Here is a 56027-nt window from a genome sequence, read left to right as displayed (position 1 = left end):
ATGAAACATAAGCGAAATTTTGCCCTCAGCCCAATTTTCGCTCTTTTTCCAGCCGCTTCGCCCAGGCCTTGGCCTGCGACGCCACGTTCTTCGGCGCGGTGCCGCCGAAGCTGGTCCGGCTCTTCACCGACGATTCGACCGAGAGCACGCCGAGCACGTCCTTGGTGATCTTTGGCTCGATCGCCTGCATCTCCTTCAGCGGCAGCTCGTGCAGCGCCACGCCGCCCTCGGCGGCCTTCGCCACGATACGGCCGGTGACGTGGTGGGCGTCGCGGAACGGCATCTTCAGCGTCCGCACCAGCCAGTCGGCAAGGTCGGTCGCGGTGGCATAGCCCTCGCCCGCCGCCGCCCTCATCTTCGCTTCGTCGGGCATGAGATCGCGGACCATGCCGGTCATGGCGCGGATCGCGAGCGACAGGGCGGCAAAGCCCTCCATCGCGCCCTGCTTGTCCTCCTGCATATCCTTTTGATAGGCGAGCGGCAGGCCCTTCATCACGATCAGGAGGCCGTTGAGCGCGCCGATGACGCGGCCGGTCTTGGCGCGCACGAGCTCGGCGGCATCCGGATTGCGCTTCTGCGGCATGATCGAGGATCCCGTGGTGAACTTGTCGCTGAGGCGGATGAGACCGACCAGCGGCGAGGTCCAGATCACGATCTCCTCGGCAAAGCGCGACATGTGCACGGCGCAGATCGAGGCCGCCGACAGCGTCTCCAGCACGAAGTCGCGATCGGAGACCGCATCGAGCGAGTTCGCCATCGGGCGGTCGAAACCGAGCGCTTTCGCGGTGGCGTGGCGGTCAATCGGGAACGAGGTGCCGGCGAGCGCGGCGGCGCCGAGCGGCGATTCATTGAGCCGCTTGCGGGCGTCCTGGAAACGGCCGCGGTCGCGCGCGGCCATCTCGACATAGGCGAGCAGATGATGGCCGAAGGTCACGGGCTGTGCGGTCTGCAGATGCGTGAAGCCGGGCATGACGGTCGCGGCATGTTCGAGCGCGCGATTGACGAGCGCGGCCTGGAACGCGGCGAGCGCGGCATCGGTCTCGTCGAGAACGTCGCGGACATAGAGACGGAAATCGGTCGCAACCTGGTCGTTGCGCGAACGCGCGGTGTGCAGCCGGCCGGCGGCGGGGCCGATCAGCTCGGACAGGCGGCTCTCGACGTTCATATGGATATCTTCGAGCGCGCGCTTGAATGTGAAGCCGCCCTTGCCGATCTCTGACAAAATCGTGTCTAGACCCTTGCCGATATTTTTCGCATCAGAGCCCGTGATGATGCCCTGCGCGGCAAGCATCGCGGCGTGCGCCTTGGATGCGGCAATGTCCTGGGCGAAGAGGTGACGATCGACGTCGATGGAGACGTTGATCTCTTCCATGATCTCATCGGGACGCTCCGAGAACCGGCCGCCCCACATCTTGTTGCTCATGATCCCCTGCTCACGCCTTGCTTGCCGCTGCTGCCGCACGTTTGCTGGCCGGAGCCAGCCGTATTAAGAGGCCCCTGATAGCCATATCTGCGACCGGATGACAAACGATATGCTCGACAAGACGCCCTCCGCCACGCGCCGGATCCCCCTCGTCATCGCCACCGTGGCGATCGGTGGGCTGGCCGGCTTCGCCGCGCTGTACGGGCTGGGCCTGAACCGGGCGCCCTCAGGCGATCCGGCCTGCCGGGCCGCGGTGGCAACGGCGCAGAAAATCGCCCCCCTCGCCCATGGCGAATTGGCCGCCCTGACCATGGCGAGCGCGCCGCTAAAACTGCCCGACCTGGTCTTCGAGGACGCCGACGGCAAGCCGAAGAAGCTGTCCGATTTCCGCGGCAAGACGCTGCTGGTCAATCTCTGGGCCACCTGGTGCGTGCCCTGCCGCAAGGAAATGCCGGCGCTGGACGAGCTCCAGGGCAAGCTTTCGGGCCCGAATTTCGAGGTGGTGGCGATCAACATCGACACCCGCGACGCCGAGAAGCCCAAGACGTTCCTGAAAGAGGCCAATCTGACCCGGCTCGGCTATTTTAGCGATCAGAAAGCCAAGGTTTTCCAGGATCTTAAAGCCATAGGCCGGGCCCTGGGCATGCCGACCTCGGTGCTGGTCGACCCACAGGGCTGCGAGATCGCGACGATCGCGGGGCCGGCGGAATGGGCGAGCGAGGACGCGCTCAAGCTGATCCGGGCTGCGACGGGCAAGGCCGCCGCGTCGCTCTAGGCGGTGTGTACTAAGCCGTGACGTTTAGGTTGCCGCCGACGCCGGCGCCGACATTGGCGAGCGAAGGCTGACCGGCGCCGAGCAGCGTCAGGACGGTGGATTTCTCCATATCCGCGTTCTGCTTCATCAGCGTCGCCGAGATATTCGACTGTAGCGCGCCTTGCTGAGCGGCCAGCATGGTGCTGACCATCGCCATCATGTCCATTACGCAAACCCTCTTACCGGGCGCAGCCTAGGGGCGAGCGGTTAACGCGACATGAATTGTCACGGTGCGGATGCACGGCCTGAGGGCGAGAGCGCCGTAGGGTGGGCAAAGCGGCTTGTCCGCCGTAGCTCGAAGAGCGAAGGCGGAAGCGTGCCCACCAATTTCCACCGCATCATTGGAGAGATGGTGGGCACGGCGCTCTGCGCCTTTGCCCACCCTACGGCACCGGAAATTGGATCAGCGCGTCGGAACCGGCTTGGCGCCGCGGTAGTCGTAGAAGCCGCGCTGGGTCTTGCGACCGAGCCAGCCGGCCTCGACGTATTTCACCAGCAGCGGGCACGGGCGATATTTGGAGTCGGCGAGGCCCTCGTGCAGCACCTGCATGATCGACAGGCAGGTATCGAGGCCGATGAAATCGGCGAGCTCGAGCGGGCCCATCGGATGATGCGCGCCAAGCTTCATTGCCGCGTCGATGGCCTCGACATTGCCGACGCCTTCATACAGCGTGTAGATCGCCTCGTTGATCATCGGCAGCAGGATGCGGTTGACGATGAAGGCCGGGAAATCCTCAGAGACCGCGACCTGCTTGCCGAGCTTGGAGACGAATTCCTTGGACGCCTCGAAGGTCTGGTCGTCGGTGGCGATGCCGCGGATCAGCTCGACCAGCTCCATCAGCGGCACCGGATTCATGAAGTGAATGCCGATGAAGCGCTCGGGCCGGTCGGTGGCGGCGGCTAGCCGCGTGATCGAGATCGAGGAGGTATCGGAGGCGACGATCGCCTCCGGCTTCAGCACCGCGCAGAGCTCGTGGAAGATCTTGCGCTTGACCTCTTCCTTCTCGACCGCGGTCTCGATCACGAGGTCGCAATCGGCGAGGTCGTCGAGCTTCTCGGCGAGCTTGATGCGGGCCATCGCCTTGGTCTTGTCGTCCTCGCTGACGGCCTTCTTGGAGACTTGGCGCGCCAGATTGCCGTTGATGGTGGCCATGCCCGACTTGAGCCGGTCGGCCGAGACGTCGTTGAGCACCACGTCGAAACCGGCCAGCGCCGCGACATGCGCGATGCCATTGCCCATCTGACCCGCGCCGATCACGCCGACCTTCTTGATCACTGCCGCCATAATGTCATCCACCGGAACGGCGCGCAGATCGCGCCTGCCTCATCCCCCGAGCCGGGAGGTCCGATTTAATCAGAAACTCGATTAGATCAGAATCCTGGCTCGAAACCTAGATTGGATCGCCTCCCCGGCGTGCCCCACGCCAAAGAAAACGCCTTGAAAAAGAAAAACCGGCCGGAGTGTACCACTCCGGCCGGTGTTTTTAGCGCGTTTTTACTTGCCGAGCTTGGCGAGCGCTTCGGTGAGCTCAGGAACCGCCTGGTAGAGGTCGGCGACCAGGCCGTAATCGGCGACCTGGAAGATCGGCGCGTCCTCGTCCTTGTTGATCGCGACGATCACCTTGGAGTCCTTCATGCCGGCCAGATGCTGGATCGCGCCGGAAATGCCCACCGCGACATAGAGCTCGGGGGCCACCACCTTGCCGGTCTGGCCGACCTGCCAGTCGTTCGGCGCATAGCCGGCATCCACCGCCGCGCGCGAGGCACCGACGCCAGCACCGAGCTTGTCGGCGAGCGGCTCGATGTACTTGGCGAAGTTCTCGCGGCTCTGCATGGCACGGCCACCGGAGACGATGATCTTGGCCGAGGTCAGCTCGGGGCGGTCGCTCTTGGCGACTTCCTCGCCGACGAAGGACGACAGGCCCGGATCGGCCGCCGCAGCGACGTTCTCGACGGCGGCGCTGCCGCCTTCACCCGCCGCCGCAAAGGTCGAGGTGCGCACCGTGATGACCTTCTTGGCGTCCTTCGACTTCACCGTCTGGATGGCGTTGCCGGCATAGATCGGGCGCTCATAGGTGTCGGGGGCGACCACCTTGGTGATCTCGGAGACCTGCATGACGTCGAGCAGGGCTGCGACACGCGGCATCACGTTCTTGAAGCGCGAGGTCGCGGGCGCGACGATCGCGTCATAGCCGGAAGCCAGCGAGACGATCAGCGCGGCCAGCGGCTCGGCGAGATCGTGGGCGTAAGTCTCGCCCTCGGCAAGCAGCACCTTCTTCACGCCGGCAAGCTTGGCGGCAGCATCCGCCGCAGCCTTGGCGTTCTGGCCGGCCACCAGCACGTCGACATCCGCGCCGAGCGCGGCAGCCGCGGTCAGGGCCTTGTTGGTCGCGTCCTTCAGCGACGCATTGTCGTGTTCGGCAATCAGAAGCGTCGTCATCAGAGCACCCCGGCTTCGTTCTTGAGTTTCGACACCAGCTCGGCGACGTCCTTGACCTTGACGCCCGCCTTGCGGCCCGCCGGCTCCGTCGTCTTGAGAACCTCGAGACGCGCGGCGACGTCGACGCCGTAATCGGCGACGGTCTTCTCCGCGATCGGCTTCTTCTTGGCCTTCATGATGTTGGGCAGCGAGGCATAGCGCGGCTCGTTGAGACGGAGATCCGTGGTGACGATCGCCGGTCCCTTCAGCTTGACGGTCTGCAGACCGCCGTCGACTTCGCGGGTGACCTTGAAGTCAGCACCTTCGACCTCGAGCTTCGAAGCAAACGTCGCCTGCGACCAGCCGAGCAGCGCGGCCAGCATCTGACCGGTCTGGTTGCTGTCGTCGTCGATCGCCTGCTTGCCGAGGATGATCAGGCCGGGCTGCTCTTCGTCGGCGATCTTCTTCAGAATCTTCGCGACCGCGAGCGGCTCGACGATGCCCTCGACCTTCACCAGGATGCCGCGGTCGGCGCCCATGGCGAGACCGGTGCGGATCGTCTCCGAGGCCTGCGCCGGTCCAATGGAAACCACGACGACCTCGGTGGCCTTGCCGCCTTCCTTCAGGCGCAACGCTTCCTCGACCGCGATTTCGTCGAACGGGTTCATCGACATCTTCACATTGGCGAGTTCAACGCCCGATCCATCGCCCTTGACGCGGACCTTGACGTTGTAATCAACCACCCGCTTTACCGGCACCAAGACCTTCATCGATCCTCTTTCACTCAATTTGGGAGGGGGGTTATCAACTGGCGCGGAACCTAAAGGCCTGATCCGGCCCGGTCAACGCGCGACAGGGCCAAATTTTAGACCTTAGAAATATCGACCTCAATGGGTCAGCGATTCTGGCCCGGAACCCAGAGCACGTCGCCGGCACCATTATGGTTGGCGGCACGGCTGGCGACGAACAGGAAGTCGGACAGGCGGTTCATATACTGGATGCCAGCAGCGCCCACGGGCTCGCCGGGCCGGGCCGCCAGTTCCACCATCACGCGTTCCGCCCTGCGGCAAATCGTACGGGCAACGTGGAGGTAGGCGGCGGCCGGCGTGCCGCCCGGCAGCACGAAGGAGGTGAGCGGCGCCAGCTTGTCGTTGAGCGCGTCGATGTCGCGTTCGAGCCGCTCGACCTGGCTTGCCACCACCCGCAGCCGCTCGGCCTTGCCTTCACGCTCGGGCACCGCGAGGTCCGCGCCGAGGTCGAACAGATCATTCTGGATGCGGCCGAGCATCGCGTCGAACTCGGGCATGTCATGGGTGTGGAGCCTGACAACGCCGATCGCGGCATTGGTCTCGTCCACGGTGCCATAGGCTTCGATGCGCAGATCGTATTTCGGACGGCGCTCGCCCGTTCCGAGCGCCGTCGTGCCGTCGTCACCGGTCTTCGTATAGATGCGATTCAGCGTGACCATTTTTAACGCCCCATCGCCCAGACTGCGAGCATGGCAACCACGATCGCCACGAACTGAAGCAGCACGCGCCAGCGCATCAACTTCTGCGAGGTGTTTGGCGAGCCGCCGCGCATCATGTTGACGAGACCGAGCAGCAGCACCACCGCCACGGCGCCGGCCGCTACCGGCAGGATGAAAGTACTCAGGAGAGATGCCATTCGGGGTAGATAACACCGTGTGCGCTGGTCCGCCATGGCGTTCCCGATCTGGCTTTTAACCCAATAATATCAGAAGCTAGCTGGATGATTTCCGATTTGCGCTCGTCGCCTGTCTTCTTCGCCTCTCCCCGCAAGCGGAGAGGGGCCAACGCGCGCCGAGCGATGCGACGCACCGTCCGGAACGCGCGGCGGGTAATGGGGGCTCTCCACGGGGACGGTGATAGAGGGATTCGCGGAGACTCCCCCTCACCCGGAATCCGCGCTGCGCGCGCATTCCGGCCTCTCCCCGCAGGCGGGGAGAGGGGAATCCGGAGCAAGCTGTGAAGGCAATCCGCTACATCTACGTCGTCGTGGAGGACGCCTTCTACACCTTCCTCGCCGACGACGGCTGGGCGATCGCGAGCCATATCGCGCTGTCGACGCTGATGGCGCTGTTCCCGTTCCTGATCGTGCTGACCTCGCTCGCCGGCTTCTTCGGCTCCAAGGAACTTGCCGATCAGGCCGCAAGCCTGATGCTTCAGGTCTGGCCGAAGCAGGTCGCCGATTCGATCTCGGGGGAAGTCCACGACGTTTTGACGACGACCCGCACCGGCGTGCTGACGATCGGCGCAGCGCTGTCGGTGTATTTCGCCTCCAACGGCGTCGAGGCGCTCCGCGTCGCGCTGAACCGCGCCTATGCGGTGGTGGAGATGCGGCGCTGGTACTGGCTGCGCCTTGAATCGATCGGCTACACGCTGGTCGCGGCCTTCACCGCGCTTGCCATGGCGTTCCTGATCGTGCTTGGCCCGCTCTTCATCGAGGCGGCGCGGCGCCATATCCCGCTGTTCGTCGAGTCCAACGAGAGCATCCTCACTTGGCTGCGCTACGGCATCACCGTGGGTGCGCTGGTGGTGGCGCTGATCATCCTGCATGCCTGGCTGCCGGCGGGACGGCGCGCCTTCCTCCAGATCCTGCCCGGCATCGTCTTCACCATCGTGGCGTCGCTGATCTCGGGCATCGTGTTCGGCCAATATCTGGCGCGCTTCGCCAACAACTACGTGACGATGTATGCGGGGCTCGCCTCGGTGATCATCGCGCTGGTGTTCCTGTATTTCATCGCCGCGATCTTCGTCTACGGCGGCGAACTCAACGCCGCGATCATCAAGTCGCAGCTTCCTCACGGCGTTTCGCTTCAAGCAGCGCAGTCGCTAAAGCGCGAGGAGACACAGGCTTGACCAGGAAGGCGTCGGCGCCGGCCTCGCGCGAGGCCGCCTCGTCCTCGCCACGGCCGGATACGCCGATGATGGGGATCTGAGCCAGCGGCGCCGGCATGGTCCGGATCCGCCTGATGGCCTCGACGCCGTCGATGCCAGGCAGCACCATGTCCATCAGCACCGCATCGAACGCGCCCTGCGCGAGCCGGTTCACCGCGTCCTCGCCGCGCCCGATGAACTCGGCATGGTGGCCGAGCTCAGTCAGGATGGTGTTGAGCACGACGCGGCCGAACGGATTGTCCTCGACGCTGAGCACGCGCAGCGCGGCCATCGCATCCGCCTCGGCTTCGCCCTTCGACTTGCGGGACTTGCGCGATTCCGTCGCGTCGAGCGACATCGTCAACGTGAAGGTGGCTCCGCCGCCGCGCCGCGGTGCGACCGTGATGTCGCCGCCCATCGCGCGCGCCAGTTGCTTGACCGAGGAAAGGCCCAAGCCGGCGCCGCCGAAGCGCGAGGCGATGGTGACATTGGCCTGGGTGAAGGGGCGGAACAGCCGCTTGATCTCGGCCATGGTCAGGCCGATGCCGCTGTCGGACACCGCGAAGGCGACGCCGAACTTGCCCTTCGCCTTGTCTCTGGCCTTGCCTTTGGCGGGACGCCAAGGCGCGACCGCGAGCGCGACACCGCCCCGCTCGGTGAACTTGACGGCATTGTCGATCAGGTTCTCGAGCGCGGCGCGCAGGCGGACGGAATCGCCGACCACCAGCCCCGGCAGCTTCTCGGAGATATCGACCTGGGCCTGGAGGCCCTTGGCCGCGGCGCGTCCGGCGAGCGAATCGCCGGCACTGCGGGCGAGCGCGCGCAGATCGAACAAATCCTGCCGCAAGGCACTTCCACCCTTGCCCGCCCCCTTGCCGGTCCTGGCGGCATCGACGAACAGGGTGGCAAGGCTCGCCAGATGCTCGGCACCGGCCTTGATGGTGTCGGCCCAGCGCCGCTCGCGCTCGCCGAGATCGGAGGTGGCGAGCAGGTCGCTGATCGCGAGAATACCGGTCAGGGGGGTACGGACCTCATGGGCGAAGGCGGCGAGCGCGGCCTGGACCACGTCCGGCGCCACGGCCTTGGCGCTGCGCTTGCGCAACCGGCCGGTCGCCCCGGACCGCTTCCGAGGCGGTCGCCTGGACGTTCGCGTGGTGCGCGCTGAGCGCGTTTTCGCCGCCATGAATCCCTTCGAAGGGTCCCCTTCGATCCCCAGGCTCTCAAGCAAGCATCGCACGGCGGAACCCCTGGAGTCACGGCGGCGTTTTGCTAACCCCCAGAGAAACTTAACCTAATCCCACCAACCGGCGGATGCCGGCGGGCGTGGCGCCGGCTGCGCGCAGCTCGCGCAGGCCGGTCGAGCGGTCCGATTTCGACAACTTCCCGCCCGCCTCGTCCAGAATCAGGGCGTGGTGGCGATAGGCGGGTTCCGGCAGATCGAGCAGGACCTGGAGCAGGCGGTGAACCGAGGTGGCGTGAAACAGGTCCTGCCCCCGCACGACCTCGCTGATGCCCTGAAGCGCGTCGTCGACGACGACGGACAAATGGTAGCTGGTCGGCGTCTCCTTGCGGGCCAGGATGACGTCGCCCCAGGACTCCGGTCGCGCCGCGACGATGCCGCGCTCGCCATCGGGCCCCTCGCCAAGCTCGTTCCAGGTCAGACCGGCAACGCGTCGGCAGGCGGCCGCCATGTCGAGCCGCAGCGCGTAAGGCACGCCAGATGCAATGAGCCGGTCGCGCTCGCCGGCCGACAGCGATCTGGCGTCACCCGGATAAAGCGGTGCGCCATCGGGATCGCGAGGCCATGGCCCGGCGGCCTCGCGCGCGGCCACGAGCCTGGCGATCTCCGCGCGACTTTCGAACGCGGGATAGACGAGACCAAGCGCCGAGAGTTTCTCGAGCGCGGCGCGATAAACCGCGAGATGCTCCGACTGCCGCCGCACCGGCGTTTCCCAGGCGATGCCGAGCCAGGCGAGGTCGTCGTAGATCGCCGTCTCATATTCCGGCCGGCAGCGCGTCGCGTCGATGTCCTCGACCCGCAGCAACAGCCGCCCGCCGGTCTCGCGCGCGCGGTCGAAATTGAGCAGCGCCGAATAGGCGTGGCCGAGATGCAAGAGGCCATTCGGGCTGGGGGCAAATCGGAAAACGGGTGGCGCCATGCAGTGAAACTCGTCATGGCCGGGCATAGCCGTCCGAAGGGACGGCGTCGCTTCCGCTCGCCTATGTCCCGGCCATCCACGTTCTTCGGTGCGATACAGCGATCGTGTCAAGTCGTGGACAGATACGAACACTGTCACCCATGCTAGACATGTCGTGTGGTTAGAGAGACGTGGATGGCCGGGTCAAGCCCGGCCATGACGCCGGAGAGAGTTTGCCGACCCAAATGACCATCCACCTCGAAACCCAGTCCGATCTCGAAGACGCCGTCCACGCGCTGATCAAGCGCGACCCGCGCCTCAAGCCCGTGCTCGAGATCGCCGGCATGCCCGCCTTGCGGCGGCGTGAGCCGGGTTTTACGGGGCTCGCCCACATCGTTTGCGGGCAGCAGCTTTCGACCGCGAGCGCCGCAGCGATCTGGGGGCGGCTGTCGGCCGCGTTCGATCCGTTCGACCATGAGGCCGTGAGCCGCGCCCGCACCGACCGGCTGGGACGGCTCGGCCTGTCCGCCGCCAAGATCAAGACGCTGAAACATCTCGCGCGCGAGATCAATGCGCAGCGGCTGAACCTCGACGTGCTCGCCGAGGAAGACGCCGAGGCCGCGCACCATACGCTGATCGCGCTGCCCGGCATCGGGCCATGGACGGCCGACGTCTATCTGCTGTTCTGCCTCGGGCACGGCGATGCCTGGCCGGCCGGCGACATCGCCGTGCAGGAGGGGATCAAAGTTGGCCTGGGCCTTCAGGCGCGGCCGACGGAGAAGCAGATGGCGCCGCTCGCCGAACCCTGGCGGCCGCTGCGCGGAGCAGCCGCGCATCTGTGGTGGAGCTATTATCGCGTGATCAAGAAGCGCGAAGGTGTGATCAGCAACCAGCCCTAGCCCCGCAGCCGCTCGCGATCGGCGCGGGCGCATTCGGCCACGAAATCGATGACGGCGCGCACCGCAGACAACTCGACCAGATCGGGATGGGCGAGCAGCCAGAGATCGGCGACGCTGACGAGTTTCTGCGGCGCGACGCGCACGAGGTCCGGATAGCTCTCCGCGACGAAGCAGGACAGCGCGGAGATTCCGATTCCAGCACGCACCGCCGCCAGCATGTCGCCCTGCGACGAGCAGCGCATCACCATGGTGCCTTGCCGGGTGATCGCATCGCTCCAGCGCGCCAGCTGCGCGTTCGAATCCTGGTCGGCAAAGCCGATGACGCTGTGCCCCTTCCATTCGGCGCTCCGCTCCGGCATGGACCGGCCCGCGGCATAGTCGCGCGAGGCATAGAAGCCGGTGCCGAGACGGCCGATCTTGCGGCCGACCAGGTTTTCCTCGCCGCTGTCGACCGGGCGCAGCACGACGTCGGCCTCGCGCCGCCGCACGCTGGCCGGAAACGGATGGGTGATGATCTCGAGCCGAATGTGATCATGTGCGCCGAGAAAAGAGCGCAGCCGCGGCATCAGCCAGTGCGAGGCCAGCGTCGCGCCGATCGACAGCTTGACCGTGCCGCGCGCCTTGCGCCCGCCGGCGCCAACGGCGGCTTCGGCCCGGAGTGCGGCAACGGCCATCGCCTCCGCGTGCTCTCGCAGCGTACGTCCATCGGCGGTGAGCACGAAGCCGTCAGCGGCGCGCGCCAGCAGCTTGGTGCCGAGCTGTGCCTCCAGCGCCGCGATCTTGCGGCTGACGGTCGGATGGCTGGCGTGCAGACGCTTTGCCGCCGCAGTGAAGCTGCCGGTGTCGGCGACCGCGACGAAGGTCTTGCAGAGATCCCAATCCACCGCCGGCTCCGTACAAATCTGATGATAGGCTTGTTCAATATTGAACGATCCGCTGCCCACCGTCCAACCCTATAGTGGGATCAAAGCGCTGGACGGCGGACACCCCGCCGGCGCGACAATCGACATGGAAGCGCTCACAATCGGCCGGCAGGCCGTTGACGCGCGTCGTCAGGAGGATCGGATGGCACTGCCCGCTCTGCTCAAGAACAATCTGGAGCTGCCCGTGGTCGGCTCGCCCCTTTTCATCGTCTCCGGGCCGGAGCTGGTGATCGCCCAATGCAAGGCCGGCGTCGTCGGCTCGTTTCCGGCGCTCAACGCCCGTCCGGTGGAAAAGCTCGACGAGTGGCTGAGCCGCATCGAGGACGAGCTCGGCGAATACAAATCGCGCAATCCCGGCAAGAAGGTCGCGCCCTACGCCGTCAACCAGATCTGCCATGCCTCCAACGACCGCTTGATGAAGGACATGGAAACCTGTGTGAAGCACAGGGCGCCCATCATTATCACCTCGCTGCGGCCGCCCGCCGAGATCGTCCAGGCTGCGCACTCCTATGGCGGGCTGGTGTTCCACGATGTCATCAACGTCAAGCATGCGCGCAAGGCTGCCGAGCAGGGCGTCGACGGACTGATCCTGGTCTGCGCCGGCGCCGGCGGCCATGCCGGCATGCTGTCGCCGTTCGCGCTGGTGCGCGAGGTCAAGCAATGGTTCGACGGCGCGATCCTGCTGTCGGGCGCGATCAGCGACGGTTTTGGCATTGCCTCCGCGCTGACGCTGGGCGCCGACCTCGCCTATATGGGCACGCGCTTCATCGCGACGAAGGAAGCCAATGCCGACGAAGCCTACAAGTCCGCGCTGACGCAGCACGCCGCGCACGACATCGTCTACACCAACCTGTTCACCGGCGTGCACGGCAACTATCTGGGCCCCTCGATCGCCGCTGCGGGGCTCGATCCGGACAATCTCCCGGTTGCCGACAAGACGAAGATGAACTTCGGCTCCGGCGGCAACATGAAATCCAAGGCGTGGCGCGACATCTGGGGATCGGGCCAGGGCATCGGCCAGATCCTGGATGCGCCGCCGGTGGCCGAGCTGGTCGACCGGATGAAGGGCGAATTCGATCAGGCCCGGCAGGATTTCCTGATGCGCGCCAGCGCCTGACGGCTTGGTCCGACAAGAAAATTGGACTGACAAGACAAACGGGAGGACACCATGAAGCTGGCAGCCGCATTGATCGGCCTGTCGTTGCTGACGCTTGCCGCCGGCAGCGCCGGTGCGGACGAGATCCGGATCGGACAGACCCTGCCCTATAGCGGTCCGGCATCCGGGTTCGGCGCGATCGGACGGACGCAGGAGGCGTTCTTCGAGAAGGTCAACGCGGAGGGCGGCATCAACGGCCGCAAGGTCAAGTTCATCACTCTGGACGACGCATACTCGCCGCCGAAGACGGTCGAGCAGACCCGCAAGCTGGTGGAGCAGGACGAGGTGCTGATGATGTTCGGCTCGCTCGGCACCGCCACCAACAGCGCCGTGCAACGTTACCTCAACGCCAAGAAGGTGCCGCAGCTGTTCGTGCTCTCGGGCGCCACCAAATGGGCCGATCCGCAGAAGAATCCCTGGACGATGCCGGGCATGGCAGCCTACGAATCCGAAGGCGTCGTCTATGCCAAGTACATCTTGCAGTCCAAGCCCGACGCGAAGATCGCGATCCTGTCCCAGAACGACGATTTCGGCCGCGACTATGTCGCGGGCTTCAAGCGCGCGCTCGGCGCCAAGGCGGCCGGCATGATCATCGCGGAGGCGAGCTACGAGACCAGCGCGCCGACGATCAGCTCGCAGCTCTCGACGCTGAAAGCGTCAGGCGCCAACGTGCTGTTTGGCGTCGTGCTCGGCAAGTTCACCTCGCAGATGGTCAAAGGTGTAGCCGAGATCGGCTGGAAGCCGGAGCTGTTCTTCGTGCCCACCTCGGCCTCCTCGATCTCGTTCCTTGAGCCGGCGGGGCTGGACAATGCGGTCGGGCTGATCTCGTCGAGCAACCAGAAGGACACGATGGACCCGCAATGGGCCGACGATCCCGGCGTGAAGTCCTATTTCGCGTTCATGAAGCAATACATGCCGACCGCGGATCTCTCGAACTCCAACTACGCGGCGGGCTATCACTATGCCACGCTGCTGATGACGGTGCTGAGCGCCTGCAAGGACGATGTCAGCCGCGACAACATCTTGAAGCAGGCCGCGTCGCTGAAAGAGGTGAAGCTGCCGCTGCTGTTGCCCGGAATGAGCGTGTCGACCGGCCCGGACGACTATCTGCCGTTCCAGCAGCTTCAGCTCCGCCGCTTCAACGGCAAGAGCTGGGTGCCGTTCGGCGGCATTCTCGATGACCGGTAGAGTTTTTGTTTGACGCGTCTTCTTGACGTGAACCGGTATCCACTTCGCTTGAAAACGCTTTGAAGGGACGTCCCATGATCATCAGCGGCGAGCGCCGGATCGATTATCCAGACCTCCATGCGCGGATCAGACGGGCCGCAGGCGGGATCAGCACGCTTGGCGGGCGCGAGGGCACGCCGGTCGCCATGATGCTGCGCAATGACTTCGCCTTGTTCGAGGTGGTCGCGGCTTCCGCCGCGCTCGGCCGACCGGTGGTGCCGATCAACTGGCACCTGAAGGCCGCCGAAGTCCGCTATATCCTGGCCGACAGCGGCGCCGACATTTTGATCTGCCATGCCGACCTGCTGCCGCAGATTCGCGACGGCCTGCCGGACGGCCTCGTGCTCATGGTCGTGCCGACGCCGCCGGAGATCGCCGGCGCGTTCGACATCCCCGCTGCACTCACAAAGGTGCCGTACGGATTGACCGATTGGGACAAATGGCGGGACAGCCAAGCGGAACTCACCCAGCCGCCACGTCGCAGCGCGCCGATGTTCTACACGTCGGGCACGACGGGCATGCCGAAGGGGGTGCGGCGCATGCCGATGCGCCCCGAGCAGGTCGCGGCCTCCGAGCGCGTCGGGGCGATCGCCTACGGCGTGAAGCCGAACGAGGATCAGGTCGTGCTGATGAACGGCCCGATGTACCATTCCGCTCCGCACTCCTACGGCATGCTGGCCTATCGCAGTGGCTGCACCATCGTGCTGGAACCGCGCTTCGATCCCGAAGACCTGCTGCAACTGATCGAGCGCCATCGCGTCACGCACATGCACATGGTTCCGACGATGTTCGTGCGCCTGCTGCGGCTGCCCGACGACATGAAGCGACGTTACGACGTGTCGTCGCTGCGCTTTGTCGTTCATGGCGCGGCGCCCTGCCCGCCCGACGTGAAGAAGGCGATGATCGATTGGTGGGGTGGCGTCATCAACGAATATTTCGGCTCGACCGAGACCGGAATTCCGGTGTGGCACTCCGCGGCGGAGGCGCTGAAGAAACCCGGCACCGTCGGCCGCGCCATCGAGGGCGGCGTGGTCAAGATCTTCCGCGCCGACGGCAGCCCGTGCGACGTCAACGAACCCGGTGAAATCTACATGCGGCAGGCCTCGGTGCCGGATTTCGACTATCACGGCAAGGCCGAAGCGCGCGCCGAGGCCGGCCGCGACGGGCTCGTCAGCGTCGGCGACGTCGGCTATCTCGACGAGGACGGCTATCTGTTCCTGTGCGACCGAAAGCGCGACATGGTGATCTCCGGCGGCGTCAACATCTACCCCGCCGAGATCGAGAACGCGCTGATCGGAATGCCCGGCGTGCGCGATTGCGCGGTGTTCGGCATTCCCGACGCCGAATTTGGCGAGCGGCTCTGCGCCTATGTCGAGCCGGAGCCGGGCGCAGCGCTCTCGTCCGCCGCGGTCCAGTCGTTCCTGCGCGAGCGGCTCGCCAATTTCAAGGTGCCGAGGGACGTCGAATTCCGCGACGCGCTGCCGCGCGAAGCGACAGGAAAGATCTTCAAGCGCAAGCTGCGGGAGCCCTATCGGGCGGGCCACGCACGCGCCGGCGCGTAACGAACGGCTGCGAACGGCGTTTTAAACTATGTTGCTGTTGCAAAAGGATCATGGGTGAACGATGAAATGCCGGCACGGACAGAGCCGGGATCAAAGCCATGACATCGATCGACTTCGTCGTTGCGAAAAATGACCTCGACCAGTGCAAGGTCGTCACGACCGAGCTTCCCGGCGCGGATGCGCTGCCGCCTGACGCCCTGCTCGTGAAGGTCGACCGCTTCGCCTTCACCGCCAACAACATCACCTACGCGGTGATGGGCGACGAGTTGAAATACTGGCAGCTCTTTCCCGCGCCGAACGGTTTTGGCAACATTCCGGTATGGGGCTTTGGCGAGGTGGTCGCCTCCAGGCATTCGAACATCGCCGTGGGCGAGCGCCTGTTCGGCTACTTCCCGATGGCGACGCATCTCGTCATCGAGGCGACCGATGTGAGCAAGCGCGGCCTTCGCGACGGTGCCGCACACCGGCAGGGCGTGGCGCCGGTCTACAACGCCTATGCACGCGTCGGCGGCGATCCCGCTTACGCCGGTCAGAAGGGCGATTACCAGGCGCTGCTGCGACCGCTGTTCATGCTGTCGTTCCTGGTCGACGACTTTCTGGCCGAGAACGACGACTTCGGCGCACGCACGGTGCTGCTCTCCAGCGCCTCGAGCAAGACCGCGTTCGGCCTCGCCCATCTGCTGCACACCCGCGGCCGCAAGGTGATCGGGCTGACGTCCGCCGGCAATGTCGACTTTGTCTCGTCGCTCGGTTGCTATGACGAGGTCGTCACCTATGACCGCATTGCGTCGTTACCATCGGATGGGCCGGTCGCCTTCGTTGACATGGCCGGCAACAGCGCGCTGCGCACCGGATTGCATCAGCACTTCGGCGACCGGATGAAATGCTCCGTACGCGTCGGATTGACGCATCGCGCCACCGAGCCCGACGAAGGCGCGCTGCCCGGTGCAAAGCCGCGCTGGTTCTTCGCGCCCGACCAGATCCGCAAGCGCGCCAAGGAATGGGGCCCGGGCGGCATCGAGCAGCGCTTTGGCGCGGCATGGTCCGGCTTTGCGCCGCTGCTGGAGAGAAGCCTGACCGTGGTCGAGAGCCGCGGCCCCGACGCGGTGCGGCAGGTGTTTCTCGATACGCTGAAAGGGCGTATTCCGCCGGAGCAGGGCCACATGCTCTCTCTGCTCGGGTAAACCGCTTTCGAGGCCCGTCGAACCGGTATAGCGTCGACCTCAGAGGAAACGCCGCGAAGACGGCCACGAGGTCGCGCATGCTGGACAAGACGAAGGATATTTCCGTCTCGGCGCAAGCCTGGCTCGATGAGTTCGAGCGCACGCTCGGCAAGCCTGATCGGGCCGCACCCGACCATCTCTTCCTCGCCGACAGTTTTTGGCGCGATGTGCTGGCGCTGAGCTGGAACCTGCAAACGATCGCGGGCCACGACCGGATTACCCAAGCGCTGAGGGCGCTCGCGCCACGGGCGGCGCCGACCAGCTTCACGATCGCGCCCAACCGCGCGGCGCCGCGCTGGGTCACGCGCGCCGGCACCAGCAATATCGAGATCATCTTCAATTTCGACACTGTGATCGGTCGCGGCAGCGGCATCGTCCGGCTCGTGCCCGATACCGCCGATGGCGACCGGCTGAAGGCGTGGACACTGCTCACCGCGCTCGATGAGCTCAAAGGGTTCGAGGAGCAACTCGGCACGTCGCGGCCGCGAGGGCAGGCCTATTCACGCGATTTCCGCGGGCCGAACTGGCTCGATCTGCGCAACGCAGCGCGCGACTTCGCCGATCGCGATCCTGCCGTGCTGGTGGTCGGGGGCGGCCAGGCCGGCCTTGCGATTGCAGCACGGCTGAAGCAATTGAAGATCGACACACTGATCGTCGATCGCGAGACGCGGATCGGCGACAATTGGCGCAAGCGCTATCACGCACTGACCCTGCACAACCAGGTGCAGGTCAATCACATGCCCTACATGCCGTTCCCGCCGAACTGGCCGACCTACATCCCGAAGGACAAGCTCGCCAACTGGTTCGAAGCCTATGTCGACGCGATGGAGCTGGATTTCTGGACCGGCACGGAGTTCGAGGGCGGCAGCTACGACGACGCGAAGGGCTGCTGGACCGTCACGCTGCGGCGCGCCGACGGCAGCAAGCGCACCATGCAGCCGCGCCATGTTGTGATGGCGACCGGCGTCAGCGGCATCGCCAACGTGCCTGATATTCCGACCCTCAGCAATTTCAAAGGCACGCTGCTGCATTCGAGCCGCTACGAGGACGGCGAGAACTGGACCGGCAAGCGCGCCATCGTGATCGGCACCGGCAACAGCGGCCATGACATCGCGCAGGATCTCTGCTCCAGCGGCGCCGAAGTGACACTGGTGCAGCGCTCGCCGACGCTGGTCACCAATATCGAGCCGTCGGCGCAGCTCGCCTATGCGACCTACAACGAAGGCACGCTCGAGGACAACGACCTGATCGCGACCTCGATGCCGACGCCGCTCGCGAAGAAAACCCATGTGATGCTGACCGAGCAGTCGAAGGAGCTCGACAAGGAACTGCTCGACGGCCTGCGCAAAGTCGGATTCAAGCTCGACTTCGGCGAGGCCGGCACCGGCTGGCAGTTCAAATACCTCACCCGCGGTGGTGGCTATTATTTCAATGTCGGCTGCTCCAACCTGATCGTCGAGGGCGCGATCGGGCTCAGGCAGTTTGCAGACGTCGAGAGCTTCACGGCCGAAGGCGCACGGATGAAGGACGGCGCGACCATTCCGGCCGACCTCATCGTGCTCTCCACCGGCTACAAGCCGCAGGAATATCTGGTGCGAAAACTGTTCGGCGACGGCGTCGCCGACCGCGTCGGCCCGGTCTGGGGCTTTGGCGACGGCCTGGAGCTGCGCAACATGTATGCGCGCACCGGGCAACCCGGCCTCTGGTTCATCGCCGGCAGCCTCGCGCAGTGCCGGATCAACTCGAAATATCTCGCGCTCCAGATCAAGGCGATCGAGGAAGGGATTTTGGGGCGTGAGGCGGTCGCCGCTTAAGCCTCGTCATTGCGAGCGCAGCGAAGCAATCCAGGATCTTTCCGCGAAGACAGTCTGGATTGCTTCGCTGCGCTCGCAATGACAGTGTAGAGACGATCGCGCCGCTGAAACGAAGAAGAGGAAAAACAAATGCCAGCCATTCTCGGCACCGGCGAGCACCGCTACCGCGTCGTCGACAATTTTGCAAAGCTGCCCGACGGCTGGACGCTGACCGACGTCGCCTCGGTCGCCGTCGACAGCAAGGACCGCGTCTACGTCTTCAACCGCGGGGCCCATCCGATGGTGGTACTGGATCGCGAAGGCAACTTCCTCCGGAGTTGGGGCGAAGGCCTATTCTCGCGCGCGCACGGCCTGCACATCGATGCCGACGACAATCTCTACTGTACCGATGACGGCGACCACACCGTGCGCAAATGTACCACCGACGGCAAGGTGCTGCTGACGATCGGCATCCCCGAGAAGCCGTCGCCGTTCATGAGCGGCGAGCCCTTCCATCGCTGCACCCACACCGCGCTGTCGCCGAAGGGCGAGATCTACGTCTCCGACGGCTATGGCAATGCGCGCGTGCACAAGTTCACGCCCGACGGCAAGCTGCTCAAGAGCTGGGGCGAGCCCGGCACCGACCCCGGCCAGTTCAACATCGTGCACAACATCGCCGCCGACGCCGACGGTTTTGTCTATGTCGCCGACCGCGAGAACCATCGCGTGCAGGTGTTCGATGGCGAGGGCAAGTACGAGACGCAGTGGAACAACCTTCACCGGCCCTGTGCGCTGTGCTGCTGTGGCGGCGGCAAGAGCCCGACATTCGTGATCGGCGAGCTCGGCCCGGGCCTCGCCGTGAACCGCAAGGTGCCCAATCTCGGCCCGCGGCTGTCGATCGTGGACGCGCAAGGCAAACGCATTGCGCGGCTCGGCGGCGAGGAAGGACCGGGTGTCGCCAGCGGAAAATTCCTGGCTCCGCACGGCATCGCGCTGGATTCGAAGGGCGACATCTATGTCGGCGAGGTCGGCGTCACCGACTGGAAGACGAGTTTTCCGGACCAGGAGATCCCGGCCGTGGTGCGCGCCACGCGGTGCTTGCAGAAGCTGGAGCGGGTGCGGGAATAGTTGGGCGGGCGAGGCCGCGATGCGCTGTCGGGTCGACCCTGACTGCCCCCCGGCGTCGTCCTCGCCCCCCAAATCACGGCGGTTTTGAGCGCTTTGCCACCCCGCCGCCGCATTGCTTGCATCTGAATAAGTCGCTCAACGGGCTTCACAATCCCGTCACGCTGCATGTAGTATGTCAGTACATGCTGCTTCGCAGCGTATATTGGAGGCCGGGAGCGTTACTTGAACGCACATGTCTCGCAAGGCAGTTGGCCGGTGTTGGTGCTGAATGCGGACTTCCGGCCGCTGAGTTACTACCCGCTGTCTCTCTGGTCGTGGCAGGACGCGATCAAGGCAGTGTTCCTCGACCGCGTCAACATCGTCGCGCATTACGATCAGGCGGTTCACAGTCCCACGCTGCAAATGCAGCTGCCGAGCGTCGTCTCGCTCAAATCCTTCGTCAAGCCGACCACGCATCCCGCGTTCACCCGGTTCAACGTCTTCCTGCGCGATCGTTTCGCCTGCCAATATTGCGGCTCGCCCGAAGACCTCACCTTCGACCACATCGTCCCGCGCAGCAAAGGCGGCCAGACCACCTGGGAGAACGTGGTCGCGGCATGCTCGCCCTGTAATCTGCGCAAGGGCAATCTCACGCCGGCGCAGGCAAAGATGTTTCCGCGCCAGAGCGCGTTCGCGCCGACCGTGCACCAGCTCCACCGCAACGGCCGCCTGTTTCCGCCGAACTATCTGCACGACAGCTGGCTGGACTATCTCTACTGGGATACGGAACTGGATCCGTAGGGCGACGCTGTTCGCGCTCGGCCGTTCGTGCGACCTGCTGAAATCGAAAGATCGAGGACCCGTCGGGTCCTCGGTTCGCTTCATCGAACGTCACGCATTCTGCGCCAGCGAATGAGCCTCGATTCGTTGGCGGATATCAGGCGAATTCATCAGGTCGAACGGCTCCATAAGTTGCACGACATCCGAGAACGCGCGCTGGACCACCGGATCGGCCACGACAGCCCGGAATAGAGCGGCCTCGAACTGCCGGCTTTCCTCGTACCGCTCCGGGCGCTCGCCCCGCGTGGTTGGATAGGCGAAGTCAGCGTTCACGCCCATGTTCCAGGGTGCCTGAAGCAGCGCGCCCACTTCGGACATGAACCCAGCCTGGAGGGCCTCGATCGGGTCCGCCTCCCCGGCGACGCGATCCAGGATCTCGCGCAGCAACTTTGCCTCTCGCGCGGCGACCGTCATGCCCTGCCCGTAGACCGGATTGAACCGGCACAGCGAGTCCGCCACGGGGAGAATCCCGCGCGGCAGCCGCTTGAGCCGTTCAAAATGCCGCCAGCGGCTCGCGTCAAACACGAAATGCCGGAGGCCTCCGGGTGGCAAGAGCTTGTAGACTGCGTTGTAGATCGCCGGCGTCTTCAATTGGCGCGCAGCCGCAAGATAGTCCTCCCACGTGCCGGGGCGATTCGTCGCGCCGTGATGGGAGATCGATGTAAACCAGCGCCCGCCTTCGAGAGGAATGATCAAGCCGGCTGTCGCCGACGTGGCGGGATCGGGCAACGTGACCAGATTTTGCCAGTCGAACGAGGTTCGCCCCGGCCGCAGAACCGCGGTGGTGTAGCTGATGTCGACGCCCACGACGGTCTCCTGCGGCCGCTCCCAGCCAAGCACATCGAGCAGGCCGAGCGTCGGCGCGCCGCGGCCGGATGCGTCCACCACGAGATCCGCCTCGATCGCCGCACCAACGCCTGCGTCGTTCTCGAACTTCACCATCGGCCGGGTTGCAGCCGGCACGATCTCCGTCACGCGGCTCTGCGATTGCACTTTGACATTGGCGATCGCAGTCACCTTTCGGCGCAGCGTATGCTCGATCAGCGGCCGCGAGCCACACAGCAGCGACGTCCCGCAGTCGCGCCTTGGCAGCGCGCCGACATCTGGCCGCTCGTACTGGACGTCCTTGAAGACATTCACGGGAACTGCACCGGCGGCGGCAAGCTCCTGCGCGAAACCCGGGAAAAGGGAGTCGAGGGCCTGCAGCCCACCGGCCAGAAGAAGATGCGGATGCCGATCCTGGGGAACGCCGGCGCGGGACATGATCGAAGCCGGCAGGACATCGCGTTCGAGAATGACGACTTCCTGGAAGGCGGAAGAAAGCGCACCGGCGGCAGACAATCCTCCAATCCCCGCTCCGATGACAACCGCGCGTTGCCCAAAATGACGGCTCATACTTATTCCTTTGGTTCGATTCACCACCTTTCTGTGCGTGGACCGCACTACGGGAATGTTTCCAATCGCGGGATCTTTGTTTCGATTGCAACGGAGCGGCCGCGATGCGCGCTTCAAGGAGAAACGAACGGCGCCGTGGCGCGGGTCTATTGTGGGCCAGGAGAGTAGCGGGGGCTAGGCGTCCAGCTCACACCCCGATCGCATTCCGCATCACCACGTCGCGATAGAACGCTGCGCTCAGCTTCGGCACGCGCGCTTGGGTCTCGAAGTCGACCCGGTAGAGGCCGAAGCGCTTGCCGTAGCCGTAGATCCACTCGAAATTGTCCATCAGGCTCCACAGGAAATAGCCGCGAATCGGCACGCCCTCGGCGATCGCACGCTGCATCTGGGTCAGGTAATTGCGCAGGAACATGATGCGGTCGAGATCGTAGACCTGGCCGTCGGCGGAAATCTTGTCCTCGGACGAGGTGCCGTTCTCGCTGATATAGATGGTCTCGATGTTCCAGATTTTTGCGGCGAGACGCGGAGCCCAGTAAATCACCTCAGGGCCGACCCGCAGCCATTCCGAGTTCATGTGCGGGAACGAGGTTGGGAACGGCAGCACGCGGAAGCCCGACGCGCGATCGGAGGCCGTGACGTAGTATTGCGGCGCGTAGATGTTGAGCCCGACGAAATCGTTCGGCGTGCCGATGATCTTCAACTCCTCAGGGGTGAATTTCGGCGCATCCGCCCCGGCATAGGCGAGGAAGCCGTCGGTGTACCTGCCCTCCAGCACCACGCCAAGAAAGCCGGCGTTGAGCTCGCGCGTTGCGATCTCGGCGGCGCGGATATTTTCCGGCGTTGCGATCGCGGGCACGCAGGCCGCGATATTCTCGGCCGCGCCGACGCGGGTGTCGGCGCGGCCAGAGGCACGGATCGCCTGCACCGCGAGCCCATGCGCCAGCGCGACGTGATGGCGCGCCTGGTTGAGCTGCGCGGTCGGCAGCTTGAGGCCGGGTGCGTCGATGCCCCAGCCATAGCCGAAATTCACGAAGCGCCCGACCTCGTTCACGGTGAAGATGGTTTTGACGCGATCGGTCAGGCGCGCGGCGACGTAGGCGGCGTAATCTGCAAAAGCCTTCGACGCGTCGCTGGACTGCCAGCCGCCGACGCGGTCCTGGAGCGCCTGCGGCAGGTCCCAGTGATAGAGCGTGGCGTAGGGCTCGATGCCGTTCGCGAGCAGCTCGTCGACGAGCCGGTTGTAGAAATCGAGCCCCTTCGGATTGGGCTGGCCCGATCCATCCGGAAACACCCGCGGCCACGCAATCGAGAAGCGGTAGGCCTTGACGCCGAGCGCCTTAATCAGCGCGACGTCATCCTTGTAGCGGTGATAGTGCTCGTTGGCGCGGTCGCCGGTCGAGCCGTCCTCGATCTTGCCGGGCGTGTGGCTGAAAATGTCCCAGATCGATTTACCGCGGCCGTCCTCGTCGACGGCGCCCTCGATCTGGTAGGACGAGGTTGCCGTGCCCCACAGAAAATCCTTGGGAAAGGGCGCGTGGCGATCGGCCGATGCGGGCGTCTCAATATCTGCAGCCTTGTTATCTGCAGCCTTGTTGTCTGCAGCCCTGGCCCCCGCCGCTGCACCAAGCGCGGCGAGCCCCGCGAGCTTCGCAAGATCGCGCCGCGAAACATCAGCTGACATCGCTATCTCCGAGCCTGCTCCATATCGATCTGATAGGCGGAAATCCGGTCGATCTCGAATGCGACCGTGGGTGGCGATTCCGTATCGACCGGACCGACGCCGAGAAAGAATTTCGATCCGATCGCGAGATTGACGATCATGTACATGGGATCGTCGAAGCCGATCGGCACCTTGATGTCGGAGACCGGCTTGCGGTCGATGAAATAGACCAGGCGATCCTCCTCCCACAGCACACCGTAATTGTGGAACACGCTGGAGGCATCTCCGACCGCATAGTCGAAGCCGCAGGACTGGATCTTCTGGGTCGACGGAATCCGCCAATGCGTCGTCATCACGAGATCGCCGGGCCGTTCGCCGCGGCCTTCCAGCACGTCGACCTCCGGCGGCCAGCCGCCGTCGTCCGCCAGCATCCAGAACGCCGGCCACACGGCGTGACCGACCGGCACCTTGGCGCGGATTTCGAAATAGCCGTGCTTCTGCGCGAACGTGCCCTGGGTCGTCAGGATCCCCGAGACGTACTCGTTGTTGAACAGAACGGACTTCAGTTCCGGCGGCGTGCGGCTGGCGACGATCGAGAGCACACCGTCCTTCACCTTGAACGGATCAAGCCCAAGCGGCGTCCCCGCACGCCCCGAATAGCGCGGATCGACGTAGATCTGCTGCTCGCCATTGGCGCTGGTCTTGCGCTTGAAGTCGGAGCCGTCACCGCCCCAGTAGCGCGCTTCCGGCCACGCCGCACCGCCGGCGTAATGCGGCACCCAGCGACCTGTCGCAAGCGGATGCTCGTCAAAGTCATCGTTGAAAGTCCGGCGCAGCGGCAGGAACGCAAGCAAGGCGGGATTGACCGTCTCAAGCTTGCGGCACTCGATCATGGAGGGATCGGTGGTCACTTGCAGCGTCATCGTGCCGGGCGCAGCATCGAGATCGTCCTGCGCGACGCCCGGCGCGGGCACGGCAGACAGGCCGATCGCAACCAGAGCGCCCTTCGTCCAACTGTCGATCATCACCGCACATCGAACTTGGCAGGATGTACGGAGGTTAGCTCGCCTGTCTTCGAGCGGGCAAGCACGGCCCTCTGTGCGGGCGGGCGATTTCGAAAAGGTCATCTCGACATCGCATCCAGGTTCGGCCGGAAATCGCGTCATCCCGGGCGCAAGATCGGCGGTTAACCGGGCCAGTTCCGCGCGCTCCAGCTCCGCCGGAGAGGCGCGGGCGCCAAATCCTTCCGCATTCGTTACCGTCCCTTAAGCCTCCGATGGCAGTTTGGCCGGGATCCGCGGCCCTGCCCGTCCAACCGCCGATCCATCAGGTCCAAGGTCGTCGCTCATGTTTGCCGAGACGCTGGAAGCGGTTCAGTCCTCGCCGTCGAAGCGGACTGCCTATGTCCGCTTCGTGCTGGCGGCGCTGGCGTCGATCGCCGTCTTCAAGGCTTTCTGGTTCGCACGCTTCGGCGGCTGGACGGATCGCGAGCTCGCCGATTTCGATGCCTTCCACATCGTCGCGCAGCACGTCTGGCGCGGCGATCTCGACCAAGTCTATCATTTCGATGCCCTGCTGAAGATGCAGATGGAGGCCGCCGGCGGCGCCACCGGCTTCATGCCCTGGACCTATCCGCCGCAATACGACCTCCTGCTCGCACCGTTCGCATTCCTGCCGGTCGGCGTCGGCTATCTCCTGTTCACCGCCGCGACACTTGCGCTCTATTTCGTGACGCTCCGGGCGATCGCCGGCCGGAATTTCGCGCAGGTGCTGGTGATCCTGTTTCCGGCGATGGCGATCACCATCGGCTGCGGGCAGAACGGCTTTCTGACGGGGGCGCTGATCGGGCTGGTCTGTCTCAATGTGGAGCGGCGGCAGCTGTTGGCGGGCCTCGCGCTCGGCGCCATGGTGATCAAGCCGCACCTTGCGATTGCCGCCGGCGTCTATCTGCTGGTGACGCGGCGCTGGATTGCGCTCGGAACGGCCGCGGCCGTCGTATTGGCGAGCTCACTGCTCTGCACGCTGCTCTTCGGATGGCAGATCTGGTTCGCGTGGCTCGGAGCGATCAGGGAATCGGCGGGCTATCTCGAGCAGGGCTTCTACCCACTCTTCCGCATGATCTCGACCTATGCGGCGCTGTACAAGGCCGGCCTTCCCGCAAGCGCCGCCTTCTGGGGACAGACGGCCGTTGCCGGGCTGGCCTTGTTCGCCGTCCTTCTCGGTGCGGCGCGGGGCGCTTCACCGGCCTTCACGCTCGGTGCCGCCGTGATGGTATCCGTGATGATCAGCCCCTATGCGTATGATTACGATCTGCCGATGGTCGGGATCGGTCTGGCCCTGATGCTGCCCGATCTCGCCAGGATGGCGAGCCCGCGCGAGCGGAGCGTCATATACGGGCTGATCCTGTTCGCCGGAGCCTATGGGCTGTTGCAGTCGGGGCGGCTCGCGGTGCAATTCGGGCAGAAGGCCGATCCCGACCAACATTTCGCGCCCGCCCTGGGCGGCTTCGCCCTGATGGCGCTCCTGGTCCTGCTGCTGCGGCTGCTGTGGCGCGGGACGCAGCCGGCGCCCATCCTGTCGCAGGCCGCGGAATAACGCCTCTAGGCCCGCTGCAATGCCAGCGTCACGCCGCCGAGCGTGAGCGCCATCGCCGCCCATTCGCGCAGGCCCAGCGGCTCGCCCAGGATGACCGCGGCGGAGACGACGCCGATCACGGGGACGATCAGCATGCCGGTCGAGGCCGAGGTCGGCGGCAGGCGGCTCAACGTCTCGAACCAGGTGACGTAACAGACGCCCATCGGCACCAGCGTCATATAGACGAAGCAGCCGAGTCCCAGCGGGGTGATCGCGGTGATGTCGGGATGCTCGAACAGGATGCCGAGGATCAGCATCGTGGCGCAGCCTAGCCCAACCTGCCAGGCGACGACCACCAGCGGCGGCATCGGCAGCGGCTTGCGGTTGAGCACATTGCCGAGCGCGAACAGGATGGCGCAGAGCAGCGCGAGCGCAATTCCGAGCAGCTTGTCGGCGCCGAACGCAAAGCCGTTGCCGCCGAGGAGCAGCGCGACGCCGGCGACACCGAGGACGAGACCCAAAATATCCCGCATGGTCGGCCGCGTACCCAGCACCGGCCAGGCGAACAGCATGGCCCAGATCGGCATCGTATATGCGAGCAGAGCCCCTTCGCTCACGGTCACATATTTCATCGCGACCGTGCCGAGCCCCATCCAGGCAAGGACGTTGGTGAGGGTCGCAAACAACAGCCGCGGAATCGCCTCGCGCGGAACGGCGAAGGATTCCTTCCGACTCAGTGCCAGCGCGCCGAGAATGAGCGAGGCGCAGACGCCGGCCAGCCCGCGCGCGAACAGCGGCGGCCATTGCTGGAGCAGCAGCTTCATCAATGGCCAGTTCAGCGCCCAGCCGAACGCGGTCACACCGAGGCAGAGAGAGCCGATCGTCCTGTCGCGCCGCGCCGAATCCATGGACAGCGCTTAGCAGGCGGGTGCGGCGCACTCCACCTCGGCTGGCGCATGCGGGCCATGGCGGACGATGGAACCGGGAACGCCGGTACCCGTTCAAATGGGAGCGGGTGGCGGTGGTGCCGCAACGCAAACGAGGGAGACGTACCATGCCCACAGCCGAGACGGATCACGTCTACAAGATCCTGGAGTTGGTCGGATCATCCGAGACCTCCATCGAGGATGCGATCAAGAACGCGATCAGCCGCGCCGCCAAGACCGTTCGCGAAATGAAATGGTTCGAGGTGGTGCAGACACGCGGTCACATCGAGAATGGCGCCGTCCGCCACTACCAGGTGACGCTGCGCGTCGGCTTCACGCTGATGGACTGACGCGGCAGACGCCGCGCGAAACATCATGCCGCGGCGGCGTGGTTAACATCCGACGATGAGAGTCGATCAAAATATCGACGATCTCCTCCGGCTGACTACGGACGCGCAAAATCATCGCGGAAGTTGCAACAGGCCGTTAAGACCAAAGTGAGAGGTTTGCCCCGATTTGGAGCAAGCCGATGGTCACGGACCGCGAACTCGGCAAGACGCGCCTTCCGCTCTGGGCGGCGGGATTCGTCGTGCTGATCTGCGTGGCGATCCTCGGCTTGAGCGTCTGGCGCGAATGGGAAACGCACAACGCCGATCTCAGGAACGCCGAGATCGACGTCGCCAACCTCGCGCATTCCCTGGTCCAGCACGCGGACGACACATTCGAGCTCGCCGATACGATCCTGGTCGGACTGGTCCATCGCCTCGAACTCGACGGAACCGGCCGGGACACGATCGCGAAGCTCCAGACTTACCTGCCGACCCGCAAGTCGTCGGACCGCATCCGCGGCATCTTCGTCTATGACGAGACCGGCCGATGGCTTGCCACGACCGAGCATCTCGACTTCTCCAAGCTCAACAACAGCGACCGCGAATATTTCCGGCAGCACCGAGATTCCCCGGCGAAGGACACGCTGATCGGGCGGCCCATCAAGAGCCGCGCCGGCGGCCAGTGGATCATCACCGCGTCACGCCGGATCAACCACCCCGACGGCAGCTTTGCCGGCGTCGCGCTGCTCACGATCGACGTCGCCTATTTCGCGAGATTCTACGAGCGCTTCGACGTCGGGTCGAACGGCTCGGCATCGCTGCTCAACGACGCCGGTATCATGCTGGCGCGCAGCCACGACGAGAGCGGCGCCTTCATCGGGCGCGACCTCTCCAACGCGCCGCTGTTCAGGGAATGGAAAAGCCGTCCGGCGGCGGCAGTCTACTATTTCAAGTCGCCGCTCGATGGCGTGCAGCGGCTGAGCTACTACCAGCGCAGCAGCCGCTATCCGCTGATGGTGCTGGCGAGCAAGTCGCAGGACGACGTGCTGGCGCCCTGGCGGCGCGCGGCAGCCGTACGCACGGTCTTCGTGCTCGGCCTCGTCGCGCTGATCGCGGTGATCGGGTTCTACCTGGTCCGCCAGCTCTGGCAGCGGCAGCGAATGGCGCAGGCCCTGGTCGCGAATGAAGCCCATTTCCGCCTGCTCGCCGAGCAATCCAGCGACATGGTATCCCGGATCGGGCTGGATAACCGGCTGATCTACGTCTCTCCCTCGTGCGCGCGCATCACCGGCTGGTCTCCGAGGAACTGCTCGGCACGTCGGCGGTGGCCGGTATCCACGCGGACGACATGGAGCGGGTCGAGCAGGCCATCGCAGCGCTGAAGAACGGCGAGGCCGAGGAAGCGCGGTTCGTCTATCGCCAGCGCCATCGCGACAAGGGCGATATCTGGGCCGAGGCGGCCTTGCACGTGACCCGAGCCTCCGACAGCGGCGAGGTCGACGGTGTCGTCGCGGTCGTGCGCGACATGACCGAGCAGAAGGACTTGCAGGACAAACTGGCATCGCTCGCGACCACCGATGGCCTGACCGGCCTTGCCAACCGCCGCGCGTTCGACGAACGCCTCGCGGAGGAATGGGCGCGCGCCCGGCGCGACGGCACGCAGATCTCGCTCCTGTTGATCGACGTCGATCAGTTCAAGAAATTCAACGATCATTACGGACATCAGGCGGGCGACGGCTGCCTGCGCGCACTCGGCCGGATCCTGTCCGCTCAGGCCAGGCGCCCGGCTGACCTCGCGGCGCGCTACGGCGGCGAGGAATTCGCCGTTCTGTTGCCGAACACCGGCCCGGATGGTTGCGCCGAAGTCGGCGAAGGGATTCGCGAGGCACTGCACGACCTCGCCATGCTGCATGCGCAAAATCCGCCCTCCCGGCTGGTTACGGCAAGCATCGGCGCTGCGACAAGCCTTCCATCTCAGACCGTGCCGGACTGCAACACGCTGGTCGCCGGCGCCGACCGCGCACTCTACGCCGCCAAGGACAGCGGCCGCGACCGTATGGTGATGTCGGGACAGGTCGTGCCCTGGCCCGCGAAGAGCGCGTGACGAATCCTGCCAGGCGTAGCGAACGCCGCCCTTTCCTGCGTAGCTGGCAAGCGCGGCTAACGCGATGTGCACATGCGGCACATCGGCGCGCGCCAAATCCCGCCCACCATCGCTTGCGCACCGATTTCTGAATGGCTACATCCCGAGGCGATGTTGGGGGGCCGCCGGACTTCTTCGATCGGGTCCATGCGGTACGGCCTCATCGTGGGGCAATGCAGACGAGACGGCCGTGAACGAGACCATGCCGGCGGACATCCCGGGGCGCGGGGTAGACGCGCTGAGACAGTTGCGCGCCATGACGGCCGACATCTGCGATGTCGTTCCGCTCACCACGGAGGACGACTTCCATGTCACCACCGTGACGATGATGACCCGCAATGCGTTGCTGGTCGATACGCGCGCGACCGATCAGGAATACGACCGGACGCCCGCGCACGTCGCCCGCGGTGCGATGGATCACTTTCAGATCACCCTGTGTGTCGAAGGCGAGATGCGGTTCAGCTCGGGCCGGCGCGAGGTGACGATGGGGCCCGGCGCCATCTGCCTGATCGACATGGCGCAGCCGAACCGGACCGTGTTGCGCGGCGGCGGCAGTCGTACCCGCCTGATGGCGATCATCCTGCAACGCGCCATGCTGGCACCACGGCTTGCTCATCCGGATTCGGCCACGGCAACCTTGCTGCCGTCAAACCATCCTCATACGCGCCTGCTTGCCAGCCATTACGCGGCGCTTACGCTGCCACCCGAGCCCGCGGCCGGCAGCGCCGAGGCCACGATCGAAGCGATCGCCGACATCGTTGCCGCGGCCGCCGGCGGGACCGCCGACATTGCGGCCGGAGTCGAACGCGCCGAGCGGCATCTTTATCTTGCGATGATCAAGCGCCGCATCGCGGACAATCTCGAGACCGACGCGCTCACCGCAGACGAGTTGTGCCGCCACTTCCAGATTTCGCGCGCGACCCTCTATCGGCTGTTCGAGGCGGATGGCGGGCTCTCGCACTATGTGAGGGAGCAGCGCCTCAATCTCACTTTCCGCCAGCTGATATCGCCGTCCGCGGAGGACACGCGGCTGATCGACCTCGCCGTCGGCATGCGCTTCAGCAGCGATTCCACCTTCATTCGCGCATTCCGCCGCAAGTTCGGCTTGACGCCGGGCGAACTGAGGGAGCTGGCCGACAATTGGCTCCGCGAGACCGGTGCGGTCCCGACCATCGACACGGTGCTGCATCAACTGGCCCGCCGCCGCACCTCGTAGCCATGAAGCTGCTACGCTCGACACCAGTATCGCAACGTTCGGCCTTTGCGCCCGGATTTGTCGCCCGCGTTCCGGTGGGATATGACTTTGAGCGCGGCCGGATGTTTCGGTCCGGCCGGGAGCGTTCCCGTGCCTGACGAGATCAAGCTTGTCCTCTTTGACATGGACAATGTCCTCTGCGAATACGACAGAGGAAGGCGCGTCGCGTGTCTGGCGGAGCTTGCGGGGACCACCGGTGAGTTCGTCTACAAGGCGATCTGGGAGAGCGGATTCGAGCTTCTCGGCGACTCCGGCACACTCGATGCCGCCGACTATTTGCGGGGATTTGGCGAGCGCATCGGCTATCCCCTGTCGCTCGATGAGTGGGTGGAGGCACGCCGCCGTTCGATGAAGGCCGATCGCGCGATGCTGGAGATTGCCCGCCGCCTGCATGAGACCATCGATGTTGCCGTCCTGACCAACAATACCACGCTGGTCGCCGACCATATCGACACGCTGCTGCCGGAACTGCGCCCGCTGTTCGGCTCCCGCATCTACACCTCGGCCCGGTTCAAGGCGGCCAAGCCGGACCCGCGCTGCTATCGCCTCTGCCTGTCGGAGCTACAGGCGACGCCGCAGACCGTTCTGTTCGTCGACGACCTCGCGGCAAATGTCGCCGGCGCGCGGGAAGCGGGCCTCTTCGCGCATCATCACACGTCGGTGGAGGCTTTCCGGCAGGCCCTTTCGGCGCACGGCCTGCTCCGGGACGGATGAACGGGCGCACCGTCTCGCGCGACGTCAGGCGAGATGACACGCCACAAAATGGCCGCCCGCCCCTTCCCTCAGTACGGGCGCGCTTTCCGCGCAGCGCGGCTGGGCGATCGGGCAGCGGGTGTGGAAGTGGCAGCCGGATGGCGGCTTCATCGGGCTTGGCACGTCGCCCTTGAGGCGAATGCGTTCACGCTTGAGCTTGGGATCGGGCACCGGCACCGCCGACAACAGCGCCCTGGTGTAGGGATGCTGCGGATTGCGGTAGAGATCGCTCGCTTTCGCCAGCTCGACGATCCGGCCGAGATACATCACGGCGACGCGGTCGGAGATGTGCTCGACCACCGACAGGTCGTGCGCGACGAACAGATAGGTGAGGTTCAGCTCGGCCTGGAGATCCTCCAGCAGATTGATCACCTGCGCCTGGATCGACACATCGAGCGCGGATACCGGCTCGTCGCAGACGATCAGCTTCGGCTCGACCGCGAGCGCCCGCGCGATCACGATGCGCTGGCGTTGGCCGCCCGAGAATTCGTGCGGGTAGCGGCGCATGTGCTCGGCCTTGAGGCCGACCTTCACAAGCAGGCTGGCGACGCGCTCCTCGCGCTCCTTGGCCGACGACCCGAGCTTATGGATGATCAGGGCCTCACCGAGGATGGCGCCGACCGTCATGCGCGGATTGAGCGAGGCGAACGGATCCTGGAACACCAGCTGCATGTTCCGCCGCATCGCGCGCAAATCATTGCCGCTGAGCTGGCGCACGTCCTGGCCGTCGAACACGACCTCGCCGTCGGTCGGCTCGATCAGGCGCAGCACACAGCGGCCGGTGGTGGATTTGCCGCAGCCGGATTCGCCGACGAGGCCGAGCGTCTCGCCGCGGTTGACCGAGAACGAGACCCCGTCGACCGCATAGACGCTGCCGACCTGGCGCGACAACAGGCCGCCGTGCACGGGGAAATATTTCTTCAGGCCGCTGACGCGGAGCAAGGGCTCGGTCATGCCGTGCCTCCCAACTGCGTATCTCCCAAATGACAGGCCATGCGGTGGCCGGGCGCGATCTCGCGCAGCAGCGGCTCCTTCTCGGTGCAGACGTTCATGGCAAACTTGCAGCGCGGAGCGAAGCGGCAACCGACCGGCGGATTGATCAGGATCGGCACCGAGCCGCCGATCGCTTCGAGCCTTGTCTTGTGCTCGCTGTCGAGATCGATGCGCGGGATCGAGCGGATCAGCCCCTGGGTGTAGGGGTGGCCGGGATTGCCGAAGAGGTCGTCGACGAGCGCTTCCTCCACCACCTTGCCGGCATACATCACGACGACGCGCTGCGCGGTCTCGGCGACGACGCCCATGGCGTGGGTGATCAGCATCACCGCCATGCCGAAGCGCTCCTTCATGTCCTGCAGGAGGTCGAGGATCTGCGCCTGGATGGTGACGTCGAGCGCGGTGGTGGGCTCGTCGGCGATGATCAGCTTCGGCCTGCAGGCAAGCGCCATCGCGATCATCACGCGCTGGCGCATGCCGCCTGAGAACTGATGCGGATAATTGTGCACGCGGCCTTCGGCGTTGGGGATCTGCACCAGCTTCAGCATCTCGATGGTGCGCTCGAGCGCCTGCTTCTTCGTCACCGCTTCATGGCGGCGCAGGCTCTCGGCAATCTGCTCGCCGATGGTGAGCACCGGATTGAGCGAGGTCATCGGCTCCTGGAAGATGAAGCCGATCTCCTTGGCCCTGATCTCGTCGAGCTGACGGCTCGTCAGCGGCACGAGATCGCGGCCCTCGAAGATGATCTGGCCCGCCGCGATGCGGCCCGGCGGCATGGCGATCAGCTTCAGGATCGACATCGCGGTCACGGTCTTGCCGCAGCCGGATTCGCCGACGACACAGAGCGTCTCGCCCTTGTTGATGGAGATGTCGACACCGTCGACGGCCTGCAGGATGCCGTCGTCGGTCGAGAAGTGGGTTTTCAGCCCTTTGATTTCCAGCAGCGGCGCCATCAGATCACCCGCCGCGCATCGAGCGCGTCACGCAGGCCGTCGCCGATGAAGTTGATGGCGACCACCGCGATGAAGATCGCGCCGCCCGGGAACAGCGCCCAGTGCGGGCCGATGTCGAGGAAATCCTTGGCGTCGTACAGGAGCCGGCCCCAGGTCGGCGTATCCGGCGGAAAGCCGAGGCCGAGGAAGGACAGCGTCGATTCCGCGATGATGGCGGCAGCGACGTCGATGGTGCCGGCGATGATCACCGGACCGAGCGCATTGGGCAGGATGTGCCGCACCACCTGGCGCACCGGACTTGCGCCGAGCGCACGGGCGGCTTCGACGAACTCCTTCTCGCGGATCGACAGGAACTGCGCGCGCACCAGCCGCGCGACCGGCATCCAGCGCAAGCCGCCGATCACGAGCACGATCAGGATGAAGATGCCGCCCTCGGGACCGAACATCTGCTTCAGCCCGTCGCGGAAGAGATAGATCAGCAACAGCAGCAGCGGCAGTTGCGGCAGCGACAGGAAGAGATCGGTGAGCCACATCAGGCCGTGGCCGAGCGCGCCGCGCGACATGCCGGCGAGCGCGCCGATCAGGACACCGATAAAGACCGAGACCAGCATCGCGGCAAGGCCGACCGCGAGCGAGATGCGCCCGCCATAGATCATGCGGGCCAGGATGTCCTGCCCGAGATCGTCGGTGCCGAACGGATGGGCGAGCGACGGCCCCTGCATGCCCGCCACGATATCGATGTCGTCGATCTTGACCCGCCAGACGAAGGGGCCGGCCACCACCGCCAGGATCAGAATGAGGAGCAGAAACGCACTGACCACGGCGAGCTTGTGGCGGCTGTAGCGCCGCCACATCTCGCGCCAGGGCGAGTAGACGCGCCGCTCAGCGGAGGGAGATGCGAGGGTCAAGCCAGCCATAAAGGACGTCCGCGATGAGATTGAACAGCACGACGAGGCACGCGAAGACAAAGGTAACGGCCATCACTACCGGCGTGTCGTTGGAAAGGATGGAGGAGATCAGCAGCGAGCCGATGCCGGGGATGCGGAAGATCTGCTCGGTGACGATGGCGCCGCCGAACACGGCCGGCATCTGCAACGCAATCAGGGTGACGACCGGGATCATGGCGTTGCGCATGACGTGCTTGACGATGACCGTGGCCTGCCCAAGCCCCTTGGCGCGCGCCGTGGTGACATAGTCGAGCCGGATCACGTCGAGCATCGCCGAGCGAACGAAACGCGTCATCGACGCCGCCTGAAACAGACCGAGCACCGCCACCGGCATGATCGCCTGCCGGATCATCTCCAGCACCCAATGGATGCCGGTGCCCTTGATGTCGGTCGTATAGACGAAAGGCAGCCAGTCCAGCGTGACCGAGAAGATCAGGATGAACAGGATTCCGGTGAAGAAGGTCGGCAGCGAGAAGCCGACGAAGGCGAGCGTGTTGGCGATCTGGTCGAACAGCGAATAGGGCTTTGTCGCCGCATAGACCCCGACCGGGATCGCGATCAGAAGCGCCAGAATCTGCGCCGAACCGATTACGTAGAGCGTCGCCGGCAGACGCTGGAGGATCAGCGTGTCGACGTTCATCCGGCTGACGAAGGAGAAACCCCAGTCACCGTGCAGCATGGCGTTGAGCCAGTGCAGGTAACGGAGGTGGATCGGATCGTCGAGGCCGAACTTGGCCCGAAGTGCGGCCTGCACCTCGGGCGGGACGTTCGGGTTCGTCGCCAGTTCCGAGAACGGATCGCCTGGCGCAAGCGCCAGCACGACGAACAGCACGACCGAGATTCCGAGAAGACTCGGAATCGCGATCAGGAGGCGACGCAGGACGTACTGACTCATAGGGAAAGACCCCGTCTAGAGCTGGGGGATCATTCCTCGCGATACCAATCGTGCAGATTGTCGGTTTCGTTGGCCCAGCCGCTGATGATAGGACGCAGATTGTTGGCCGCCGCTTCCACCTTTAGGCGATGCTGCGCCGGGATGAACACGGTGTCCTGGAACATGAGATCGTTGGCCTTGATATAATGCGCCGCGCGCTTGACCGGATCCATTTCGCCTTCGGCTGCTTCGATCGCTGCGTCATAGTCCTTGTTGACCCAGCGCGGGAAGTTCGTGCCCTGCCACTTGTTCTCCTTCGTGGCGACGTTGGTCGACAGATAGCGGCGCATATGCTGAGACGGATCCGGCTGGCTCAGCGGGATCTGGAACATCTGGAGATCGGCGTAGAAATGCGCGTAGGTGTCGGGGTTGGCGACATCGGAGGAGAAGAACACGGACGCCACCACCGACTTCAGCTCGACGTCGATGCCGGCCTTCTGACAGGCCTGCTTGACGATCGCCTGGGTCTTCTGACGCGGTCCGTTGATCGAGGTCTGGTACAGAAGCTTCAGCTTCTTGCCGTCCTTCTCGCGGATGCCATCCGCGCCGGGCTTCCAGCCGGCGTCGTCGAGCAGCTTCGAGGCCTTCTCGATGCTGAATTCCCAGGTCGTGTTCTTGGAGACGAACTTCTCGGGACCGTTGAGGAAGTTGGCGGTGGTGCGGCCGGCGCGGCCGTAGATCGCCTTCTTGATGGACTCGCGGTCGACCAGCATCGACAGCGCCTTGCGTACCGCCGGATCGGAGAACAGCGGATGCTTGGTCTTCATCGAGGAGCGCTCGCCATCGACCTCGGTGTTCGGATCGGTGAAGTTGAGCGCGATGAATTCGGTGTCGCCGCCCACGGCATAAACGGTCTTGCCCTTGCCGCCCTTTTCGAGGCGCAGCAGCACGTCGTCCTCGACCTGGATGTTCCATCCGAAATCATATTCGCCGGTCTGGATCACCGCGCGCGCCGCAGAGACGGCGTCGCCGCCGCCCTTCATCTCGACCGTGTCGAAATAAGGCCGGTTCGGCATGTGGTAATCGGGATTGAGCTGGCCGCGGACGAGATCGCCCGGCTTGAACTCGACGAACTTGTAGGGGCCAGTGCCGACCGGCGAGAGGTTGGTGGGCGCTTCCCGCGATTTGGACCCCTTGTAGTCGGCGAACAAATGTTTGGGGATGATGGTGTTGGGAGCCCCGACAAAGGCGTCGGCCCAGAACGGCGTCGGCTTGTTAAAGAGGATGCGAACCGTGAGGTCATCCACCTTCTCGACCGTGATGTCGCGGAGCGTCGCGATGGTCAGGGCGGAGGTCGCCGGATCCCTGGCATATTCCCAGTTGAACACGACGTCATCGGCGGTGAACGGCTTGCCGTCATGCCATTTGACGCCTGGTTTGAGCTTCCAGGTCACCGACTTGCCGTCGGCGGCGAGGCCGCCGTTCTCGATCGACGGAATTTCGGCCGCCAGAACCAGCTTCATGTTGCCGTCGGGATCCCAACAAGCGAGGGGCTCGTAGAACAGGCGCGCGCCGTCCTGGTCCTTGGTGCCGGTGGCGAAATGCGGATTGAGCAGGGTCGGCCCCTGCCACCACAGCAGCTTCAGCGCACCGCCGCCGCCGCGCTTGGTCGGCTTGTAGGTCTGGGCACCTTCCGCCATGGCGACGCCGCCGAGCGCGAGGATCTGGTTGGCGAGGGGTGCGGTGAGGCCGACCGCGGCCATACGCTTGATGAAGGAACGGCGATCCATCCGCCCGTCCTTCACGTCACCGATCATCGAACGCAGTTCTTTATCCAGCATGGTTGTCCCCCGTCTGGTTCCCGTATGGATGCAGGCAGCCGCACCGCGGCCGCCGGGTTTTGCTGGCGGTAGATGGCACACCGAATAGGCCGCGCGTCAACTGCGACCATGTGTATGCAAACGGTGTTCTGGCTGTCTGTTGGGCAAAACTCTGTTCCGCAGCCCAAGCGTTCGGCAATCCGGCGCTAAATAGCGCCGGAATCCACGTTGCACTGCGGAAAATTTGTTCGCGGCATCAGACGAAGTATCGAGGCGAAATTCTACGCCACGGACATGGTCAGCGGCGGCGCGACGTGGTCCGGCAGCGGACAGACATAAGGTGTCTTGGCGGTCCGCTTCTGCAAGTCCGCTTTCGCGGCCTTGATCAGCTCCGGATCCGTCAACGCCTTGATGCCGATCCCGGCCATCGCCTTGGCCGCCTGCACCATTGCCTTATGGGCGTGTCCGCTCTTGCCCTGCGCCACCACCTGCCAGGTGTGGAACGGCGTGCCGATTGCAACCGTCGGTGCGTGAACCTGCACCGTCGGCACCACCCAGCTCACGTCGCCGACGTCGGTCGAGCCGACCAGCGGGTTGCGCTTGGCATCGAGCGGCACCAGGAAGTCGGCCAGCGGCCGATCGGTCGGCTCCATGCCGATCGCGTAATAGACCGACGCGATGTCCTTGTCGCTCAACGTGGCGCGGATCTGGCTGGCAAAGCCCTTGTCGGCATCGTCGAAATGAGGCGGACCCAGCTCTTCCATCACCCGGTGCAAGGCCTGCTCCAGCGGCGTATTCGGCAGGATGTTGGAGACCGCGGAGATGATCTTCATCTCGACCTTGGTCTCGGTCATCAACGCCGCGCCTTCTGCGATCTTGCTGACGCGTCCGACCAGCTCGTTCATGCCGGGCAGATCGCGGGCGCGGATCGAATAGCGCACGCGCGCATGCGCCTGCACCACGTTGGGAGCGATGCCGCCGGTGTCGAGCACGGCGTAATGCACGCGGGCGTCGCTCGGCATATGCTCGCGCATGTAGTTCACGCCGACATTCATCAGCTCCACCGCGTCGAGCGCGGAGCGGCCGAGATGCGGCGAGGCCGCCGCGTGCGACGTGCGACCGGTGAAGATGAAATCCGCACGCGTGTTGGCGAGCGACGGCGTTACCGCGACTTCCCAGAAGCTGTGCGGATGCCACGTGATGGCGATGTCGGCGTCTTCAAACACGCCCGAGCGCACCATGAAGGCCTTGGCTGCGCCGCCCTCTTCCGCCGGGCAGCCGTAATAGCGAACGCGGCCGGGCACCTTGTTCTCGGCGAGCCAGTCCTTCATCGCGGTCGCGGCGAGCAGGGCCGCGGAACCAAGCAGGTTGTGGCCGCAACCATGGCCATGGCCGCCGGTCTCGACCGGACGGTGCTCGGCGACGCCGGCCTCCTGGCTAAGGCCCGGCAACGCGTCATATTCACCCATGAAGGCAATGACCGGACCGCCCTCACCCCACTCGCCCATCACCGCGGTCGGGATGCCCGCGACGTTCTCGGTGATACGGAAACCCTGGTGGCGCAGCTCGGCGAGATGCTCGGCGGCGGACCGCGCCTCTGTGTAGCACACCTCGGGCATGCCCCAGACCCTGTCGCTGAGGTCGATGAAACGCGCCTTGATCGTGTCGACGCCACGCCAGATGTCGCTGCGATTATCCATGCTTCGGTCCGTGATCTCTTGGGCAAACGAAGCGGCAATGGTTAGCAGCTTCATTGCACCCCGCCTAGCACGTCGCGGGACAGCAGCCATGCGGCCGGTGCTGGATCGCGCGGCCGCTTGCCACCTGTGCGGGCGTCCTGTGCCTGTCGAAGATTTCACGCGGCGATCTCCGGAATAGTTGGGAACGAGGCTTTCAAGACGGCCTCCTCCAGCCTAAATTATGAGTGCTTCGCGCGTCGTTCCGCCGGCCAAGGCGGAGCAATGCTCTCAGCCAGGAGAACTCCATGCCCGCCCTGACCGAATGGAGAGTGCCACCGGCCAATCAGCCGCGCGCGAGCGATTACGGTTTCGATCTCGACCGCTCGCTCGCGTCCGTCGTCGGCCTGCACGCCATCATCCCGCCCGACGCCTTCAGTGCCGAAACGCTGGGCACCGAACGCGCCGGCAACGGCGTCGTGATCGACAACGGGCTGGTGCTGACCATCGGCTACCTCATTACCGAGGCGGAATCGGTGTGGCTGCATCTCGCCGACGGGCGCGTCGTCGAGGGGCATGCGCTCGGTTTCGATTCCGTCACCGGCTTCGGCCTCGTGCAGGCGCTCGGTCACCTCGACGTCGAACCCTTGCCGCTCGGCAACTCGGCGAAAACAAGGGTCGGCGACCGCGTCGTGGTCGGCGGCGCCGGCGGCCGCACGCGCTCGGTCGCGAGCCAGATCGTGGCCAAGCAGGAATTCGCCGGCTACTGGGAATATCTGCTGGACGAGGCCGTGTTCACCTATCCCGCGCATCCGAACTGGGGCGGCACGGCGCTGCTCAACGAGCGCGGGGAGCTCATCGGCATCGGCTCGCTGCAGCTCGAGCGCGAACGCGAAGGCAAGGCCGAGCACGTCAACATGATCGTGCCGATCGACCTGTTGAAGCCGGTGCTCGACGATCTGCGCAAATTCGGCCGCGTCAATAAGCCGTCGCGCCCCTGGCTCGGGCTCTATTCGACCGAAATCGACAACCGCCTGGTGGTGATCGGGATCTCCACCAACGGCCCGGCCGCGCGCGCGGAGCTGAAGACCGGCGATGTCATCCTTGCGGTGGACGGCCAGGAGGTGACGAGCCAGACCGCCTTCTACAAGACGATGTGGGCGCTCGGCGCCGCCGGCGTCGACGTGCCGCTGACCGTGCATCATGAAGGTGTCACCTTCGACGTCACGGTGACGTCGACCGACCGCTTCAAGCTCTTGAAGGCGCCGAAGCTGCACTGACGAGATCGAACCGACATCAGGCAAGGAAAGCGGCGATGAGCGAGGCCGTCGTTGACGACATCGTGACCGTGCTGCCGCCGCTGCTCAACGCGCTGGAAGCACTCGGCTTCTTCACCCGGAATCTGCATCCGCCGGCCTTTGCCTCGGTGATGAATGCGATCGGCGCGCCCGACGCGGCGCTGCAGGCGGCGCACGCTGCGATCGGCGCCTGGCCCGAGCAGTTCGCCGGGCTGCGCGAGCGGCTCGACCGCGCCTGCAACGAGACGCTCGCCGCCTTTGCCGGCATACGCGAGGTCGAGCGCGGCAATGGCGATCTCGTCGCGGTCTTCCGCGCGCTGCGCCATCTGCCTCGTGCACAGGAGGCGCTGTATCCGCTGTCGACCCAGTTTCCGCCGGTCAGCAGCTTCTTCCTCAACGCCGCAAATCGCGAGAATGACGATCTGCTGACGCGGCTGGAAGCCGGCGCGGGCGAACACACCGGCATCTTCCACGACCACAACGAGCCCGGCAGCCGCGGCGGCTTCTCGGTCTATGTGCCGGAATATTACTCGCCGGAGCGCGCCACGCCGCTGGTGATGGCGCTGCATGGCGGCAGCGGCAACGGCCGCGGCTTTCTCTGGAGCTGGCTGCGCGATGCCCGCAGCCTTGGCGCGATCCTGGTGGCGCCGACCGCGACCGGCCCGACATGGGCGCTGATGGGCGACGATAGCGACACGCCGAACCTCATGCGCATTCTCGATACGGTGCGCAGCCGCTGGACCATCGACGGCGCGCGCCTGCTGCTGACCGGCATGAGCGACGGCGGCACCTTCTGCTACGTCACCGGGCTCGACGGCGCCTCGCCCTTCACGCATCTCGCGCCGGTGTCGGCGACCTTCCATCCGCTGATGGCGGAGATGGCGGACACCGTGCGCCTGCAGGGGCTGCCGATCTTCATCACCCACGGCAAGCTCGACTGGATGTTTCCGGTACAGACCGCGCGCCAGACGCAGGCGGCCCTCTCCGCTGCCGGCGCCGACGTCACCTATCGCGAGATCGACGACCTCAGCCACACCTATCCGCGCGAGATCAACGCAGAGCTGCTGGAGTGGCTGAACCGCGGATGAACGGGTCGTCCTTATCTGCGCCGTACTGCCGCGGAACCATCACTCCGGGCCGACGTTATCGCCCGTCACCGGAGGTTCGCAGATGCAGACGTTTTTCGGAATGATTTTGGGCGCGCTGCTGCTCGGTTGCGGCGTGTACGTCTATGACTCCATGCAGACGTCGTCGGTCGCCAATGGCGAGGTCGCGACGTCCAATCGCACCATCGTGAACTGGGACGTCGCCAAGGCCGACTGGGATGCGCTGCGCGATCGCGCGCACAAGGACTGGGTCCGCATCTCGTCGAAGTAACGACGCCGTATCACGAACAAGGCGCCGTCGCGGGTCCGCGGCGGCGCCTTTGCGTTGACGGCGATCGATGCCGCTCGCGTCAGTTCATCTTGGCCTTGCGGGCATCGGCGATGACCTGCTCGAACTCGGTCATGCTGAGCACGCCCGGCACGCGGTACTTGCCGACGATGAAGGAGGGGGTACCGCTGAAGCCGAAGGCTTCGGCCTGCTCGTTGTTGCGCTTGAGGACGGCGTCGATGTCCTTGGCGCGGTCGGTGAGATCGCGCTTCAGGCGGTCCATGTCGACGCCGGCGGCCGCGAGCAGCTCGTTGATGCGCGGCTCTGTCAGGCGCGAGCTGACCCCCATCATGGCGTCATGCGCCTGATGGTATTTGTCCTGGAATTTTGCCGCGAGCGCGATCCGCGCCGCGGTGACCGAGACCGGCCCGAGGATCGGCCAATCCTTCATCACCAGCCTGACCTTGCCGTCGTCCTGGACCACCTGGCGCAGCTCCGGTTCGAGCTTGCGGCAATAGGGACAGTTGTAGTCGGACCATTCGATGATGCTGATGTTGCCGTCGGGATTACCGGCCACGGGAACATCGGGGTCGCGCAGCACCTTGGCTTCGGTCAGCACCTCGTCATCGGCGGCGGCCGCGCGCGCAGAGGTGATCCGACCTGCCGCAAGGGCACCCGCCCCGATCAGCGTCAGCGCCGCACGCCGCGTCGCCACGAGGCCCTTGTTCCTGAATCCAGCCATATCTCGTCCCGTTTCGGTCCCATCGCTGCAAATACGGTTCGCGAGCGGGAACTGTTACGCGTCATATAGAGCGTTGCGGGTGCGATGTCATCGCCATGCTAGGCGCGGATCGCCGCCGGCGCTGGCGAAGCCGCCGCGCGGGGCAGCATCGCCATCAGCGTCCCGGTCATGGTGGCGATCAGCGTGGTGTTGCCCTCATGCTCGGCAAAGGCCCGGGCCTCGCAGAAGGTCAGCGTGCGGCCGGGCTTGACCACCTCGGCCTTGAAGACGAAGCGCATGCCGCGGGCGGGTGCCAGCAGCGTGGTCTTGAACTCGACGGTCAGGATATCGGCCTCGCGCGGCATCAGGGTGAAGGCGGCGACGCCGCAGGCATTGTCGAGGCCTGCCGTGATGATGCCGGCATGGACAAAACCGTTCTGCTGCGTGAAGGCCGCCGAATGCAGCATGGCCAGTTCGACCTCGCCCGGCGCGAGGCGGACGATCACGATGCCGAGCGTGCGCATCGCCGGTTGGCCGTCGAACATGGCAATGGCGGCAGCGCGATAGCCCGGATTTTTCGGCTCGAACGCGGCCATGGCTCAGGCCTCGGCCGGCTCGGCAAGATGCTGCAGAGCGACCGCGCGGATCGCATCCGTGAACGGCGCCGACTTCCGCTGGCTGCGGTCCATGTGCACGCCGGTGATGTCGCAGAACGCGGCGATCTCGCCGGTCTCGGCATTGGTCATGTCGTGCCGGAAGCGGATCGACTTGTCGCGGACCTCCAGCAAATGGCTGCGGATCTCGACGATGTCACCGGCAAGCAGCTCCCGCCTGTAGGTGATGTTCTGCTGCACGGCGGCCATGCCGCGGCCGGATGAGCGCAGATAGCTCGGCGTCAGCCCGAGGCGGGCGAACAGATTCCAGTTGGCCTCGTCGAATTTGCCGACATACCACATGATGTTCATGTGGCCGACATGATCGCACTGCCACGGATAGACCGTGCCGCGATAGGTCGCCTCCTGCATCGCAATTCCCCCTGCCGTTTTTCCACCCTCTGATCATTGATACGGTAGCGTATCAGCGCCTCCGCGCGTTAGCAATACGGCACCGTATCAAGAACCGGTGAGGCTTCCTTCATGAACGACGGCAAGGGCGATGTCTGGGTCGAGGCCGGGTTTACCGAGCTCGCCCGCTCGGGGGTCGAGGGCGTGCGGGTCGAGGTGCTCGCCAAGAATCTCGGCGTCACCAAGGGCGGCTTCTACCGCCGCTTCGCCGACCGTGCCGCGCTGCTCGATGCCATGCTGGAACGCTGGCGCGAGGGACGCGCGGCGTCGATCGCGCAGCAGACAAGCCTCGATGGACAAGAGCCCCGCGAGCGGCTGAAGGCGGTGATCCAGCTTTATTCCGAGCGGCTCAATCCGGAGGGCATGGCGATCGAGCTCGCGATCCGGCAATGGGCCCGCTCGGACGAAAACGCGGCCACGGCGGTCGCGAGCGTGGACGCGGCGCGGCTCAAGCACGTCGCCGAGCTCTATCGCGCCACCGGCCTCGAGGCCGAGGCGGCCGAGGCGCAGGCCTTCCTGTTCTATTGCTTCATCTTCGGCCAGAGCTTGCTGTTCGTCGAGCGCGGTCCGCGCAAACGCTCGCAGCTCGTGGCGAAGTCGGCCGAGAAGCTGCTCGACTAGCGAGATGGCCGGAGCTTTGCTCCGGCCATCGCATCATGTCGAAGCTCAGGCAGCGCCCTTCAGCTTCTTGTTGCACTCGCTGTAATAGCCGCCGCCCTTCTCGATCCACTTCATGCCGCCATTGCCGTTGGTGGTCTTGTTGGCATTGTACTGATCGACGCAGGTGTGGAGGCGGGCCTTGCCGGCGGTCTCCTTGGCGTATTTCGGATCGACGGCGTTCGGATAGATCGCAGGTCCGGCCGGCAGGGTTGGCGCGGCGGCGGGGGCTGCCTCCTTCTTCGCCTGCTTCGGCTCGGCGGGAGCGGCGGGCGCAGCCGGAGCAGCGGCGGCCGGCGCGGCGGCAGGCGTCGCATCCGCTCCGCACTGGGCCTTGCGGAAGTCATTCCACTTCGTTGTGCCAAGCGAGCCGTCCTTCTTGGCGGCCTGGTATTTCGCACTGCACTCCTGCGAGGTCAGCGCCTGCGCCGGCGCGCTCGCCACCAGCGCGGCAAAGCCCGTCAATGCAACCGCACACAGCAATTTTGATTGAATGGTCATCCTTGGTCCTCCTCCTTGGTCTTCCCCGACGGAAGCGAAACGAGGATTGCTATCCTAGCGTGCCGCCCGGCCGCGACAAGGAAGCGATGGCTCCTGCCGCCAAAATATAGTGATCCCCCCGGCTCGGATTATTCATGTCGCGTTCAGCAAGGCGAGCCGACGTTCCCAACCCTCCGCAATCTCGCAAGAGTGCACCACCATGACCTTCACGTCTCGCCTCGCCATCGTCGCCCTGACCTCCCTGCTCGCCACCGGCACCGCCTTCGCGCAGACCGCCGCGCCGGCTGCCAAGACCGACGCCAAGACCACAACTGCCGCCGCCCCCGCCGACAAGAAGGCGTCGAAGGAGCGCTCGGCGGAGTCGCTCGAATGCTCCAAGCAAGCGGACGCCAAGGCACTGAAGGGCAAGGAGCGCAAAAAATTTCGCCGTGAGTGCATGAAGGAAGCGAAGGCCGGCACCGCCGCCCCCGCCGCCCCCGCCGCCGACAAGAAGTAAATCCGTCACACTACGGCTCGCGAGCGTCCGTGAGAGGCGCGCGCATTGCGGCATGACGAGGCTGCAATTGTGTGCCTCTCGCTGATTTGCGATAAGGTGGCGTGAAGCAAATCACCGCCTCCCTGCCGTTCGAATGGCCAAGCCGTGCCAAGATCTTGAGCACGGTGGAGACGCTCGTCATCGGCACCGCCGGCGGCCTCGTGTTTCTGGTCGCCGGACTTCCCGGGGGACTGATCTCGGGCTCGATGATCGCGGTCGGGATCGCCGCGATCGCCGGCCGCCAGCTGGCACTGCCGCCGATCCTGACCCAGACCGTGCTGGTGCTGCTCGGCATTTCACTGGGCTCGGTCGTCTCGCGCCACCTGCTGCAACAGGTCAGTGCCTATCCCCTCACCATCGGCCTGCTTGCGCTCGCGACCTTCTGCTCGACCTTCGGCTCGAGCTATTACCTCCAGCGCATCCATGGCTGGGACCGCACCTCGGCCTTCCTTGCCGGCAGCCCCGGGGCGCTGTCGCAGATCACGATCCTGGCGGTCGAGCGCGGCGCCGACCTGCCCGGCATCGCGGTGGTGCAGACCCTGCGCGTGATCATCCTCACCGCGGCGCTGCCGATGGTGCTCGCGTTCGCGGGCGTGGCGCCCTCCGTCGCGCCGTCGCTGACGACGACGATCGCCTCGCCGCTCGAACTCGTGGAGCTGGTCGCGGCCTCGCTGGCCGCGGCGCTGCTGCTGCGGTTGATAAAGTTTCCGGCGAGCTGGATGTTCGGCGCGATGATCGCCTCCAGCGTGCTGCATGGCGCAGGCTGGGTCGAGGGCGGCCTGCCGAACTGGGTGCGCGGCGTGGCGCTGATCGGCATCGGCGCATTGATCGGCAGCCGTTTCGCGCGGATGCGGATCAAGACGCTCGCCGGCCACATCCATGCGGCGCTGGGCTCGTTTGCCGTGGCCATCGCCGTCTCCGCCATCTTCGTCGGCATCGTCGCGCTCACCACGCAGGTGAAATTATCGGATGTCGTCGTCGCCTTCGCGCCGGGCGCGATGGACGCGATGCTGGCGCTCGCGCTCACGCTGCACATCGACCCGATCTTCGTCGGCGCCCATCATTTGTCGCGCTTCGTGTTCGTGACGATCGCGACCCCGGGCATCGTGCACCTGTTCGGCCGCACGCAGGACGATGTGGATGATTAGCGAAGCGCCGCAGTCGTAGCGGAGCTCCGATCTCGTAGGATGGGCAAAGGCGCGCTAGCGCCGTGCCCACCATGCTCCCGCAATATCGCTAAAAATAGTGGGCACGCTTCCGCCTTCGCTCTTCGAGCTACGGCGGACAAGTCGCTTTGCCCACCCTACGGCAGCTTACCTAGCGCTTCGCCGTCCGCAAAAATCCCCACGCCGCGATCGCGGCCATCAACAGCGAGATCAGCACATTGTAGCCGGCGAGCGAGAGGCCGAGGAAACGCCACTGCACCTCGTCGCAGCGCACCACCTTCACGGTATCGAGCTTGGACAGCAGGTCGGCGGCATTGCCGAGATTGATGACGGGACCGGAGCAATCGGTCGGGCCCTTCCAGAACCCCCATTCGACGCCGGAGTGGTAGGTGCCGAGGCCGGCATTGGCGAGTGTCGCCAGCGCGAGGATCGCAAGGCCCACGAGCAGCAGCGGCCGCGGCGCCCCGCTCCGCGCCGCAAGCGCCGTGAGCACACCGACCGGGATCGCGAGATAGTAGGCGTAGCGCTGCTCCAGGCACAGCGGACAGGGCAGGATCTCCAGCACGAGCTGGAAGAACCAGGCGCCGGCGATGGTCGCGGCGGCAATCAACGTGACGAGCACCGAGGCGGTCAGCGCGGGACCGGTCCCAGCCGGCCTGAATGCAGGTATTGCGGCACTCTGGGTCGTCACGGCAGCCTCTTCCGATGGGGTCGCTTTCCTTAGGCTCTAACCCCGGCCCAAGCGGCTGTCGAGAACGGCCGGGATCACTTTGGCGCGGGTTGACCCTGCCCTGTCCATGGCTATAGTCCGCCCGCTTTGCGAGGCCCCTTTCCAGGGGCCGACCGGGAGCCCCTGTGGCGGAATTGGTAGACGCGCTCGACTCAAAATCGAGTTCCGCAAGGAGTGCTGGTTCGATTCCGGCCAGGGGCACCAACTAGGCTGTTCGCGCCCGTTCGTAAGCGACCGCAGTCGTCCGCGCAGCTCTTCAAACCCTTGAAAAATAGGTACTTCTGCATAATTCGGTGATCGTCACCGTTTGTTCTCATCCGATACCAGCCGCTCGATTTGTTGGTATTTCTGTTGGTATCGAGAGAACAGACGTTCCCGGTGACTCCCGCTATTCCGATCGAAGGAATTGAGCAGATGGCCCGCAAGAACGACGGCGCGCACGCAAACCCAAAGCAGATCAGGACCGACATCGACTGCCGCGCCGCTCGGCCCAAATTCGGCGGGGGTACGTGGAGCCCGGCTAAGATTTCCGACGTGACCGGCGGCGGCCTCTATCTATTCATCACACCGGACGTGAACGGGCCCGGTAACGCTACTTCCAAACTCTGGAGGATGGCCTACCGCTTCCACGGCCGTCAGAAAACCTACTCCATCGGCCCTTACGGCGATGGTAGCGATGGCACATTCTCGCTTGCCGATGCCCGACGCGAGCGCGACAAGGCCAAATACCAGCTCAAGGAAGGCAAAGACCCCAGCATCGAGAAGCAGCTCGCCAAGCACAGGCAGGCGGCCGCGCGATCTTTCGAACAGTGGGCCGACGAGTGGCTCGCAAAGAAAAAGGTGGAGAAAGTTAAGCGCGGCAGGATCGTAGCAGTACGCGATCCCAAAACCATCGAGGTGCTTGAGCTTCGCGTCGGCTACGTCAAGAAGCGCTTCGGCCAGCTGTGCAGACAGGACATTAAGCGCCCGGAAGTGCTCGCGTTCATGCGTTCGTACGAAGCTGACGGGAAATTGGAAACCCGCGATCGAGTACGCAGCATCGGCGAGCAGATCTGCGACTATGCCGATGTTGAAGGCGACGGCTACAATCCGTTCCGCAACCTGAATGGGCAGATGATTGCCAACATTTCGACGCCGCGTCCGGGCGTTACCGAACCACGCGACGTGACTCACGTCTTTAGGCTCATCAGTGCACCGTGGACGAGAGCGAGGTTTGGTGACGTTGTTGGCCTTGCCTTGCGCTTCGATGCGCTGACCATTCCCCGGCCTGGTATGGTCAATGAAATGGAGTGGAGCGAGGTCGATTGGGATGCCAAACGGTGGACTGTTCCAGCCGCCAAGATGAAGACCGGCTGGGAGCATGTAGTGCCGTTGTCACGGCAGGCGCTCTCAATCCTGCGGAGCCTTCAGAAGTTGACCGGCCATCGCCGATACGCGTTTTCCTGCTCGAGGGATACGCCGCTATCGAACAACACGCTAAACAAGCGCTTGCGGCTGCTCGGCATTGACACCAAGACTGAACATTGTGCCCACGGCTTTCGGACCACCTTCTCGACCTTGTCTCACCACGAAGAGGTCAAGGACGCCAAGGCATGGGATGGCGATGTGGTCGAGCTACAGCTCGCGCATATCGATAACTCCACTGTGGAAGGTCTCTACAAGAGGCACGGCCCCCTTGCGCTGATCGGCTCGCGCACAAAATTGATGCAGCATTGGGCTGATCGGATCGACCACTGGCTCGATCCCAAGAGGGTGATGCCGATCAAGGACGGCACGCAGCGTTGAGCACCTATCAGGCTAACCAGCGCGCGATCACGCCGAAATTGTTCTGTCCACAAGGTCGAGAAGCGATCGCACTATCACCAGGCGCCGCCGCCCGATTGTTATCGTGATGAGCTGCCCCGATCCTATCAGCTCATAGAGCTTTGTGCGTCCCAAGCCCGTTACCACGCAAGCTTCGTCCACCGTGCAGCTGAGTCGCTCGCGAAACGGGACGACTCTCCCGTCGCGATCGTTCGCAGGCGGAAGCGGACTTCCAGGCGATCTCTGTCCACTCTGCTGCAGAGGGTCATCCGTCATAGTCGCTCCTTGTCACGATCGGCCGCTTGGTTTCTGCGTCCGGAGGCAGATCGGATGATACAAAACGCAACAATGAAGACACTTCAACGGCGCTGAAGAATTCTCGATCCGAGCTGCGGCAATTTCAATCGAGTTAGGCCACATGAGCATCAAGCTCCGGCAAGCTTGGGCGCATGTGGTGAAATTGTTCAATAAGGCGTGAGCGGTCTAGCGTCAGCCTGGCCGCTCATAACGGTCTGGTTGCAGGTTCGAGTCCTGCCGGGCCCACCAAGAATATCAATGTCTTGCTTTGTCCTCATTACCCGCAGCGCGACGGCCGCACCAGAAACCGCACGAGATACGTCCACCCTTCGTTCATGCGCAGTTCGCGACGGTGCTAGGCTAGCTAGCTGCAGATACGACAATGCATCCACGATCTTCGCCTCTCGGCCGACGGAGAAGGGCCGCGGAAACAGTCTTTGCCTTTGACGATGATGTCGGCCATCTCCGGTAAAGCTGAAGTCGGCCATAACGCCAATCAAGTCCGCTAAGGGCCAGCTCCAGACATCAAGCCAAGCTGGTGAGTAAATCTGCCGCAACTTTCAGGTCGGCCGTTTCGAAGCCTTCCGTGAAGAGGCCGTATGATCGCTGGAGTAACGCCCTGGCGCCTGTCCGATCTCCCGCACTGGCCATCAGCCCAGCCAGATCGGTGGCAGTCCTCAATTCCCAGGAACCGGCGTGCTGTTCGCGGGCCAAGTCGAGCGACTGCTGAAGGCAGGCTTGTACGTCTTCGTGGCGCGATGTCGGAATGGCGCCGAGCAGCCTGCCTTTCAAGCGCATCAGCTCGGGCAGTTGAAACGACTCACCGCTCGCGTTGACCCGCTCGATCGCCGCATTGACGAGAGTAATGCCCTCACCAGCCTGCCCAAGTGAAAGCAGGCCGAGCGCAAGCTCCATGTTGAATTCAGTGGTGAGCAGCTCATGGCGAGCGGCGTGGATGGGCTTCAGGCCTGCCCGCAAATCGTCGACGCCCTGCCTCACGTCTCCCCGGCGCATCGTCAGCTCAGCCTTGCGACATCGCCCGATCGCCATCAACGGACCCATGGCGTTCGCTTCGGCTAGCGAATAGGACCGATCGACATAATGTTGGGCAGCCTCGAGATCGCCGCGCCAGAGAAAGATCGTCCCCGCCCCGGCCAGCACCAGGGCCAGCGCGGCCGAATGACCCATGGCCTCCGACTCCCTGACTGCCTCCCTCGCGCGATCCGCCGCCTGATCCGGATAACCGTGGAGCCACAGCGTCCGGGCCAGCGCGACGATCGACCGATAATGCGGATCGTAGCCCAGCAGGACCGAGCCTTGCTGCGCGTGCGACAGGATCCCCATCAGTGATTCGAGTTCACGGCGCGAACCGGAGAGATCGCCCGCGAACTGCAAGGCCATGCCGAGTTCGGAATGAGCGAGCGCTCGTATCGCGAGGTCGCCGGATCTCTCGGCGAGCGCGTGGCAGCGCCGGGCGTAATCGACCAGGATCCTGAAATGGGCGCTGCGGCCGTGGAAGATGTACTGCATGTTGAGCAACCCAGCCTCGTAGGCCGTATCACCTCTCGCCTCTGCTATCGCAAGGCTCCTGTTCAGCGCATCATTGACGGCGTCGCTCTCCCCGTACATCTGCGACGAAGAGACCCCGAGGCCTGCCTGGAGGCGCATTTCGTCTGAGCTTCCGAGAGCGGCGGCGTCTAGTGCGATCAGGGCGCGCTGCGACCAGTGATGACACTCGGCGAGCAGGGACATCGCCAGAAACACGTCCACAGCCGCTGCAGCGAGCTGGATACCGAGCTTGGCATCTCCGCCCAGCCCGAAACACCAGTCGAGCGCGGCGCGCACGTTGTTTATGCTGCCAAAATGCGAGGTCCGTTCCGCTCCTGTGGAGAAGGTGACCCAGTCACGGCCACGCTGCTCCAGCCAATTCCGGTAATAGGTTGCATGCCGGACAGCGAGGTCGCGGGCTTCAACATCGGCGATCTGAAGGTCGCGGGCATAAGCGCGCGTGGTATCGAGAAGCCGATAGCTCATCACGGTTCCGACCGGCCGGGTCGCAATCATCGACTTTGCGATGAGGCTGTCGATCGCGCCGAGGATATCCCTCTGGCTAACGTCGCGTCCGCACACGGCGGTGACCGCATCGAGCGTGAAGTGTCCGACAAAGACGGCCAGCCGGCAGAGAACGATCCGCTCGATATCGGAGAGAAGGCCGAAGCTCCAGTCCAGCGTTGCGTGTAGCGTCCTTTGCCGGGGCGGAGCACTCCGCGGCCCAAGCCAGGACAGCGCCAGCCTCTGGTCGAGCAACTCGGCGGTCCCATGCACCCCGTAACTTTCGACGCGACGGGCCGCGAGCTCGATGGCCAGCGCCACACCGTCCAGCCTGCGGCACATGCCGGCGACAATGGGCGCCTCGTCATCGCTGAAATCCAGCTGCGCACCACTCGCGCGAGCTCGTTCGACGAAGAGCTGGATGGCCGGAAAAGTCCGAACGACTTCTGCCGTCAGATCCGTACCATCGGGCGGGCAGGCCAGCGTATCGAGCCGGTAGACATTCTCACCGTCGGCCTGCAGCGTCTCGCGACTGGTCGCGAGAATATGGACGTTGGGAGCCGCCGCGAACACGGACGATGCGAACGCAGCCACGGGATCGACCAAATGCTCACAAGTGTCGAGGATCAACAAGATCCGCTTGTCCCGGAGGTAGGCGATGATGCTGGGTGTCGCGTCGCTGGATTGCACCGATAGGCCGAGCAGCGATGCCACCACCGTTCCCACCAGTGTCGGATCGCTGACCATGCTGAGATCAACGAACAGCAGCGCACCATCAAAGCTCTTCATCAGACGGTGCCCGACCGCGATCGCGAGCGTCGTCTTGCCGACGCCGCCGGCACCCACGATGGTCACGAAGCGCGTCGTCATCAGCCGCGCCGGTATTTCCTCGATCTCGACCTCGCGATCAATCATCGGCAAACGCACCGGCAAGTTAGCCTGCTGAAACGGCGGCGTTTCGCTCGCACGTGGCGCTTGATCGGATGAGCGAGCGATCTGCGCGACGAAAGTATAGCCACGCCCGGACGAGGTCACGATGTAGCGGCTGCCCTCGCTGCCTTCGCCAAGCGCCTTGCGCAGATTGGTCATGTGAAAGCGCAAGGCGCCTTCCTCGACCACAAGACCCGGCCATACGTGGCGCAACAGCTCTGCCTTGCTGATCAATTCGTTGGGGCGAGAAAGCAGCGCCAACAGGAGATCGTAGGCCCGTCCTCCGAGTTCCACCTGCGCGCCGTTACGGGTCAGCACGCGCTCGGTCAGATTGAGGCGAAAGGGACCGAACGAAACAATCTCCGTGTTCTGCGTTGTCGGCATTGATTGGCGTTGTGCTTGATTTGCGGAAATTCGGGCGATTACGAAAACGCGTTGGAGATCGACATCCTGGGATCTTGATATCCGATCCAGGAAACAAAAAGAAGCCTGGTCAAACGGCGCTTTCGCACTTGAGGGGTTTGTAAGTTTGCCACCCCCCTTGGCGACGCCGTTGGCCAGGATGGCCGTGCCGCCGCCGACCTAGGCTCATAACAAAATCTCGCAGCATCCTAACACGCGGCTTTCCGGCCGCAGGTGCCATCTAACCGGTCGCTTTCTGGCGGTCTTTCTCGGCTCCGCGCGGGCTAACGATCCATAACAATCGATAACGAGCAAATCCCGATCGTCCGCGCCAAGCTATGTCCAGGACGAGCGGCCAATCGATCTGCGGCAGCGTCACGCAGGTCACTACAAGGGATCGTGAAGTCCGGAGCCCATCAACGGCGCACAACGCAACGAGGAGACCGAGTCATGACCAGCAACCAGATCGTCGATTCCAGCTTCACTGCCATCATCAACGCACCGATCGACCGGATCGATATTCCCGAATGGTGCTTCAACCTGTCCGAACACGACTACCAGGGCTGCTCACCGGCGCACATCACCGCCGGCTTTACGACGACGCCGGACGGCAAGCGCATGTCGATTAACGTCGAGACCATCGGCGGCAGCCTGATGGTGCAGCACTACGTCGAGACGCTTGGCGAAAAGGATCATCTGATCCTCGATTCCACCTCCGACGTCTTCACGCCGACCGGGCGTACGACCATTCATGTGACCTGGGAGCTGAGCGTCAGGGAGATCGAGCCCGGCAAGTGCGAATTCACCAACCGCGTCCGCTCGCACGCCACCGACGAATTCATGACGTTCATCGGCAAGCAGGGTATTCCGTTCGACCTCTTCCGCGCCCAGCGCCAACCCGCCTCGATCGCGCACAATCAGAGTGAAACGCCGGAGTTCGCCGCCAGCATCGAACGGGCTGCGCTCCGGAATAATTGACAGGAGCGGCACCGTCGCAAGGGAGAGTCACATGACAGAGCTTTCGTACGAGAAGAACGACACCGCCCTCCTGGTGGTTGATCCCTACAATGACTTCATCTCAGAGGGCGGCAAGATCTGGCCACGGATCAAGGCCGTGGCCGAAGCTAACAATTGCGTTCCGCACATGCAGCAGGTCCTGCATGCCGCGCGCAACGCAGGGCTTCGGGTGTTCTACGCGATGCACCACCGCTATCGCGCCGGCGACTTTGAGTCCTGGAAGTTTGTTGCGCCCATCCAGCGGAGGGCGTGGCAGGCCAAGAGCTTTGAATTCGGCACCTGGCGTGGCGAATTTCGCGCCGAGTTCGTCCCGCAGCCGGGCGAGATCGTCGCCAGCGAACACTGGTGCTCGAGCGGCTTCGCCAACACTGACCTCGATCTCCAGCTCAAGCGCCACGGCATTCAGCGGCTCATCGTCATCGGGCTGATCGCCCACACCTGCATCGAGGCGACCGTCCGCTTTGCAGCTGAGCTTGGATATGACGTCACGGTCGTCAAGGACGCCGTCGCCGACTATTCCGACGAGATGATGCACGCCGCGCTCGAGATCAACATGCCGAACTATGCCAGCGCGATCGTGACGACCACGGAGGTCGTTGCGAGCATCTCTGCCAGCACCTTTGCAGCATCGGCTGACGAACTGGCCGACTGACGAATCCGACCGGTGCCCTTCGGGCGCTGGTCCCTCATCATCAACGCTACCGAGGATTTACTGTCATTTTCCGGCTGAACTGGACAGTGAGGTTCAATCATGAAGCGCCGCGATTTTATTAAGGCCTTCGCCGGGGCAACGGTGTGGCCGTCATTTTGGGGAGAAAAACGGAAAAGGCCCCTTATCGGCTTCCTGAGCAGTCGATCGCGCGACGACTCGACGCACATCCTTACTGCGTTTCGCCAAGGGCTGGCGGAGGCTGGTTATATTGCCGGTCGCGACGTCAGTATCGAATATCGCTGGGCCGGTGGCGACTATGATAGGCTTCCAGCGCTTGCCGCCGACATCGTCGACAGAGGTCCGTCCGTATTGATTGCAGCCGGAGGCGAGCCATCCGCACTAGCGGCGAAGGCCGCATCTGACAGGATTCCGATCGTCTTTTCCGTCGGAGGCGATCCGGTGAAGACTGGCCTCGTCAACAGTCTGAACCGGCCGGGCGGAAATATGACCGGGATCAGCCTTCTGGCCACCGAACTGGAGGCAAAGCGCATGGGACTGCTGCACGAGATGGCTCCCCGCGCGAAAGTTATCGGGGTTCTCGTTGATGACGATTTCCAGGAGTCGCGAATGCAGATGCGCGAGATCGAGCTGGCGGCACGGGGGCTCTGCTGTTCTGTCGTGATTGCCGGTGCCGGCAGCGACCTCGAACTGACAGAGGGGTTCGAACGGCTGAGGATTGCCGGCGCGGACGCACTGCTGGTTTGCGCGGCCCCCTTCTTTGATACGCGTCGGCGAACCATTGTTGCGAACGAAGTGCAACAGAATATTCCGGCGATTTATCAGTTTCGGGACTACGCCGCCGAGGGTGGCTTGATGAGTTACGGGATCTATCCGCCCGAGGGATACCGACAAATCGGGCTCTACGCAGGTTTCATTCTCAATGGGAGACCTCCGTCCGAGCTCCCCGTCGTCCGACCTGCAACGTTCGAACTGGTCATCAACCTTAGCACCGCGGCGGCAACGGGCATCGACGTCCCGCCAAGCCTGCTCGCCTGCGCTGACGAGGTGATCTCGTAATTTTTTCTCAAACCAGATGGAGTTTTCAACGCCCCAGATCATGATCGAAAAGCCGTACTCAAGCCTGTGGACCGCAACGTTCGCCAATCCGCCGATAAACCTCATCAATCCGGACACGATTGGCGAGCTTCAGGATCTACTGTCCGCGCTGGAAACCGATGCCGACATCAAAGTCGTTGTGTTCCGAAGCGCCGACCCAGATTTCTTCCTGGCTCATTGGGATGTGCTTGCGGACAAGGCGAAGGTTGCCGCGATGCCGCCGGGGCCTACGGGGATGCATCCGTGGATCGACGTGCTCGTGCGATTGTCGCGGGCACCGGTCGCCTCCATCGCTGAAATTCGCGGACGCGCACGCGGAGCCGGAAGTGAGTTCGTGCTCGCTTGTGACATGCGCTTCGCCAGTCGAGAGCGCGCGATTCTCGGGCAATTTGAAGTCGGCATGGGCGCCGTACCCGGCGGGAATCCGATGGCCCGGCTCGCCGGGCTAATGGGGCGAGGCCGCGGCCTGGAAGTCATTCTCGGGGCCGACGATTTTTCCGCCGACCGCGCCGAGCAGTACGGGTATGTCAACCGCGCTCTACCCGACGAGGAGATTGAGGCGTTCGTCGATGGCTTTGCGCGGCGTCTAGCCTCATTCGAAAAGCACGCTCTGGCTGGTGCTAAGGCCCTCATGAACGAAGTCACGCTCCCGGCCGACGTCGTATTTCAGCATGCACTGGCGGCATTCTTCGAATCTGCGGCCCACCCGAGTACACGGGCACGCGGGGCATCGCTGATCAGGCGCGGGCTTCAAACCCGGTCGGATACCGAACTACGACTTGGACACGCTGTGGCAGAATCATCTTGACACAACCAGAGCACTCGCCAAAGCCCCGAGCGCTCCAGACAACGCGGTTATTGCGCCTGCGCCGGCGAGCAGTCGCTCGGAGTGCACAGCGAGCTATCGCCCAAAGTTGGTGACGGCGGGAATCGGAAAGGCGGCATATCGTGGGGGTGCTTGACGCCTCCACTTCTCCACCGAAGGAGCGATAT

Annotated in this window: 52 protein-coding genes, 1 tRNA gene and 1 pseudogene; 27 read left to right on the top strand and 27 right to left on the bottom strand. The window is 64.5% G+C overall.

All coding sequences use genetic code 11. From position 1 onward, the window contains the following. Nucleotides 1-25 precede the first annotated feature (25 nt). Nucleotides 26-1423, bottom strand: a complete 1398-nt coding sequence (argH, locus tag ABIB99_RS41110; RefSeq protein ID WP_354181464.1) for an argininosuccinate lyase — start codon at nucleotides 1421-1423, stop codon at nucleotides 26-28. A gap of 109 nt (nucleotides 1424-1532) precedes the next feature. Between argH and tlpA the strand changes: the two genes are divergently transcribed. Continuing rightward, on the top strand, nucleotides 1533-2198 hold the full coding sequence (gene tlpA / locus ABIB99_RS41105; RefSeq protein WP_354181462.1) for a thiol:disulfide interchange protein TlpA: 666 nt from the start codon (nucleotides 1533-1535) through the stop codon (nucleotides 2196-2198). Nucleotides 2199-2208: 10 nt separating this feature from the next. Here the strand turns inward: tlpA and ABIB99_RS41100 are convergent, their stop codons facing one another. From ABIB99_RS41100 to ABIB99_RS41075, 6 genes are all read right to left on the bottom strand, one after another. Continuing rightward, complete coding sequence (locus tag ABIB99_RS41100) at nucleotides 2209-2403, bottom strand: hypothetical protein (protein ID WP_015688853.1); 195 nt, start codon at nucleotides 2401-2403, stop codon at nucleotides 2209-2211. Between the two features lie 237 nt (nucleotides 2404-2640). Beyond that, complete coding sequence (locus tag ABIB99_RS41095) at nucleotides 2641-3522, bottom strand: 3-hydroxybutyryl-CoA dehydrogenase (protein ID WP_063985792.1); 882 nt, start codon at nucleotides 3520-3522, stop codon at nucleotides 2641-2643. A gap of 210 nt (nucleotides 3523-3732) precedes the next feature. After that, nucleotides 3733-4677 (bottom strand): electron transfer flavoprotein subunit alpha/FixB family protein, encoded by a 945-nt coding sequence (locus ABIB99_RS41090; RefSeq protein WP_063985793.1) that lies wholly within the window; start codon nucleotides 4675-4677, stop codon nucleotides 3733-3735. Next, nucleotides 4677-5426: an electron transfer flavoprotein subunit beta/FixA family protein gene (locus ABIB99_RS41085; protein WP_354181459.1), complete on the bottom strand. Its 750-nt coding sequence runs from the start codon at nucleotides 5424-5426 to the stop codon at nucleotides 4677-4679. Before ABIB99_RS41085 ends, ABIB99_RS41090 begins: the two co-directional genes overlap by 1 nt. Nucleotides 5427-5551: 125 nt before the next feature. Then, the gene (locus ABIB99_RS41080; RefSeq protein WP_014491644.1) at nucleotides 5552-6124 is read right to left on the bottom strand and encodes a cob(I)yrinic acid a,c-diamide adenosyltransferase; all 573 of its coding nucleotides are present in this window, start codon (nucleotides 6122-6124) and stop codon (nucleotides 5552-5554) included. Nucleotides 6125-6126: 2 nt separating this feature from the next. Next, entirely contained in the window at nucleotides 6127-6321 is a 195-nt protein-coding gene (locus tag ABIB99_RS41075) for a twin transmembrane helix small protein (RefSeq protein ID WP_015688858.1), read from the bottom strand. Between the two features lie 320 nt (nucleotides 6322-6641). Between ABIB99_RS41075 and ABIB99_RS41070 the strand changes: the two genes are divergently transcribed. Then, nucleotides 6642-7535 (top strand): YihY/virulence factor BrkB family protein, encoded by an 894-nt coding sequence (locus tag ABIB99_RS41070; protein ID WP_354181456.1) that lies wholly within the window; start codon nucleotides 6642-6644, stop codon nucleotides 7533-7535. Here the strand turns inward: ABIB99_RS41070 and ABIB99_RS41065 are convergent. Both ABIB99_RS41065 and gluQRS read right to left on the bottom strand, forming a co-directional pair. Next, on the bottom strand, nucleotides 7462-8736 hold the full coding sequence (locus ABIB99_RS41065) for an ATP-binding protein (protein WP_354181454.1): 1275 nt from the start codon (nucleotides 8734-8736) through the stop codon (nucleotides 7462-7464). The genes ABIB99_RS41070 and ABIB99_RS41065 overlap by 74 nt on opposite strands. 103 nt (nucleotides 8737-8839) lie before the next feature. After that, nucleotides 8840-9712: a tRNA glutamyl-Q(34) synthetase GluQRS gene (gene gluQRS, locus ABIB99_RS41060; protein WP_354181452.1), complete on the bottom strand. Its 873-nt coding sequence runs from the start codon at nucleotides 9710-9712 to the stop codon at nucleotides 8840-8842. A 224-nt stretch (nucleotides 9713-9936) separates the two neighbouring features. On the opposite strand from gluQRS, the gene ABIB99_RS41055 reads away from it, so the two are divergent. Further along, entirely contained in the window at nucleotides 9937-10590 is a 654-nt protein-coding gene (locus ABIB99_RS41055) for a DNA-3-methyladenine glycosylase family protein (protein WP_063985797.1), read from the top strand. On the opposite strand, the gene ABIB99_RS41050 is transcribed toward ABIB99_RS41055, so the two are convergent. Next, complete coding sequence (locus tag ABIB99_RS41050; RefSeq protein ID WP_354181449.1) at nucleotides 10587-11474, bottom strand: LysR family transcriptional regulator; 888 nt, start codon at nucleotides 11472-11474, stop codon at nucleotides 10587-10589. The genes ABIB99_RS41055 and ABIB99_RS41050 overlap by 4 nt on opposite strands. Nucleotides 11475-11655: 181 nt before the next feature. Between ABIB99_RS41050 and ABIB99_RS41045 the strand changes: the two genes are divergently transcribed. The 7 genes from ABIB99_RS41045 to ABIB99_RS41015 all read left to right on the top strand — a co-directional run bounded on the left by ABIB99_RS41045 (nucleotide 11656) and on the right by ABIB99_RS41015 (nucleotide 20382). Then, complete coding sequence (locus ABIB99_RS41045) at nucleotides 11656-12630, top strand: NAD(P)H-dependent flavin oxidoreductase (protein ID WP_354181447.1); 975 nt, start codon at nucleotides 11656-11658, stop codon at nucleotides 12628-12630. Between the two features lie 51 nt (nucleotides 12631-12681). Continuing rightward, nucleotides 12682-13857, top strand: a complete 1176-nt coding sequence (locus ABIB99_RS41040; protein WP_354181445.1) for an ABC transporter substrate-binding protein — start codon at nucleotides 12682-12684, stop codon at nucleotides 13855-13857. A 74-nt stretch (nucleotides 13858-13931) separates the two neighbouring features. Continuing rightward, on the top strand, nucleotides 13932-15458 hold the full coding sequence (locus tag ABIB99_RS41035; protein ID WP_354181443.1) for an acyl-CoA synthetase: 1527 nt from the start codon (nucleotides 13932-13934) through the stop codon (nucleotides 15456-15458). Nucleotides 15459-15556: 98 nt separating this feature from the next. Continuing rightward, nucleotides 15557-16642, top strand: coding sequence for a DUF2855 family protein (locus tag ABIB99_RS41030; protein ID WP_354181441.1), 1086 nt, complete (start codon nucleotides 15557-15559; stop codon nucleotides 16640-16642). A 77-nt stretch (nucleotides 16643-16719) separates the two neighbouring features. Continuing rightward, nucleotides 16720-18495, top strand: coding sequence for a flavin-containing monooxygenase (locus ABIB99_RS41025; protein WP_354181439.1), 1776 nt, complete (start codon nucleotides 16720-16722; stop codon nucleotides 18493-18495). 129 nt (nucleotides 18496-18624) lie between these two features. Beyond that, nucleotides 18625-19602: a peptidyl-alpha-hydroxyglycine alpha-amidating lyase family protein gene (locus tag ABIB99_RS41020; RefSeq protein ID WP_354181437.1), complete on the top strand. Its 978-nt coding sequence runs from the start codon at nucleotides 18625-18627 to the stop codon at nucleotides 19600-19602. A gap of 222 nt (nucleotides 19603-19824) precedes the next feature. Further along, complete coding sequence (locus tag ABIB99_RS41015) at nucleotides 19825-20382, top strand: HNH endonuclease (RefSeq protein ID WP_063985805.1); 558 nt, start codon at nucleotides 19825-19827, stop codon at nucleotides 20380-20382. A gap of 90 nt (nucleotides 20383-20472) precedes the next feature. Here ABIB99_RS41015 and ABIB99_RS41010 read toward each other — a convergent pair whose 3' ends face one another. From ABIB99_RS41010 to ABIB99_RS41000, 3 genes are all read right to left on the bottom strand, one after another. After that, entirely contained in the window at nucleotides 20473-21933 is a 1461-nt protein-coding gene (locus ABIB99_RS41010) for an FAD-dependent oxidoreductase (RefSeq protein ID WP_354181435.1), read from the bottom strand. Nucleotides 21934-22003: 70 nt separating this feature from the next. Then, nucleotides 22004-23497, bottom strand: coding sequence for a GH1 family beta-glucosidase (locus ABIB99_RS41005; protein ID WP_354181433.1), 1494 nt, complete (start codon nucleotides 23495-23497; stop codon nucleotides 22004-22006). A 2-nt stretch (nucleotides 23498-23499) separates the two neighbouring features. Beyond that, complete coding sequence (locus ABIB99_RS41000; protein ID WP_354181431.1) at nucleotides 23500-24501, bottom strand: glycoside hydrolase family 16 protein; 1002 nt, start codon at nucleotides 24499-24501, stop codon at nucleotides 23500-23502. Nucleotides 24502-24823: 322 nt separating this feature from the next. Here ABIB99_RS41000 and ABIB99_RS40995 point away from each other — a divergent pair, with 322 nt between their 5' ends. Continuing rightward, a complete protein-coding gene (locus ABIB99_RS40995; protein ID WP_354181429.1) occupies nucleotides 24824-26071 on the top strand; it encodes a glycosyltransferase family 87 protein in 1248 nt (415 codons plus the stop codon). Between the two features lie 5 nt (nucleotides 26072-26076). On the opposite strand, the gene ABIB99_RS40990 is transcribed toward ABIB99_RS40995, so the two are convergent. Beyond that, entirely contained in the window at nucleotides 26077-26958 is an 882-nt protein-coding gene (locus ABIB99_RS40990; protein WP_354181427.1) for a DMT family transporter, read from the bottom strand. A gap of 146 nt (nucleotides 26959-27104) precedes the next feature. Between ABIB99_RS40990 and ABIB99_RS40985 the strand changes: the two genes are divergently transcribed. From ABIB99_RS40985 to ABIB99_RS40970, 4 genes and pseudogenes are all read left to right on the top strand, one after another. Beyond that, nucleotides 27105-27326: a dodecin gene (locus tag ABIB99_RS40985; protein ID WP_063985811.1), complete on the top strand. Its 222-nt coding sequence runs from the start codon at nucleotides 27105-27107 to the stop codon at nucleotides 27324-27326. A gap of 179 nt (nucleotides 27327-27505) precedes the next feature. Continuing rightward, nucleotides 27506-29409: pseudogene (locus ABIB99_RS40980) on the top strand (sensor domain-containing diguanylate cyclase). A 229-nt stretch (nucleotides 29410-29638) separates the two neighbouring features. Then, complete coding sequence (locus ABIB99_RS40975) at nucleotides 29639-30664, top strand: helix-turn-helix domain-containing protein (RefSeq protein WP_354181425.1); 1026 nt, start codon at nucleotides 29639-29641, stop codon at nucleotides 30662-30664. Nucleotides 30665-30745: 81 nt separating this feature from the next. Continuing rightward, nucleotides 30746-31417, top strand: coding sequence for an HAD family hydrolase (locus ABIB99_RS40970; protein WP_354181423.1), 672 nt, complete (start codon nucleotides 30746-30748; stop codon nucleotides 31415-31417). Between the two features lie 24 nt (nucleotides 31418-31441). Here ABIB99_RS40970 and ABIB99_RS40965 read toward each other — a convergent pair whose 3' ends face one another. The 6 genes from ABIB99_RS40965 to ABIB99_RS40940 form a co-directional block, all read right to left on the bottom strand. Next, complete coding sequence (locus tag ABIB99_RS40965; RefSeq protein WP_063985815.1) at nucleotides 31442-32410, bottom strand: ABC transporter ATP-binding protein; 969 nt, start codon at nucleotides 32408-32410, stop codon at nucleotides 31442-31444. Continuing rightward, complete coding sequence (locus ABIB99_RS40960; protein ID WP_014491616.1) at nucleotides 32407-33402, bottom strand: ABC transporter ATP-binding protein; 996 nt, start codon at nucleotides 33400-33402, stop codon at nucleotides 32407-32409. The genes ABIB99_RS40965 and ABIB99_RS40960 overlap by 4 nt, the downstream gene beginning before the upstream one ends. Beyond that, the gene (locus ABIB99_RS40955) at nucleotides 33402-34319 is read right to left on the bottom strand and encodes an ABC transporter permease (protein ID WP_014491615.1); all 918 of its coding nucleotides are present in this window, start codon (nucleotides 34317-34319) and stop codon (nucleotides 33402-33404) included. Before ABIB99_RS40955 ends, ABIB99_RS40960 begins: the two co-directional genes overlap by 1 nt. After that, nucleotides 34285-35244, bottom strand: a complete 960-nt coding sequence (locus tag ABIB99_RS40950; protein WP_063985816.1) for an ABC transporter permease — start codon at nucleotides 35242-35244, stop codon at nucleotides 34285-34287. Before ABIB99_RS40950 ends, ABIB99_RS40955 begins: the two co-directional genes overlap by 35 nt. A gap of 29 nt (nucleotides 35245-35273) precedes the next feature. Next, on the bottom strand, nucleotides 35274-37064 hold the full coding sequence (locus tag ABIB99_RS40945) for a peptide ABC transporter substrate-binding protein (protein WP_354181421.1): 1791 nt from the start codon (nucleotides 37062-37064) through the stop codon (nucleotides 35274-35276). Between the two features lie 260 nt (nucleotides 37065-37324). Continuing rightward, nucleotides 37325-38743 carry a M20 family metallopeptidase gene (locus ABIB99_RS40940; protein WP_259256113.1) on the bottom strand — a complete coding sequence of 473 codons (1419 nt, stop codon included), beginning with the start codon at nucleotides 38741-38743 and terminating at the stop codon, nucleotides 37325-37327. A gap of 284 nt (nucleotides 38744-39027) precedes the next feature. Here ABIB99_RS40940 and ABIB99_RS40935 point away from each other — a divergent pair, with 284 nt between their 5' ends. The 3 genes from ABIB99_RS40935 (at nucleotide 39028) to ABIB99_RS40925 (ending at nucleotide 41394) form a co-directional block, all read left to right on the top strand. Further along, entirely contained in the window at nucleotides 39028-39999 is a 972-nt protein-coding gene (locus tag ABIB99_RS40935) for a S1C family serine protease (protein WP_354181419.1), read from the top strand. Nucleotides 40000-40034: 35 nt separating this feature from the next. Continuing rightward, nucleotides 40035-41105, top strand: a complete 1071-nt coding sequence (locus ABIB99_RS40930) for a carboxylesterase family protein (protein ID WP_354181417.1) — start codon at nucleotides 40035-40037, stop codon at nucleotides 41103-41105. An 82-nt stretch (nucleotides 41106-41187) separates the two neighbouring features. Next, nucleotides 41188-41394, top strand: a complete 207-nt coding sequence (locus tag ABIB99_RS40925; RefSeq protein WP_085401909.1) for a hypothetical protein — start codon at nucleotides 41188-41190, stop codon at nucleotides 41392-41394. 79 nt (nucleotides 41395-41473) lie between these two features. Here the strand turns inward: ABIB99_RS40925 and ABIB99_RS40920 are convergent, their stop codons facing one another. The 3 genes from ABIB99_RS40920 to ABIB99_RS40910 form a co-directional block, all read right to left on the bottom strand. Next, nucleotides 41474-42133, bottom strand: a complete 660-nt coding sequence (locus ABIB99_RS40920) for a DsbA family protein (protein WP_028147336.1) — start codon at nucleotides 42131-42133, stop codon at nucleotides 41474-41476. 98 nt (nucleotides 42134-42231) lie between these two features. Next, nucleotides 42232-42708: a PaaI family thioesterase gene (locus ABIB99_RS40915; RefSeq protein ID WP_354181414.1), complete on the bottom strand. Its 477-nt coding sequence runs from the start codon at nucleotides 42706-42708 to the stop codon at nucleotides 42232-42234. Nucleotides 42709-42711: 3 nt separating this feature from the next. After that, the gene (locus ABIB99_RS40910; RefSeq protein WP_014491606.1) at nucleotides 42712-43137 is read right to left on the bottom strand and encodes an acyl-CoA thioesterase; all 426 of its coding nucleotides are present in this window, start codon (nucleotides 43135-43137) and stop codon (nucleotides 42712-42714) included. A gap of 111 nt (nucleotides 43138-43248) precedes the next feature. Between ABIB99_RS40910 and ABIB99_RS40905 the strand changes: the two genes are divergently transcribed. Next, a complete protein-coding gene (locus tag ABIB99_RS40905; protein ID WP_028147339.1) occupies nucleotides 43249-43797 on the top strand; it encodes a TetR/AcrR family transcriptional regulator in 549 nt (182 codons plus the stop codon). Between the two features lie 45 nt (nucleotides 43798-43842). Here ABIB99_RS40905 and ABIB99_RS40900 read toward each other — a convergent pair whose 3' ends face one another. Then, complete coding sequence (locus tag ABIB99_RS40900; RefSeq protein WP_063985822.1) at nucleotides 43843-44334, bottom strand: hypothetical protein; 492 nt, start codon at nucleotides 44332-44334, stop codon at nucleotides 43843-43845. Nucleotides 44335-44533: 199 nt separating this feature from the next. Between ABIB99_RS40900 and ABIB99_RS40895 the strand changes: the two genes are divergently transcribed. After that, nucleotides 44534-44830, top strand: coding sequence for a PsiF family protein (locus ABIB99_RS40895; RefSeq protein WP_063985823.1), 297 nt, complete (start codon nucleotides 44534-44536; stop codon nucleotides 44828-44830). 101 nt (nucleotides 44831-44931) lie between these two features. After that, a complete protein-coding gene (locus ABIB99_RS40890; RefSeq protein WP_166348789.1) occupies nucleotides 44932-46017 on the top strand; it encodes an AbrB family transcriptional regulator in 1086 nt (361 codons plus the stop codon). A gap of 169 nt (nucleotides 46018-46186) precedes the next feature. Here ABIB99_RS40890 and ABIB99_RS40885 read toward each other — a convergent pair whose 3' ends face one another. After that, complete coding sequence (locus tag ABIB99_RS40885) at nucleotides 46187-46726, bottom strand: disulfide bond formation protein B (protein ID WP_354181410.1); 540 nt, start codon at nucleotides 46724-46726, stop codon at nucleotides 46187-46189. A 158-nt stretch (nucleotides 46727-46884) separates the two neighbouring features. Here ABIB99_RS40885 and ABIB99_RS40880 point away from each other — a divergent pair. After that, nucleotides 46885-46969, top strand: a tRNA-Leu gene (locus tag ABIB99_RS40880). A 210-nt stretch (nucleotides 46970-47179) separates the two neighbouring features. Next, nucleotides 47180-48550 (top strand): tyrosine-type recombinase/integrase, encoded by a 1371-nt coding sequence (locus ABIB99_RS40875; RefSeq protein ID WP_354181408.1) that lies wholly within the window; start codon nucleotides 47180-47182, stop codon nucleotides 48548-48550. Nucleotides 48551-48577: 27 nt separating this feature from the next. On the opposite strand, the gene ABIB99_RS40870 is transcribed toward ABIB99_RS40875, so the two are convergent. Together ABIB99_RS40870 and ABIB99_RS40865 are read right to left on the bottom strand one after the other, a co-directional pair. Continuing rightward, nucleotides 48578-48844, bottom strand: coding sequence for a helix-turn-helix domain-containing protein (locus ABIB99_RS40870; protein ID WP_354181406.1), 267 nt, complete (start codon nucleotides 48842-48844; stop codon nucleotides 48578-48580). Nucleotides 48845-49390: 546 nt separating this feature from the next. After that, on the bottom strand, nucleotides 49391-52231 hold the full coding sequence (locus tag ABIB99_RS40865) for an ATP-binding protein (RefSeq protein ID WP_354181404.1): 2841 nt from the start codon (nucleotides 52229-52231) through the stop codon (nucleotides 49391-49393). 468 nt (nucleotides 52232-52699) lie between these two features. Between ABIB99_RS40865 and ABIB99_RS40860 the strand changes: the two genes are divergently transcribed. The 4 genes from ABIB99_RS40860 to ABIB99_RS40845 all read left to right on the top strand — a co-directional run bounded on the left by ABIB99_RS40860 (nucleotide 52700) and on the right by ABIB99_RS40845 (nucleotide 55842). Then, the gene (locus tag ABIB99_RS40860; RefSeq protein WP_354181402.1) at nucleotides 52700-53227 is read left to right on the top strand and encodes a hypothetical protein; all 528 of its coding nucleotides are present in this window, start codon (nucleotides 52700-52702) and stop codon (nucleotides 53225-53227) included. Nucleotides 53228-53258: 31 nt separating this feature from the next. Further along, complete coding sequence (locus tag ABIB99_RS40855; protein WP_354181401.1) at nucleotides 53259-53918, top strand: cysteine hydrolase family protein; 660 nt, start codon at nucleotides 53259-53261, stop codon at nucleotides 53916-53918. 99 nt (nucleotides 53919-54017) lie between these two features. Next, complete coding sequence (locus tag ABIB99_RS40850) at nucleotides 54018-54995, top strand: ABC transporter substrate-binding protein (RefSeq protein WP_354181399.1); 978 nt, start codon at nucleotides 54018-54020, stop codon at nucleotides 54993-54995. Between the two features lie 40 nt (nucleotides 54996-55035). Further along, complete coding sequence (locus ABIB99_RS40845) at nucleotides 55036-55842, top strand: enoyl-CoA hydratase/isomerase family protein (protein WP_354181397.1); 807 nt, start codon at nucleotides 55036-55038, stop codon at nucleotides 55840-55842. Nucleotides 55843-56027 lie beyond the last annotated feature (185 nt).

The organism is Bradyrhizobium sp. LA6.1, from assembly GCF_040547805.1.
Lineage (GTDB): Bacteria > Pseudomonadota > Alphaproteobacteria > Rhizobiales > Xanthobacteraceae > Bradyrhizobium > Bradyrhizobium barranii.
This window is presented reverse-complemented; position numbering and strand designations above follow the sequence as displayed.

Bases quoted from the DNA above. Each gene is read 5' to 3' on its own strand.
- argH (WP_354181464.1), bottom strand. From the start codon at position 1,423: ATGAGCAACAAGATGTGGGGCGGCCGGTTCTCGGAGCGTCCCGATGAG.
- tlpA (WP_354181462.1), top strand. From the start codon at position 1,533: ATGCTCGACAAGACGCCCTCCGCCACGCGCCGGATCCCCCTCGTCATC.
- ABIB99_RS41100 (WP_015688853.1), bottom strand. From the start codon at position 2,403: ATGGACATGATGGCGATGGTCAGCACCATGCTGGCCGCTCAGCAAGGC.
- ABIB99_RS41095 (WP_063985792.1), bottom strand. From the start codon at position 3,522: ATGGCGGCAGTGATCAAGAAGGTCGGCGTGATCGGCGCGGGTCAGATG.
- ABIB99_RS41090 (WP_063985793.1), bottom strand. From the start codon at position 4,677: ATGACGACGCTTCTGATTGCCGAACACGACAATGCGTCGCTGAAGGAC.
- ABIB99_RS41085 (WP_354181459.1), bottom strand. From the start codon at position 5,426: ATGAAGGTCTTGGTGCCGGTAAAGCGGGTGGTTGATTACAACGTCAAG.
- ABIB99_RS41080 (WP_014491644.1), bottom strand. From the start codon at position 6,124: ATGGTCACGCTGAATCGCATCTATACGAAGACCGGTGACGACGGCACG.
- ABIB99_RS41075 (WP_015688858.1), bottom strand. From the start codon at position 6,321: ATGGCATCTCTCCTGAGTACTTTCATCCTGCCGGTAGCGGCCGGCGCC.
- ABIB99_RS41065 (WP_354181454.1), bottom strand. From the start codon at position 8,736: ATGGCGGCGAAAACGCGCTCAGCGCGCACCACGCGAACGTCCAGGCGA.
- gluQRS (WP_354181452.1), bottom strand. From the start codon at position 9,712: ATGGCGCCACCCGTTTTCCGATTTGCCCCCAGCCCGAATGGCCTCTTG.
- ABIB99_RS41055 (WP_063985797.1), top strand. From the start codon at position 9,937: ATGACCATCCACCTCGAAACCCAGTCCGATCTCGAAGACGCCGTCCAC.
- ABIB99_RS41045 (WP_354181447.1), top strand. From the start codon at position 11,656: ATGGCACTGCCCGCTCTGCTCAAGAACAATCTGGAGCTGCCCGTGGTC.
- ABIB99_RS41040 (WP_354181445.1), top strand. From the start codon at position 12,682: ATGAAGCTGGCAGCCGCATTGATCGGCCTGTCGTTGCTGACGCTTGCC.
- ABIB99_RS41035 (WP_354181443.1), top strand. From the start codon at position 13,932: ATGATCATCAGCGGCGAGCGCCGGATCGATTATCCAGACCTCCATGCG.
- ABIB99_RS41030 (WP_354181441.1), top strand. From the start codon at position 15,557: ATGACATCGATCGACTTCGTCGTTGCGAAAAATGACCTCGACCAGTGC.
- ABIB99_RS41025 (WP_354181439.1), top strand. From the start codon at position 16,720: ATGCTGGACAAGACGAAGGATATTTCCGTCTCGGCGCAAGCCTGGCTC.
- ABIB99_RS41020 (WP_354181437.1), top strand. From the start codon at position 18,625: ATGCCAGCCATTCTCGGCACCGGCGAGCACCGCTACCGCGTCGTCGAC.
- ABIB99_RS41005 (WP_354181433.1), bottom strand. From the start codon at position 23,497: ATGTCAGCTGATGTTTCGCGGCGCGATCTTGCGAAGCTCGCGGGGCTC.
- ABIB99_RS41000 (WP_354181431.1), bottom strand. From the start codon at position 24,501: ATGATCGACAGTTGGACGAAGGGCGCTCTGGTTGCGATCGGCCTGTCT.
- ABIB99_RS40995 (WP_354181429.1), top strand. From the start codon at position 24,824: ATGTTTGCCGAGACGCTGGAAGCGGTTCAGTCCTCGCCGTCGAAGCGG.
- ABIB99_RS40990 (WP_354181427.1), bottom strand. From the start codon at position 26,958: ATGGATTCGGCGCGGCGCGACAGGACGATCGGCTCTCTCTGCCTCGGT.
- ABIB99_RS40985 (WP_063985811.1), top strand. From the start codon at position 27,105: ATGCCCACAGCCGAGACGGATCACGTCTACAAGATCCTGGAGTTGGTC.
- ABIB99_RS40970 (WP_354181423.1), top strand. From the start codon at position 30,746: ATGACTTTGAGCGCGGCCGGATGTTTCGGTCCGGCCGGGAGCGTTCCC.
- ABIB99_RS40965 (WP_063985815.1), bottom strand. From the start codon at position 32,410: ATGACCGAGCCCTTGCTCCGCGTCAGCGGCCTGAAGAAATATTTCCCC.
- ABIB99_RS40960 (WP_014491616.1), bottom strand. From the start codon at position 33,402: ATGGCGCCGCTGCTGGAAATCAAAGGGCTGAAAACCCACTTCTCGACC.
- ABIB99_RS40955 (WP_014491615.1), bottom strand. From the start codon at position 34,319: ATGGCTGGCTTGACCCTCGCATCTCCCTCCGCTGAGCGGCGCGTCTAC.
- ABIB99_RS40950 (WP_063985816.1), bottom strand. From the start codon at position 35,244: ATGAGTCAGTACGTCCTGCGTCGCCTCCTGATCGCGATTCCGAGTCTT.
- ABIB99_RS40945 (WP_354181421.1), bottom strand. From the start codon at position 37,064: ATGCTGGATAAAGAACTGCGTTCGATGATCGGTGACGTGAAGGACGGG.
- ABIB99_RS40940 (WP_259256113.1), bottom strand. From the start codon at position 38,743: ATGGATAATCGCAGCGACATCTGGCGTGGCGTCGACACGATCAAGGCG.
- ABIB99_RS40935 (WP_354181419.1), top strand. From the start codon at position 39,028: ATGCCCGCCCTGACCGAATGGAGAGTGCCACCGGCCAATCAGCCGCGC.
- ABIB99_RS40930 (WP_354181417.1), top strand. From the start codon at position 40,035: ATGAGCGAGGCCGTCGTTGACGACATCGTGACCGTGCTGCCGCCGCTG.
- ABIB99_RS40925 (WP_085401909.1), top strand. From the start codon at position 41,188: ATGCAGACGTTTTTCGGAATGATTTTGGGCGCGCTGCTGCTCGGTTGC.
- ABIB99_RS40920 (WP_028147336.1), bottom strand. From the start codon at position 42,133: ATGGCTGGATTCAGGAACAAGGGCCTCGTGGCGACGCGGCGTGCGGCG.
- ABIB99_RS40915 (WP_354181414.1), bottom strand. From the start codon at position 42,708: ATGGCCGCGTTCGAGCCGAAAAATCCGGGCTATCGCGCTGCCGCCATT.
- ABIB99_RS40910 (WP_014491606.1), bottom strand. From the start codon at position 43,137: ATGCAGGAGGCGACCTATCGCGGCACGGTCTATCCGTGGCAGTGCGAT.
- ABIB99_RS40905 (WP_028147339.1), top strand. From the start codon at position 43,249: ATGAACGACGGCAAGGGCGATGTCTGGGTCGAGGCCGGGTTTACCGAG.
- ABIB99_RS40900 (WP_063985822.1), bottom strand. From the start codon at position 44,334: ATGACCATTCAATCAAAATTGCTGTGTGCGGTTGCATTGACGGGCTTT.
- ABIB99_RS40895 (WP_063985823.1), top strand. From the start codon at position 44,534: ATGACCTTCACGTCTCGCCTCGCCATCGTCGCCCTGACCTCCCTGCTC.
- ABIB99_RS40875 (WP_354181408.1), top strand. From the start codon at position 47,180: ATGGCCCGCAAGAACGACGGCGCGCACGCAAACCCAAAGCAGATCAGG.
- ABIB99_RS40870 (WP_354181406.1), bottom strand. From the start codon at position 48,844: ATGACGGATGACCCTCTGCAGCAGAGTGGACAGAGATCGCCTGGAAGT.
- ABIB99_RS40865 (WP_354181404.1), bottom strand. From the start codon at position 52,231: ATGCCGACAACGCAGAACACGGAGATTGTTTCGTTCGGTCCCTTTCGC.
- ABIB99_RS40860 (WP_354181402.1), top strand. From the start codon at position 52,700: ATGACCAGCAACCAGATCGTCGATTCCAGCTTCACTGCCATCATCAAC.
- ABIB99_RS40855 (WP_354181401.1), top strand. From the start codon at position 53,259: ATGACAGAGCTTTCGTACGAGAAGAACGACACCGCCCTCCTGGTGGTT.
- ABIB99_RS40850 (WP_354181399.1), top strand. From the start codon at position 54,018: ATGAAGCGCCGCGATTTTATTAAGGCCTTCGCCGGGGCAACGGTGTGG.
- ABIB99_RS40845 (WP_354181397.1), top strand. From the start codon at position 55,036: ATGATCGAAAAGCCGTACTCAAGCCTGTGGACCGCAACGTTCGCCAAT.